The 57671-nt window shown below is 50.7% G+C and carries 54 protein-coding genes and 1 riboswitch (2 of these 55 only partly in view); of the genes, 23 read left to right on the forward strand and 31 right to left on the reverse strand.

What is annotated here, in order from left to right; genetic code table 11:
- The 6 genes from B156_RS0101465 to B156_RS0101490 form a co-directional block, all read right to left on the reverse strand.
- Nucleotides 1–738, reverse strand: partial view of a TonB family protein gene (locus B156_RS0101465; protein ID WP_018617830.1) — the 5' end (the start) only. It extends 1191 nt beyond the left edge of the window; only the first 738 of its 1929 coding nucleotides appear in the window; its start codon is at nucleotides 736–738; its stop codon lies off the left edge, out of view.
- The gene (locus tag B156_RS0101470) at nucleotides 735–1106 is read right to left on the reverse strand and encodes a BlaI/MecI/CopY family transcriptional regulator (RefSeq protein ID WP_018617831.1); all 372 of its coding nucleotides are present in this window, start codon (nucleotides 1104–1106) and stop codon (nucleotides 735–737) included. The genes B156_RS0101465 and B156_RS0101470 overlap by 4 nt, the downstream gene beginning before the upstream one ends.
- A gap of 234 nt (nucleotides 1107–1340) precedes the next feature.
- Nucleotides 1341–2369 carry a hypothetical protein gene (locus B156_RS0101475; RefSeq protein ID WP_026260525.1) on the reverse strand — a complete coding sequence of 343 codons (1029 nt, stop codon included), beginning with the start codon at nucleotides 2367–2369 and terminating at the stop codon, nucleotides 1341–1343.
- 52 nt (nucleotides 2370–2421) lie between these two features.
- Entirely contained in the window at nucleotides 2422–2793 is a 372-nt protein-coding gene (locus B156_RS0101480) for a nuclear transport factor 2 family protein (RefSeq protein WP_018617833.1), read from the reverse strand.
- Between the two features lie 49 nt (nucleotides 2794–2842).
- Nucleotides 2843–3349, reverse strand: coding sequence for a GNAT family N-acetyltransferase (locus B156_RS0101485; RefSeq protein WP_018617834.1), 507 nt, complete (start codon nucleotides 3347–3349; stop codon nucleotides 2843–2845).
- Between the two features lie 13 nt (nucleotides 3350–3362).
- Entirely contained in the window at nucleotides 3363–4145 is a 783-nt protein-coding gene (locus tag B156_RS0101490) for an SDR family NAD(P)-dependent oxidoreductase (RefSeq protein WP_018617835.1), read from the reverse strand.
- Between the two features lie 253 nt (nucleotides 4146–4398).
- Between B156_RS0101490 and B156_RS28725 the strand changes: the two genes are divergently transcribed.
- Nucleotides 4399–4710: a Uma2 family endonuclease gene (locus tag B156_RS28725; protein WP_245563686.1), complete on the forward strand. Its 312-nt coding sequence runs from the start codon at nucleotides 4399–4401 to the stop codon at nucleotides 4708–4710.
- Nucleotides 4711–4748: 38 nt separating this feature from the next.
- Here the strand turns inward: B156_RS28725 and B156_RS0101500 are convergent, their stop codons facing one another.
- On the reverse strand, nucleotides 4749–5942 hold the full coding sequence (locus B156_RS0101500) for a Gfo/Idh/MocA family protein (protein ID WP_018617837.1): 1194 nt from the start codon (nucleotides 5940–5942) through the stop codon (nucleotides 4749–4751).
- 78 nt (nucleotides 5943–6020) lie between these two features.
- On the opposite strand from B156_RS0101500, the gene pnuC reads away from it, so the two are divergent.
- The 3 genes from pnuC to B156_RS0101515 all read left to right on the forward strand — a co-directional run bounded on the left by pnuC (nucleotide 6021) and on the right by B156_RS0101515 (nucleotide 7713).
- Nucleotides 6021–6695: a nicotinamide riboside transporter PnuC gene (pnuC, locus tag B156_RS0101505; protein ID WP_018617838.1), complete on the forward strand. Its 675-nt coding sequence runs from the start codon at nucleotides 6021–6023 to the stop codon at nucleotides 6693–6695.
- A gap of 71 nt (nucleotides 6696–6766) precedes the next feature.
- Nucleotides 6767–7177, forward strand: coding sequence for a lipocalin-like domain-containing protein (locus B156_RS0101510; protein WP_018617839.1), 411 nt, complete (start codon nucleotides 6767–6769; stop codon nucleotides 7175–7177).
- 227 nt (nucleotides 7178–7404) lie between these two features.
- On the forward strand, nucleotides 7405–7713 hold the full coding sequence (locus B156_RS0101515; protein WP_018617840.1) for an isoamylase early set domain-containing protein: 309 nt from the start codon (nucleotides 7405–7407) through the stop codon (nucleotides 7711–7713).
- Nucleotides 7714–7829: 116 nt separating this feature from the next.
- Here B156_RS0101515 and B156_RS0101520 read toward each other — a convergent pair whose 3' ends face one another.
- Nucleotides 7830–8780 carry a hydroxypyruvate isomerase family protein gene (locus B156_RS0101520; protein ID WP_018617841.1) on the reverse strand — a complete coding sequence of 317 codons (951 nt, stop codon included), beginning with the start codon at nucleotides 8778–8780 and terminating at the stop codon, nucleotides 7830–7832.
- 50 nt (nucleotides 8781–8830) lie between these two features.
- Nucleotides 8831–11953, reverse strand: a complete 3123-nt coding sequence (locus tag B156_RS0101525; RefSeq protein ID WP_018617842.1) for a PVC-type heme-binding CxxCH protein — start codon at nucleotides 11951–11953, stop codon at nucleotides 8831–8833.
- A gap of 200 nt (nucleotides 11954–12153) precedes the next feature.
- Between B156_RS0101525 and B156_RS0101530 the strand changes: the two genes are divergently transcribed.
- On the forward strand, nucleotides 12154–12390 hold the full coding sequence (locus tag B156_RS0101530) for a GlsB/YeaQ/YmgE family stress response membrane protein (RefSeq protein ID WP_018617843.1): 237 nt from the start codon (nucleotides 12154–12156) through the stop codon (nucleotides 12388–12390).
- A gap of 60 nt (nucleotides 12391–12450) precedes the next feature.
- On the opposite strand, the gene B156_RS0101535 is transcribed toward B156_RS0101530, so the two are convergent.
- The 7 genes from B156_RS0101535 to B156_RS0101565 form a co-directional block, all read right to left on the reverse strand.
- Nucleotides 12451–14046 (reverse strand): GMC oxidoreductase, encoded by a 1596-nt coding sequence (locus B156_RS0101535; protein ID WP_425423299.1) that lies wholly within the window; start codon nucleotides 14044–14046, stop codon nucleotides 12451–12453.
- Between the two features lie 135 nt (nucleotides 14047–14181).
- Nucleotides 14182–15894 (reverse strand): GMC oxidoreductase, encoded by a 1713-nt coding sequence (locus B156_RS0101540; protein ID WP_018617845.1) that lies wholly within the window; start codon nucleotides 15892–15894, stop codon nucleotides 14182–14184.
- Between the two features lie 111 nt (nucleotides 15895–16005).
- Nucleotides 16006–16536, reverse strand: a complete 531-nt coding sequence (locus B156_RS0101545) for a gluconate 2-dehydrogenase subunit 3 family protein (protein ID WP_018617846.1) — start codon at nucleotides 16534–16536, stop codon at nucleotides 16006–16008.
- Nucleotides 16537–16741: 205 nt separating this feature from the next.
- On the reverse strand, nucleotides 16742–18400 hold the full coding sequence (locus tag B156_RS0101550; protein ID WP_026260528.1) for a carboxylesterase/lipase family protein: 1659 nt from the start codon (nucleotides 18398–18400) through the stop codon (nucleotides 16742–16744).
- Nucleotides 18401–18660: 260 nt separating this feature from the next.
- Nucleotides 18661–19392, reverse strand: coding sequence for a Dph6-related ATP pyrophosphatase (locus B156_RS0101555; RefSeq protein ID WP_018617848.1), 732 nt, complete (start codon nucleotides 19390–19392; stop codon nucleotides 18661–18663).
- Nucleotides 19389–20465 carry a DUF5074 domain-containing protein gene (locus tag B156_RS0101560; RefSeq protein ID WP_018617849.1) on the reverse strand — a complete coding sequence of 359 codons (1077 nt, stop codon included), beginning with the start codon at nucleotides 20463–20465 and terminating at the stop codon, nucleotides 19389–19391. Before B156_RS0101560 ends, B156_RS0101555 begins: the two co-directional genes overlap by 4 nt.
- A gap of 3 nt (nucleotides 20466–20468) precedes the next feature.
- Nucleotides 20469–22421 carry a TonB-dependent receptor plug domain-containing protein gene (locus tag B156_RS0101565; RefSeq protein WP_245563660.1) on the reverse strand — a complete coding sequence of 651 codons (1953 nt, stop codon included), beginning with the start codon at nucleotides 22419–22421 and terminating at the stop codon, nucleotides 20469–20471.
- Between the two features lie 97 nt (nucleotides 22422–22518).
- Nucleotides 22519–22728: riboswitch (cobalamin riboswitch) on the reverse strand.
- Between the two features lie 205 nt (nucleotides 22729–22933).
- Between B156_RS0101565 and B156_RS0101570 the strand changes: the two genes are divergently transcribed.
- Nucleotides 22934–23833 carry a hypothetical protein gene (locus tag B156_RS0101570; RefSeq protein WP_157626890.1) on the forward strand — a complete coding sequence of 300 codons (900 nt, stop codon included), beginning with the start codon at nucleotides 22934–22936 and terminating at the stop codon, nucleotides 23831–23833.
- Between the two features lie 235 nt (nucleotides 23834–24068).
- Complete coding sequence (locus B156_RS0101575) at nucleotides 24069–24455, forward strand: hypothetical protein (protein ID WP_018617852.1); 387 nt, start codon at nucleotides 24069–24071, stop codon at nucleotides 24453–24455.
- A 13-nt stretch (nucleotides 24456–24468) separates the two neighbouring features.
- On the opposite strand, the gene B156_RS0101580 is transcribed toward B156_RS0101575, so the two are convergent.
- From B156_RS0101580 to B156_RS0101590, 3 genes are all read right to left on the reverse strand, one after another.
- Nucleotides 24469–25440, reverse strand: a complete 972-nt coding sequence (locus B156_RS0101580) for a lipid A deacylase LpxR family protein (RefSeq protein ID WP_026260529.1) — start codon at nucleotides 25438–25440, stop codon at nucleotides 24469–24471.
- 69 nt (nucleotides 25441–25509) lie between these two features.
- A complete protein-coding gene (locus tag B156_RS0101585; protein WP_018617854.1) occupies nucleotides 25510–26886 on the reverse strand; it encodes a M16 family metallopeptidase in 1377 nt (458 codons plus the stop codon).
- 121 nt (nucleotides 26887–27007) lie between these two features.
- Nucleotides 27008–28351, reverse strand: a complete 1344-nt coding sequence (locus B156_RS0101590; protein WP_018617855.1) for a M16 family metallopeptidase — start codon at nucleotides 28349–28351, stop codon at nucleotides 27008–27010.
- Nucleotides 28352–28453: 102 nt separating this feature from the next.
- Between B156_RS0101590 and B156_RS0101595 the strand changes: the two genes are divergently transcribed.
- Nucleotides 28454–29224 (forward strand): SDR family oxidoreductase, encoded by a 771-nt coding sequence (locus B156_RS0101595; protein ID WP_018617856.1) that lies wholly within the window; start codon nucleotides 28454–28456, stop codon nucleotides 29222–29224.
- A gap of 92 nt (nucleotides 29225–29316) precedes the next feature.
- Here B156_RS0101595 and B156_RS0101600 read toward each other — a convergent pair whose 3' ends face one another.
- On the reverse strand, nucleotides 29317–30270 hold the full coding sequence (locus B156_RS0101600; RefSeq protein WP_018617857.1) for a sugar phosphate isomerase/epimerase family protein: 954 nt from the start codon (nucleotides 30268–30270) through the stop codon (nucleotides 29317–29319).
- A gap of 671 nt (nucleotides 30271–30941) precedes the next feature.
- On the opposite strand from B156_RS0101600, the gene B156_RS0101605 reads away from it, so the two are divergent.
- The 5 genes from B156_RS0101605 to B156_RS0101630 all read left to right on the forward strand — a co-directional run bounded on the left by B156_RS0101605 (nucleotide 30942) and on the right by B156_RS0101630 (nucleotide 35991).
- Nucleotides 30942–31421, forward strand: coding sequence for a hypothetical protein (locus B156_RS0101605; RefSeq protein ID WP_018617858.1), 480 nt, complete (start codon nucleotides 30942–30944; stop codon nucleotides 31419–31421).
- 351 nt (nucleotides 31422–31772) lie between these two features.
- A complete protein-coding gene (locus B156_RS0101615; RefSeq protein ID WP_018617860.1) occupies nucleotides 31773–33209 on the forward strand; it encodes a DUF1800 domain-containing protein in 1437 nt (478 codons plus the stop codon).
- A 90-nt stretch (nucleotides 33210–33299) separates the two neighbouring features.
- The gene (locus tag B156_RS0101620) at nucleotides 33300–34508 is read left to right on the forward strand and encodes a DUF1501 domain-containing protein (RefSeq protein ID WP_018617861.1); all 1209 of its coding nucleotides are present in this window, start codon (nucleotides 33300–33302) and stop codon (nucleotides 34506–34508) included.
- 163 nt (nucleotides 34509–34671) lie between these two features.
- A complete protein-coding gene (gene purE, locus B156_RS0101625) occupies nucleotides 34672–35154 on the forward strand; it encodes a 5-(carboxyamino)imidazole ribonucleotide mutase (protein ID WP_018617862.1) in 483 nt (160 codons plus the stop codon).
- 12 nt (nucleotides 35155–35166) lie between these two features.
- Nucleotides 35167–35991, forward strand: coding sequence for a LysM peptidoglycan-binding domain-containing protein (locus B156_RS0101630; protein WP_018617863.1), 825 nt, complete (start codon nucleotides 35167–35169; stop codon nucleotides 35989–35991).
- 24 nt (nucleotides 35992–36015) lie between these two features.
- Here B156_RS0101630 and B156_RS0101635 read toward each other — a convergent pair whose 3' ends face one another.
- Nucleotides 36016–36330, reverse strand: coding sequence for a hypothetical protein (locus tag B156_RS0101635; protein WP_018617864.1), 315 nt, complete (start codon nucleotides 36328–36330; stop codon nucleotides 36016–36018).
- 68 nt (nucleotides 36331–36398) lie between these two features.
- Nucleotides 36399–37250, reverse strand: coding sequence for a DUF481 domain-containing protein (locus B156_RS0101640; protein WP_018617865.1), 852 nt, complete (start codon nucleotides 37248–37250; stop codon nucleotides 36399–36401).
- A 103-nt stretch (nucleotides 37251–37353) separates the two neighbouring features.
- Between B156_RS0101640 and B156_RS0101645 the strand changes: the two genes are divergently transcribed.
- The 3 genes from B156_RS0101645 to B156_RS0101655 all read left to right on the forward strand — a co-directional run bounded on the left by B156_RS0101645 (nucleotide 37354) and on the right by B156_RS0101655 (nucleotide 40744).
- Nucleotides 37354–38319 (forward strand): Gfo/Idh/MocA family protein, encoded by a 966-nt coding sequence (locus B156_RS0101645; RefSeq protein WP_018617866.1) that lies wholly within the window; start codon nucleotides 37354–37356, stop codon nucleotides 38317–38319.
- An 87-nt stretch (nucleotides 38320–38406) separates the two neighbouring features.
- Complete coding sequence (locus B156_RS0101650; RefSeq protein WP_018617867.1) at nucleotides 38407–39585, forward strand: AIR synthase related protein; 1179 nt, start codon at nucleotides 38407–38409, stop codon at nucleotides 39583–39585.
- Between the two features lie 37 nt (nucleotides 39586–39622).
- Complete coding sequence (locus tag B156_RS0101655; protein WP_018617868.1) at nucleotides 39623–40744, forward strand: T9SS type A sorting domain-containing protein; 1122 nt, start codon at nucleotides 39623–39625, stop codon at nucleotides 40742–40744.
- Between the two features lie 21 nt (nucleotides 40745–40765).
- Here the strand turns inward: B156_RS0101655 and B156_RS0101660 are convergent, their stop codons facing one another.
- On the reverse strand, nucleotides 40766–41407 hold the full coding sequence (locus B156_RS0101660) for a response regulator (RefSeq protein ID WP_018617869.1): 642 nt from the start codon (nucleotides 41405–41407) through the stop codon (nucleotides 40766–40768).
- Nucleotides 41373–43397 carry a tetratricopeptide repeat-containing sensor histidine kinase gene (locus B156_RS0101665; RefSeq protein ID WP_040584928.1) on the reverse strand — a complete coding sequence of 675 codons (2025 nt, stop codon included), beginning with the start codon at nucleotides 43395–43397 and terminating at the stop codon, nucleotides 41373–41375. The genes B156_RS0101660 and B156_RS0101665 overlap by 35 nt, the downstream gene beginning before the upstream one ends.
- Before the next feature lie 527 nt (nucleotides 43398–43924).
- Between B156_RS0101665 and B156_RS0101670 the strand changes: the two genes are divergently transcribed.
- Nucleotides 43925–44365, forward strand: coding sequence for a YybH family protein (locus tag B156_RS0101670; RefSeq protein ID WP_245563661.1), 441 nt, complete (start codon nucleotides 43925–43927; stop codon nucleotides 44363–44365).
- Nucleotides 44366–44503: 138 nt separating this feature from the next.
- Here the strand turns inward: B156_RS0101670 and B156_RS0101675 are convergent, their stop codons facing one another.
- The 6 genes from B156_RS0101675 to B156_RS0101700 form a co-directional block, all read right to left on the reverse strand.
- Complete coding sequence (locus B156_RS0101675; RefSeq protein WP_245563662.1) at nucleotides 44504–45202, reverse strand: LuxR C-terminal-related transcriptional regulator; 699 nt, start codon at nucleotides 45200–45202, stop codon at nucleotides 44504–44506.
- 649 nt (nucleotides 45203–45851) lie between these two features.
- A complete protein-coding gene (locus B156_RS0101680; protein ID WP_018617873.1) occupies nucleotides 45852–46901 on the reverse strand; it encodes a Hint domain-containing protein in 1050 nt (349 codons plus the stop codon).
- Nucleotides 46902–46951: 50 nt separating this feature from the next.
- Nucleotides 46952–48541: a flavin monoamine oxidase family protein gene (locus B156_RS0101685; RefSeq protein WP_026260532.1), complete on the reverse strand. Its 1590-nt coding sequence runs from the start codon at nucleotides 48539–48541 to the stop codon at nucleotides 46952–46954.
- A gap of 47 nt (nucleotides 48542–48588) precedes the next feature.
- Nucleotides 48589–49776 carry a pyridoxal phosphate-dependent aminotransferase gene (locus B156_RS0101690; RefSeq protein WP_018617875.1) on the reverse strand — a complete coding sequence of 396 codons (1188 nt, stop codon included), beginning with the start codon at nucleotides 49774–49776 and terminating at the stop codon, nucleotides 48589–48591.
- 360 nt (nucleotides 49777–50136) lie between these two features.
- A complete protein-coding gene (locus B156_RS28730) occupies nucleotides 50137–50604 on the reverse strand; it encodes a lipocalin family protein (protein WP_018617876.1) in 468 nt (155 codons plus the stop codon).
- A gap of 195 nt (nucleotides 50605–50799) precedes the next feature.
- A complete protein-coding gene (locus tag B156_RS0101700; RefSeq protein WP_018617877.1) occupies nucleotides 50800–51870 on the reverse strand; it encodes a DUF4097 family beta strand repeat-containing protein in 1071 nt (356 codons plus the stop codon).
- 422 nt (nucleotides 51871–52292) lie between these two features.
- Here B156_RS0101700 and B156_RS0101705 point away from each other — a divergent pair, with 422 nt between their 5' ends.
- From B156_RS0101705 to B156_RS0101730, 6 genes are all read left to right on the forward strand, one after another.
- Nucleotides 52293–53312: a porin family protein gene (locus B156_RS0101705; protein ID WP_026260533.1), complete on the forward strand. Its 1020-nt coding sequence runs from the start codon at nucleotides 52293–52295 to the stop codon at nucleotides 53310–53312.
- 108 nt (nucleotides 53313–53420) lie between these two features.
- Nucleotides 53421–53987: a precorrin-2 dehydrogenase/sirohydrochlorin ferrochelatase family protein gene (locus tag B156_RS0101710; protein WP_018617879.1), complete on the forward strand. Its 567-nt coding sequence runs from the start codon at nucleotides 53421–53423 to the stop codon at nucleotides 53985–53987.
- Nucleotides 53988–54005: 18 nt separating this feature from the next.
- A complete protein-coding gene (locus B156_RS0101715; RefSeq protein ID WP_018617880.1) occupies nucleotides 54006–54539 on the forward strand; it encodes an NADPH-dependent FMN reductase in 534 nt (177 codons plus the stop codon).
- A gap of 48 nt (nucleotides 54540–54587) precedes the next feature.
- Nucleotides 54588–55589, forward strand: a complete 1002-nt coding sequence (locus tag B156_RS0101720) for an aldo/keto reductase (RefSeq protein WP_018617881.1) — start codon at nucleotides 54588–54590, stop codon at nucleotides 55587–55589.
- 55 nt (nucleotides 55590–55644) lie between these two features.
- Nucleotides 55645–56655 carry an aminodeoxychorismate synthase component I gene (locus tag B156_RS28735; RefSeq protein WP_018617882.1) on the forward strand — a complete coding sequence of 337 codons (1011 nt, stop codon included), beginning with the start codon at nucleotides 55645–55647 and terminating at the stop codon, nucleotides 56653–56655.
- Between the two features lie 5 nt (nucleotides 56656–56660).
- Complete coding sequence (locus B156_RS0101730) at nucleotides 56661–57260, forward strand: aminotransferase class IV (RefSeq protein WP_018617883.1); 600 nt, start codon at nucleotides 56661–56663, stop codon at nucleotides 57258–57260.
- Nucleotides 57261–57479: 219 nt separating this feature from the next.
- Here the strand turns inward: B156_RS0101730 and prfA are convergent, their stop codons facing one another.
- Nucleotides 57480–57671 carry the final stretch of a peptide chain release factor 1 gene (gene prfA / locus B156_RS0101735; RefSeq protein WP_018617884.1) on the reverse strand. 882 nt of this gene lie beyond the right edge of the window, so 192 of the gene's 1074 nt are visible here — the last part of the coding sequence; the start codon falls outside the window, past its right edge — the gene reads right to left on this strand; its stop codon occupies nucleotides 57480–57482.

The following is a 57671-nucleotide window of genomic DNA, read 5'->3' on the forward strand; positions in this document are numbered from 1 at the left end:
GGGGATGAAAAAGCCGTTGGTTAGCGAGTCGGTTTGTAGTCCAAACGTGTAGTTAACCAGGAAGCGGGCGTAGTCGGTCGGTTGATGGGGCTGCTTATCGGCCAGAAATTCATGGACCTGCCGTAGCAGCCGATCGGCAAGCCAGAGCGTGGGGAAAGCCCAGAATATGGATCGCAACGTAGCTATTCCTACCACATCGGCACTGTGCCACTGGCGAATATGGACCAACTCATGCCGGAGAATAAGGTTATTGTTTGCATCAACTGGGTTGAGTACCAGAAACCGAAAAAACGAAAAGGTAGCGATGGCCGGGTCATGGGGTTGAACCAACCAAAAATCACCTTCCAATTGCCGGGGCGACCGCCTAATTAGCCAAAGCAAACGGCCAATCCGAACGCCGAGCCGAACCAGCAGAAGCAGGACTATCAGCCCGTAAAGTATCAGGCCAATTTGTGCCCAATCGGTACCGGAGCTCGTGGGTAAGGAATCCATAGCAGGAGCCTCAATCATAGTTTGGGGTAATGCAGCGAGGGCTGATGGTAAAGTTAATTGGGGCAGTGTTTCGACCGTTTTCGCGGGTAAACCAGCGAACGGTAGTAGTAGTGATAGTACCGTTGAAAGCAGGAGATACACCCGGTTGAGGCTGAAAAAGGTATGCCGACGCAGAAATAGCCAGTAGCAACCAACAAACAGCAGGCCGTACAGATTGGCTTTCAGCAGATAGTCGAGTGCGTTCATGGGTCTTTCCGTTTATTTAGGAGGTTGATAATCTCGTCGGCTTCTTTCAGACTGATGTTTTTATCCTGCACGAAAAACGACACCAGCTTTTTGAGCGAATTGTCGAAGTAATTGGCCATCAGTTGCTCGGTCTGGAAACGGCGGTACTCTTCCTCCATAATGAGTGGGTAGTATTCGTGCGTTTTTCCGTAAGCCGTGTAGCCGACCAGTTCTTTCTTCTCCAGAATCCGGATAATGGTCGAAACGGTATTATAGGCGGGTTTCGGCTCGGGTAATTCGGCCAGCACGTCTTTGACGAACCCTTTTTTGAGTTGCCACAGCACCCGCATTATCTCTTCTTCTGCTTTGGTCAGTTCACGTATCGGCATAATAATCTTCGTTGTGCAGGATGGTAAATGAAAGGTATGACTAATGATTTAGTTTTACAACTAATGTGTTAGTTGTTTTGTTGAAATTTTTTTGAGGAGGATAAAACGGATTGAAACTGTCCTTTCGGGAAGAACTCTCAGGCTGGAATGACAGACAAAAGGGAAATCTGCCCTGTCCTTGAAAGGACAGTTTCAGCAAGAATAGAAGAAGAGACGTAACACTAATGCCTGAATCTATATTTCGCCCCGAATAATTTTAGCCCCGGCCACCATGTTAGCCAGTTTTTGTTTAGCGGCCCAGCGGGCCGTTTGGCTCAAACCACAGTCGGGAGCAACCGCCAATTTTTCCGCTGGAACGTAAGGCAGGCACTTGCGGATGCGATCGGCTACGTCATCCGGCGTTTCGATGTAGTAACTTTTTACGTCGATTACGCCTACCGCTACATCGAATTTCTCGGCAAAGCGTTCCAGTAAATGCACTTCGGAGAAATTCAGGATGGTCATTTCTGAATGCAGTTCATCGACGGTCATGTCCAAAAAGTCGGGGAGCATGGGCGCAATCGTCTTTTTTCCAACCGAGCGGCCTTTGTAGTTCCCAAAGCACAGATGCATCGATAGCCGGGTTTTCCCCACACCCGGTGCTACTGTCCGGTTGAAAATATCGACAAATCGCTTCGTGTCTTCCCGGTATGCATAACACGACATGGAGGGTTCATCGACGCAGATTTCGGGTACGCCCAGGGCCACTAAATCCGCAATCTCCTTATTAACTAAGGGCAACAGCGCTTCCGTTACCTCCCAGCGGTCTTTATACAAATTACCCGGCAACAGGCGGCCACTCAGCGTATACGGGCCTGGAATGGAGACTTTCAGGCCCTGTCCTTCGGGAGCCAGGCGTTTCAGGCGGAGGTATTCTTCCACCACGCCTAGCCCGCGCGGGGCAGTCAGAGGTTCAATAATGGTGTGCTTACCCCGCTGGTCGTGGGCGGGTGGGCCAAACCGGCGTAGTTCGGTTTCGTTGTTCTGAATGCCGTTGATGTAGCCGTAAAACGACAGGTTAAAGTCAAAACGGGTCTGCTCGCCATCGGTAATCACATCCAGACCGGCCGTCACCTGGTCGTGAACGGAAGCAATTACGGCATCGTCAATCATTTCATTCAGGTCGGCCGGGCCGAACTGCGAAAGGTTCTGGCTGGAAAATTCGAGCCAGCCCGGAAAGGGCATCGAGCCAACAACGGTAGTTTTGATGGGGACGGGTTGCAAATCAGTAGTCAGTTAAGGCAAGTATACGAATCAATTTTCTGGCACCGACTCATTAGCTATAATCGCTGATACGGGCAATTTTTCCATCGCTGAAGGCGAATACGGTTACACCCCGCAACGTCAGTGCATCACCGGCTTTGGCACCCGTGGGTAAATCAATAGCCAGAATCGCGTTGTAGTCGATTTCAACGGCGGCTGTTCGGTCGCCCATCGTTAGGGAGCGAATCGTTTGTTGCCGGATTCGAAACATACCAATCGACTGCCGCGCCAGAGCCTCAAAAGCGACCTTACCACTCGTTGTGGTCGTTCCGTTGGTATTCGATACATTCTCAAACACGATTACGTCGTGCAGCAGGGCCACCATGTCAGCAACATTCATGGCGTTGTATGCACCAATATACTGGCGAATCAAGGACTCCATCATCTGTGGGTAACTATCATTATACAAAGCAAAAAGAGATTTGATGGGGTAGCTACTCAATAATATACTCCCACCAAAGCATATCCTCTACCCGATCGAACAGCCGGAAATGATTTTTTTCAAGCACTTTTTGAGAGGCTATATTCTGGGTTTCCGTATCGGCTACAATTCGCTCAACATCCGGTTGCTGCTTTGCCCAATCAACCAGTCCACGTACCATTTCGGTCATATAACCCTGCCGACGAAGGGTAGGATAGGTACCGTAGCCAATCTCAATCGAACCCGTTTCGTCGGCTTCCCCTTTGAATTTTGCCTCCGCCACAAATTGCTGTTTCTCCCGGTCAATAGCCAGCCACATGGTATGAAAAAGTGGGTCCAGCGCAGCATCTTTCAAACGCGGTATGGTGAAATGAGTAACGATACTTCGCGTTGGTTCAACGGGCGTTCTATACCCTTTCTTGATGCCTATCGCCTGTTCGAGCCGGTAGTTGTCGGCTATGTACAGGTATAACTGGTCCAGCGTAAGTGGAATCAGAGTCAGGCGTGGAGTCTCAAGCATGGGGTAATCCTTTTCAGATTTGCCCCTCACTCACGCTCCAGCCACCATCCACGGTCAGCACCTGCCCGGTGGTAAAGACCGAGTAATCGGACATGAAATACACGGCGGCTCCATCCAGGTCGTCGGCCTGGCCAATGCGTCCGCCATCGAGTGGTTGCTTGGTTTTAGTAAAGGCCATAATGGTATCGTCCTGCGTAGCCCGCTGCGCCATGGGTGTTTCTACCAGGGCAGGCGCCAGTACATTAACGCGGATGTTTTCGTTGGCGTAATAAGCAGCTACTGATTTTGTGAAGCCGATTACGCCTGATTTCATGGCGGCATAGGCGTGCGTGGCGAAGTAGGTAGGAGAGGGGCTTGAACCTAATACCGAACCCATATTCAGAATGGTGCCGCCCCCGCCCTGTGCCCGGAATGCCCGCACAGCCGCCTGATTGGATAGCATGAGCGATGTCAGGTTCAGGTTAACCGTATAGTTCCAGCCATCGAGTGTAATATCGTGGAGAGGGCCATCGCCAAACCGTCGGCCACTACCGCCTGCTACGTGAAACAGTCCGTTGAACCCACCAAAAATCTGCTGGCAAAGCGCAATGGCTTTGGGAGCCGTTTGCGGGTCAGACGCATCACCGGACATAGCCAGCCCGTTGCCTTCCAACTGCTGTTCGGCTGCGGCACAACTTTCCGAATTTCGCCCAACCACAACAACCTGAGCCCCTTCCCGTACAAATGCCAGTGCCGCTGATAGACCCATACCGGTAGTACCGCCAATGACAACAATTTTTTTATTTTCTAACCACATGGAGGTATTAACACTTAGTTTAGTAGTGCAAGAAACGAAATTGACGGCTTAACGCCAACTTAGCGTTTTTGCTTAAATTTGAGAAACCCCCACTCGCAATGGAAACGAACCAATTCGACTTCATCGAAGGATATCAATCGGAAAATATCATGTCGTTAAACCACTCTCGCATTATTAACAGGGTTAGTGTTGCGCTAAGTCGTTATGATGATGAGTAGGATGTTTTTCCAGAATTAGAACTCGAATTGTCAACATTAAGTGTAGGCCGGATGTCGCTGTCTATAAAAACTTACCCGCCAATTGGTTCAATGATATCATGTACTTCAACCAGTCTCCCATTATTGCGGTAGAAGTATTATCACCGAAACAGGCGGTGACGGATTTGACCGACAAAGCATTGAATCTGTATTTCCCAGCGGGTGTACAGCTTGTCTGGATTATCATTCCAACGCTCCGTATTGCGCAGGCACTGCTGCCCGATTGCACTATTCAAACCTGGTCAAGTAGGCTAATGACTGACCCCGTCACGGGTATGGAACTGGATTTAGGATATTTGTTCAAATGATACGGCTGGAACTACCCGTAGTTCCAGCCGTATCGCTGTTACACGATATCCCGTTCAATAATCTTGCCGCTGGCTTTTTCTTTCAGAATCAGTTTGTTCCGGCCATCGTGGGTCATTTCCTGTTTGATGAGGTAGTGGTCGGCATCATATTCTACCAGAGTCGATTCGGGTTTTAATCCTTCCTGACCGCGCCAAACCGGTAGGTGTACGGGTTCCCACTGTTTCGTTTCTGCTGATTTGTAAGCGGCATCCAGTACGGCATTTACCACGTAGCCATCGTAGAATGTTTCGGCGGGGTCACGGCCTTCCTCCTGCGACTTGAACATGTCGGTAAACATGTGATTATAACCCAGGTCGTTGACTTCGTCGCCCACGGGAAAGAGCCAGCCCGTGTTCGATTCGGCTTTTTCGGCCACGTAATCGGCCCCTACCCCGGTGGTGAACATTTCAAAACCAGTACGCAGGAAATTATTAATCCAGATGGTGCCTTCGGTACCCATCACTTCATCGCGGAGGTCCATGCCACCCCGGAAGGTCCAGCTTACTTCAAACTGACCGATGGCCCCGTTTTCGTATTTCACCAGCGCAATGGCGTGGTCTTCTGCGTCGATAGGTTTTACCTGCGTACCCGCCCAGCACATCACCTCAACAGGTTTTACGTCTTTACCGATAAAACCGCGGGCAATCTCTACGCAATGGCAACCCAAATCGAGCATACAGCCACCCCCCGCCTGTTCCTTGTCCCAAAACCAATCGGAGTGGGGGCCGGGGTGCGTTTCGCGGGATTTGGCCCATAAAATGCGTCCTAAAGCACCGTTTTTAACGCTTTCCAGTGCTTTTAAAAACTTCGGAGTGTAACAGAGGTCTTCGAGGTAACCGGCAAAAATGCCCGCTTCTTCGGCAGTTTTCATCATGCGCAGGGCTTCTTCGCCCGTGCGGCCCAGTGGTTTCGTGCATACCACCGATTTTTTGTGCTTGGCGCACAGGTTTACCGCTGTTTCGTGGATGTTGTTAGGCAGGGCAATACAAACCATATCCACATCGGGATGGGCAATGACAGCTTCCATATCGGTGGAGGCAACGTCGCAGCCGTAATCGGTTTTGAATTTATCGGCCGTTTCCTGACGGCGGGCATAGATGGCGGTTACTTTGTCGCGGCTACGCTGACCCTGGATGGATTCGGCGTAAAAGCGGCCAATGAAGCCACCGCCGAGCATGGCAATACGTTGCATAAGATAAAGTTTGGTTTAGGGGTTAATCCGTACTTTCGCACCGCTAAATAGGAGAAATCTCCGTTGATTAACCCGGATATGCCCAATTTTTTTGACATCCATACCATTTTCTTTACGCTATGGGATTATCCCATGAGTTACCTCGAATTTTTTGGCGTGCTGAGCGGAGGTATCGCAACCTGGCTGGCGGCCCGTGCCAATGTGCTGACGTGGCCCATTGCGGTAGGGAGTGTCTTCCTGTTCTTCTTCCTCTTCTATCAAATACAGCTGTACCCGGACATGTTTTTGCAGGTATTTTTTTTCATAACCTACCTGCAGGGCTGGTGGCGCTGGACCCACCCGGTTGCGCAGGAAGCCGACCAACACCGTGAACTTCGCATTACCCGGTTGGTCGGCGTACCGCTCATTTCGACCTTACTGGCTGGCGTAGCGGCAACTGGTTTACTGGGTACGTTTGCCCAGAATCTGCATACGTTATTTCCCCTTCTGTTCAGCAAACCGAGTGCCTTTCCGTATCTGGATTCATTTACGAGTGTAATGAGCATTATTGGCACATTCATGATGATTCACAAAAAACTGGAATGTTGGTGGGTCTGGCTGGTCATCGATTTAATCAGCACGTACATGTATTTTGTGAAAGGCGTAAAACTGGTTGGTATCGAATATGGTTTCTTCTGCCTGATTGCTATTCAGGGGCTTTGGCATTGGACACGTGAATACCGGTCATATCCAATGCAACAAAGCCCGAATTGACCTATTCCGAAAACTGTTCCAACGGTTTTCCCGGTTGATTGGTCTGTTTAGAGAACATAAGACGATCAACTATGAAATACGGGCTATTTCTCTCGCTTTTACTGCTTTTTTCCTGTTCAAAGCCGAATGATGCCGTACCCACTGCCAATGGGCTGGTGGGTGTCTGGCGATTAACCACTTACTGTAAACCGGCAGGTGGTTCGACCTGTACGTTGACTACGGTTCCTGCTGGTAAAAACGTGTTTGTATTTTTTGGCAACGACGGTAAATTCAATGAGACTTACGAAAATACGAAACCGGTTGAGTACAGCTTTCTGGGTTGCGGCAGTGGGAATTACTCGATTGAAGGCAATAAGGTTAGAATCCGAGCACTCTGTATGTCGTCATTGAATGGGCAATTGTATGATATCGTGTCAATCAGTACCAATCAGTTCGTGATGAATCCATTCGGAGCAGGCGACTATCTATTTGTCAGGAAGTAAATGACTTCTTATCAGTCAGTAACGACACGTATCGACCACATTGATCGAGTGTACAATTTTTTCGGGTTCATGGTATATGAAATAGGATCTTTTTAAGATACGCAAGTATAAAACAAGATATATTAATTAGTATAATTTAAAGAAATATAGGCTATAAAGGGCTGATAATTATGTTATTAAGCGTTTTGTATTATAACTTTGCGTTGAAAATCAAACAATAAACCTCTATGGCAATTGCCAAACAATTCCTTAAAAGCAAGCCTCTTGCAAAAGTAACCTTCGAATTGACGGCTGAAGCTGTTAATGGTGCTAAAACGGTCGCTCTGGCCGGTGAATTTAATAACTGGGATCCTTCTGCCCAGGTTTTGAAGAAGCAGAAAGACGGTTCGTACAAGACAACCGTTGAACTGCCAGTGGGTGGCGAGTATCAGTATCGTTATGTGCTGGATGGCACGACATGGACCAACGACGGAGCTGCCGACAAATACGTGGCCAGCGGTGTTTCAGGTGAAGAGAATTCAGTTGTAGTTCTCTAGAAAAGAAATTTAATACCAAAACGGGGTAACTGGCTGTCATTTTCGACCAGCCAGTTACCCCGTTTTGTGTCTTTCTATCGCTCCGATCCCTAATGGGGTTACCCCGCTTGGAACAGTTAAACAGCGAAGCTGTCTGACTCCTGATAGGCTTTGATCAGGGCTATTTCGCCTTCTTTGCCCTTCTGCGACTTACCGTGTTCCATTCCCAGGATGTATTCCCGACCGGCTGCTTTCTGCTTTTCGTAGATATGTTTGAATATGTTTTTGTAATTAATCTCCCCCGTGGTGGGTTCGTTCCGGCCCGGATTGTCGCCAATCTGGAAGTAGCCAATTTCATCCCAGGCCCAGTTGATATGCGGAATAATGTGGCCTTCGTTTTTTTGCATGTGGTAAATATCGAACAGAACCTTGCACGATGGGCTATTCACCGCCCGGCAGATTTCGTAGGTCTGATCGGACGTGCGCAAAAATAAGTTGGGGGTATCGCTCAGTGGTTCCAGTACCATTGCCAGTCCGGCAGGTGCCAAAATATCGGCTCCCCGGCGCAGGGCATCGATGACGTTACCCGTTTGAATGCCAATGGGCAGGCTACGGTCAAAATCACCGGGTACAACAGTAGCGAATTTGGCATTACAACGTTTGGCCGTTTCAACCGCTTTCCGGCATCCAGCCAAAAATATATCGACGTATTCAGGCTTGCCAGCAGCCAGTGTGTTCTGTCCGTTTCCGCCTTTGTCGATCACAAAAACACCCATCGTCATACCAAGACGAGCCATTTCTTCGCCAATTTTCGATTGCTGAGCCGGGTCACGGCCCATCATCCCATTGTCTTCCAGGGCGGTAAATCCTGCATCGGCCATGAACTTAAGCTGGTCAATGGGGTCCTTACCGGCACTGTTTTCAAACATACCAAAATGGGGAGCGTATTTGAGTTTGAAGTTATTTTTGGCGAGGGGAACTGCCGTATGGTATTGGTTGCCCGCCAGGACCTCACCCGAAACCGCAGCACCGGCCAGACCTAATCCAGCCGCTCCAAAAGTTGATTTTACAAAATTGCGTCGTTGCATAATTGATTCTTTCAACTGGCTTCTACCAGCGTTAGGGAGGGTATGTTTGTTTATTTCTTTTTCAGACTGGATAAATAGTCGACCAGATCGACTATTTCCTGCGTACTCATGGATTCCTGCAAACCGGATGGCATCATGGAAGAATCGAGTTCCTTCATTGACACTACGTCGGCCATTTTGTAATTCTGCACTACGCCACCGGGAAACTTCATTTGCAAATCCGTTTCCGTTTTGCTGGAAACGATGCCTGTCATAGAACTGCCGTCTTTAAACTTCACCTCCCAGCCTTCGTAGCCAAAGCTAATACCCGCATCGGGGTGTAGAATAGCCAGATACTGACCTTCTTTTGGCAACTTGGAGCCTATTTCTGATAGTTTAGGGCCAAAATCCATACCCTCACCGTTTACCTGATGGCAGGTAGAGCAGTTATTTTTGAAAACACTCAGCCCTTTCGATGCATCGCCGGTCATAGCCAGCAACTCATTCATGCCGGGTAGTTTTTTGCCTTCTGCGCTTGGATTGCTATCCAGAAAAGCAGCCGCTTCCTTGCGGATATTTTTACGCCAGGCACCACTTACACCCTGAACAGCGGACACTTTGTAATCGCCCTTTATAGCACCAGATTTCAATAGCGCAATAACAAGGTCTTCGCCGTCACTACTCCCACCCAGTGAGCGGGTTGCCTCTTTCCGCAACAGAACAGGTCTATTTTCGTCCAAAGCGACCGTTTTTAGTATATTGATGGATTCCGTATTGCCCACCCGGCGCAGGGCCATCAGCATATTTTTTGCCGCATCCGCATCGCCCAAGTTTTCAGCTTTTCCATTGATAACGTCCCACACCATTGCCTCTCCTTTCTGCTTGAGTAACTGGCGGGCCGCGTCCCGGCCCATGCCATCCATGGCTTTGGAAACGGCCAGTTTCAGTAGGTTTGCATTTTCTGAAGTTGGCTCAAAGCGCGTTACCAGTTCAACATATTCGGGCGTTCCGTAAACCTCTTTCATTAATTTGGTGAGAGCGGTAGCTGCTACTGGTGAATTCTTGACGAAGTCCGGGTCAAGGTGGCGTAACGCCAGTTTAGTTACGTCGGTCGAATTGCTGTTAGCCTGTAAAATACCGAGCAAGGCATTCGACTTTTCGGTGGCACCGGGATTGAAGTCAAATGCCCGGAAGTACCGCAACCGCTGGTTCAAATCGACCGAAGGGTCACCGGCCAGTTTTGCCAGCAAGGGGACCGATTCCTTCGTGCGGGCCCGCCACACAATGTCACGGCCACCGGCATTTGCCAAGGGGTCGTTATTCATTTGTTTCACCCAGGCGGTATAGTAGCTGTCCCAGTTACCCTCGGCTCCAATACCCAGTGCTTCCAGATACCAGCGGTCTTTTCCATCGTACTGACTGGCCAACTGTGCCCACAAAGCCGGAGCCTGGGGGGAATTATTCAGGTGCAGCGCAATGGCACACTCCCGGCGTACCTGCGGGCTTTGGTCATTGACGAGTTGCTTCACGTACGGAATGATATCTGTTTTGAGTTGGCGGGCAGCCCGAAGCGCGGTGATTCTCAAGTCTGCATTGTCACTTTTTAGGGCTGTTTCAATGTGCTTTGACCCATTATCCAATTGACTTAGCAGCCATAAAGCGCGGGCCTGCATGCGCGCATTGTCGGATGATTTGTACAGTTTTGCCAGTGGTTTCTCCGCTTTTTTACCCAGGTCATGCAGCTTCTGCCAGCCCGCATACCGGATCGCCATATTGGGGCTTTGCAGTGCTTCAATAGCACCACTGGTGGTAGAAACATCTACTTTTGGCATGGTGTACGGCGAATTCGGTGGGGACACCCGATAAATACGCCCCCGATTCTGGTCACCGGCCTGGTGACCCCCTACGCCGGGGTCGTACCAGTCGGCAATAATCAGCGAACCATCGGGTGCCACGCAGACATCAGCCGGCCGGAACCATTGGTCACGGGCACCTTCCAGCACATTAACGATGCTGGCCGTATAGCCCGCACCATCTTTCTGTACCGGGTATGACCGTACCACGTTCGGACCCGCGTCGCAGTGGATAATCTGATTCTGAAATACGTCCGGTAATAACTTGCCTTCGTACACAATGATGCCCGTTGGCGAACCGGCTCCGGTCTGAAGCAGGTTAGGTACCGCACCGGGGTCGTTCAGGTGCCAGTGCCGACGGGGAATTTCGGGTTCTATGTTATCCCGGTTGGCCTGCCAGCCAGCGCCGGTCATCTCGTCCGTGTAGCCGTAGTTGCCATAGGGCATTACGTAGTTAATCCGAACCCCCTTGTTACCATCGTCATCATTATCTGATTGCCAGAGCGTTCCGTAGGAGTCAACGGCTATTTCGTAATTATTGCGGAAGTTCTGCGCCAGCAATTCCACATTTTTCCCGCCCGGGTCGCAGCGGAATACCATTCCCTGCTTAAAATTCTGCTTGTTGATGGCTTTCCCGGTGGTGATGTCAATGACGGGTTGCCCATCTTTATCGAGGAGCTGCTTACCTTCATTACCAAAGTTGAAGTACCATTTTCCATCCGGCCCGAAAACGAAGGTGTGCATGCCGTGGTCGTGCTGCTCACCACCAATACCCGTGAAAAGCAGTTCTTTCTTGTCGGCTTTATCGTCGCCGTCTTCGTCGGTCAGTATCCACACATTTGGGCTGTCGGATACGATGACTTTATTCCCCTGTACCCAGATACCCAGGGGTGATTCGATGCTGGGGTCTTGATAGAAAACTTTCGAAACGTCGGCTTTGCCATCTCCGTTTGTGTCTTCCAGAATCACAATCCGGTCGCCTTCCTTGTGCGTCGGGTTACCCGTAATGGCCGGGCGGTAGTTATAGGCTTCGCACACCCACACCCGCCCGCGGGCATCCACATCTATGTTGGTTGGGTTGGTCAGCATGGGCTCGGCCGCAAACAGCGTCGCTTCCAGGCCCGGGGCTACGTTCAGACTGCCAACTGCATATTTAGGGTCATGCTTGTCATCATCATTTAATTGAGCAAACAGACTGGTAAGATAAGCCGTTGATGCGCTATTCAGGTTACGGTTCTGATACGCGCTAATGAAAATACTGCCTATGCACAGACCGGCTGCGGAAAGAGCGAGTGCACTCTTAAAAAAGGGAGTACGTCTATTTTTTGGGAAAGGAATCATTTTTTTTTATTCGGTTACAAGCCGTATATATCAAAAATATTATCAAACAGTTGGCTCTTTTGTAAAGTTACCATATCATGTCTTTTTACCTGTCATAATTTGACTTTTTTTAATCAAATTATTCCTGTTATAATTCAAGTATAGTACCTTTTATGTACAATTGTATCGCCACATTGGCATTCACCTAATCACTTTAACTCATGGGTTTTTTGTATTCAATTCTAATTGGCGGCATCGCAGGCTATCTCGCCAGTGTAATCATGGATAGCCACAATTCGGCTATCGTCAACATTTTGTTAGGTATCGTGGGCGGATTTGTCGGTGGTTTTATTGCCCGTAAACTGGGGAATGACCCTGATAACGATGGCCTGGTAATGAACCTGCTCATCGCCGTGGTTGGCGCCATTGTACTTATCTTCATAGGAAGATTGTTCTAAATTGACTGCACAAAAAAGCCCGGTCGTGAAATTTCACAACCGGGCTTTTTTGTAACCTTTCTACAAATTTTTTCGCTTCAACTCCTTCACGGCGAAATCAGCAGCACGAGCCGTCATGGCCATGTAAGTAAGCGATGGATTGACGCAGGCCGCCGATGTCATGCAGGCTCCATCCGTCACAAACACGTTTTTGGCTTCATGTACCTGGTTATGCGCGTTCAGCACCGACGTTTTGGGGTCGTGACCCATGCGGGCGGTACCCATCTCATGGATGGCCATGCCCATCGCGTATTGGTCGTTGTGTCCTTTTACATTTTTTAGTCCTGCCGATTCCAGCATTTCGATGGCATCGTTCATCATGTCGAGACGCATCTTCTTTTCATTTTCGCGGATTTCGGCATCGAATACTACTACAGGCATGCCCCACTTATCTTTTTGATTTGGGTCCAGATACATCCGGTTTTCATGATACGGGAGCACTTCGCCGAATCCGCCCAAACCCATGGTCCAGGGGCCAGGTTTGGTGAGTTCTTCCTTGTACTCGGCCCCAAAGCTCATTTCGGCCACGTTACGCTGCCAGTTCTGCCGACTGCCACCCCCCTGGTAGCCAAAGCCACGCAGGTAGTCGCGCTTGTCGTTGCCAATGTTCCGGTAGCGGGGAACGTAAATACCGTTAGCCCGACGACCGATGTAGTACTTGTCCAGGTCGCCTTCCCACTCGCCGGCGGCACCCGCGCGCAGGTGGTGGTCCATCAGGTTATGGCCCAATTGCCCCGAATCATTACCAAACCCCGCCGGAAAGCGATTTGAGGTCGAGTTCAGCATAACGGCCGTTGTACCAACGGTGCTGGCGCACATGAAAATAACGCGGGCGTAATATTCCTTGCTTTCGAGCGTATTAGAATCGACAATTCGCACGCCCGTTGCCTGCTTCTTAGTCTCGTCGTACAAAATCTCCTTAACCACCGAGTCGGGCCGGAGGGTAAGCCGACCAGTTTTTGCCGCTGGGGGCAGCGTACACGACTGCGTACTGAAATAGGCACCGTACGGGCAGCCAAGGGCGCATTTATTTCGGTACTGGCAAGAGGCACGACCAACACCCATCTGCGCCTGGGCTGCTTTGGAGAGGTTTGCCGTGCGCCCAATGGTCATGTTTCTACCCGGAAAATTCGTCTCAATGCGCTTGCGAACCTCTTTTTCCACGCAAAACATCTCCATAGGGGGCAGAAACTCACTGTCGGGCAGTTGGGGCAGGTTCAGCTTTTCACCCGAAACACCGGCAAACTTCTCCACGTGCGAGTACCAGGGCGCCATGTCTTTGTAGCGAATCGGCCAGTCAATCGCAATGCCTTCCTTGGCATTGGCTTCAAAGTCGATGTCGCTGAACCGATACGACTGCCGCCCCCAGGTGATAGACTTTCCCCCAACTATGTTGGGTCGATACCAGGAAAATGGCTTGTCTTCCCGATAGAAAGCATCCTTATCCGCCATCCAGTACGATTCGTTGGTTTCGTTGACGGGTGTGTTCCGGTTTTTTTGCGGAAAAGCGTCCCGCTGCGCCATCGTTGACCGACCTGCGTACTTTAACTCCCAGGGGTCTTTGGTGGCCTGTTCGTAACCGGTTACGTGTTCGAGAGCGTGGCCGCGTTCCAGCATCAGTACGCGGAGCCCTTTCTCCGTCAGCTCTTTGGCGGCCCAACCACCCGATACGCCTGAACCAACCACGATAGCATCGAAGGTCTGGTCTTTTATGGAGTCGATAGTGAGGTTCATGGCTGTATCGTTGGTTGTTTACAAGTTTTTCCGCTTCATCTCTTTCACGGCAAAATCAGCGGCCCGGGCCGTCATGGCCATGTAGGTAAGTGACGGGTTAACGCAGGAAGCTGAAGTCATAAAAGCGCCATCCGTAACGAAAACATTCTTAACGGCGTGAAGCTGGTTATTTGAGTTGACAACCGACGTTTTAGGGTCACGACCCATACGGGCGGTTCCCATCTCGTGAATGGCCATGCCGAGGTAAGAACCCCGGTCGTAGGCGCGTACGTTCTTTACGCCTGCCGACTCCAGCATTTCTTTCGCATCGTTCATCATATCGACGCGCATTTTCTTTTCATTTTCCTTCAGTTCGGCGTTGAATACCACGAGCGGCATACCCCACTTATCCTTCTCTTTCTTGTCGAGATACATGTGGTTTTCGTGGTAGGGCAACGTTTCGCCGAAGCCGCCCAAGCCCATTGACCAGGGGCCGGGCTTGGTCAGTTCTTCCTTGTAGTCGGCCCCAAAACTCATTTCGGCCACGTTGCGCTGCCAGTTCTGCCGACTGCCCCCGCCCTGGTAGCCAAAGCCGCGCAGGTAGTCGCGCTTGTCAGTACCGATGTTGCGGTAGCGGGGCACGTAAATGCCGTTGGCCCGACGACCAATGTAATACTTGTCCAGGTCACCTTCCCATTCACCAGAGGCACCGATGCGGAAGTGGTGATCCATCAGGTTATGGCCCAACTCACCGGAATCGTTACCCAGTCCGTTAGGGAAGCGGTTAGAGGTTGAATTAAGCATAACCGCCGTTGAACCAAGGGTACTACCGCACACAAAGATGATATTGGCAAAATACTCTCTGCCCTGGAGCGTAACTGCATCGACGACGTGCACACCAGTAGCCTTTTGCTTGGTTTCGTCGTATTTGATTTCTGTTACTACCGAGTCGGGTCGGAGGGTGAGTCGACCGGTTTTTGCCGCTGGCGGCAGCGTACACGACTGCGTACTGAAATAGGCGCCGTACGGGCAGCCCAGTGAACATTTATTTCGGTACTGGCATGGAGCGCGGCCAACGCCCAACTGGGCCTCACCCGCTTTGGACAGGTTGGCTACCCGCCCAATGGTCATATTGCGGCCCGGAAAATTCTTCTCGATGCGTTTACGGACTTCTTTCTCCACACAGTACATCTCCATGGGGGGCAGAAACTCACTGTCGGGCAGTTGGGGCAGATTAAGCTTCTCGCCCGAAATACCGGCAAACTTCTCCACGTACGAATACCAGGGGGCTACGTCTTTGTAGCGAATCGGCCAGTCGACAGCGATGCCATCTTTTTCATTGGCCCCGAAATCAATGTCGCTCAGACGATAGGATTGCCGCCCCCACATAATGGATTTTCCACCAACGATATTTGGCCGGTACCAGTCGAACCGTTTCTCTTCTTTATAAAGTGAATCGGTATCTTTCATCCAGTAATTTTGGGTCATTTCATTGTACGGGTAGTCGCGGGCCAGTTTTGGGTGCGACTTTTTCTGCTCTTCCGTCAACCGCCCGTTGTATTTGGTTTCCCACGGGTCTTTGGTCGCGTATTCGTAGTCCGTCACGTGTTCGAGCTGATGTCCCTTTTCGAGCATCAGTACCCGTAACCCTTTTTCGGTTAATTCTTTGGCAGCCCAGCCACCCGTTATCCCCGACCCGATGATGATGGCATCGTACGTCTGTTCTTTTATAGCGTCTATATTGAGATTCATAAATTTTGAATGAAGTGAAGAGGTAGAAGCGGGTACGGGGCCGCCCGGCTAATTTTTTGCCGCCGGATGGCTCCCCACTCGCTCCTGACTCCTGCTATTAACACCTGCTAATTATAACGCCCACGCCTTCTGGCCGGGTTTGATGGGCATGCAACCGTCAAACTGGCCCGGTACGGGGAGGTATTCGAGGGCTTTGGTGGCACCAATTTCGGATGTGAAGTAACCCGTGGTGGTTAGTTCTTTCATGCGGAGGAAGAAGGGTTTATCCGCCGTCATGGTTTGTTTGACCATTTCGTTCTTCTGGGCTGTATCCAGCGCCATAAAGTCTTTACCGAACTTGGTTTTGCTGTCGGCATCCAGTTTGGCCAGGCCGGCATAGAATTTCTCCTGATCTTCTTTCGGATAACAGTCGCGCATGACCCGGACAATGAACTTCTCGGCACCGGCGGCTTTGGCGCCCGGTGTGCTGGTAGTTGGGATGATAACATCGGCAACTTCGGCCAGCAGGGCTTCCTGCCCGGCTGATACAGACACGCTTGGACCCGTGTTGGTAATGCGCCCCATGGCCCCGGCCAGGGTGGGTGCCGACAGAGCAACGCCCATCATGAGGGCTGCCTGCTGGATGGCTTCTCTGCGTTTCATAGGTATGTAAACTAGTGTTTAATAACAAAAAGGGTAATCGACTATAAATATCCTTATGAACGAAGAAATTATTGTTCCTGTATAGGCTGGAGAACACAGAAGCATCACCCGGGGATGGTCCATAGTAAAGCGACTGGATAGCCGGTTATTGAAGTAACCGGCTATCCAGTCGCAGTTGCTTTTTAGGCCGTTTGTGTGTAACCGGTTACGCCAATGACTTCCGGGCACTCCGGTCCGGGTCGTTGGTCAATATAGAGGTATCATCCAGAATCATGGTTTCCCCGTTCTGGGTTGTATACGGTTTCCAGGCAGGCAGGCCGCCCCCGTTCGGGTTGCCGTTCTTAACAAAATTGAGGAACGAACCGGCCATTTTTTCCGATAAAGCCCTTGGGCGTTTGCCTCCGCCCGTATGCGTGAGCATCAGGTCGGTATTATAGAACCAGAAACAAATATCATCGCAATGGAAAGCCCGCATCCGGCCGTCAAACAGCGGTGGCTGCCAGCCGAACCAAGCCACATAGACAGGAGCTTTTTGTTGTGATGCCTTTGCATCGGCGGTGGCAACAACATTCTTCCGGTTAGAAACAATCAGCGCCCACAGCTCAATAGGGCGGGCCTTTGGAAAGTTCCGGGCGTAGGCATCGACAATGTCGCTGGTCTTGTCGCCAAAGCGGGGCTTGATTTTTTCTTTCACGTCAGCCAGCGAAATACTTTCCAGACTGGCATCCGTCCGGTCGGGGTTTTGCTCGTGAAACGTAGAGCAGAGCATCAGCGGAACATCGGCCGAGAACTGATTGGGGTCCGCGAAGAAATTCCCTGCGTTCACATGGGTTCCGTCGGCTACGGGCGAAAAGCCACCCCGCTGAATACCCATCCGCTTGGCTTCGTCGCTCATTTTGTCGACGGCCCGATTGGCAATGTCGATGTACTCCCGCCACGGAATTTGCTGGAGCTTGTCAATTTCGCCGGACTTTAAACCAGCCTCTTCCATAATTTTTAGTCCCAACTTTTCGGCATACTCTTTATTGGTACCAGCCAGCGAACTGCCGCTGAGGGCAACCGCTTTGTGGAACAGCCCTTTAGCTGCGGGCATATTCATCAGGCTGGTCACTTTGGCCCCGCCCCCCGACTGACCAATGATGGTTACGTTACCCGGGTCGCCCCCAAAATTGGCGATGTTATTTTTGACCCATTCGAGGGCCGCTACCATATCCAGATTACCTACATTACCAGATGCCTCCGGGCCACCAGCCGCTTTAAGATGACTATAGCCGAGCGAACCAAGCCGGTGGTTGAGCGAACAGAAAACGATGTTGCCCAGTCGGGAAAGATTTTCGCCATGGTACCCGTCCTGTTCAATACCATTCCCGGTGGTGAATCCACCCCCATGAAGCCAGACAACGACCGGCCTTTTCTGCGTATCCAGTGCGGGTGTCCATACGTTCAGTTTTAGACAGTCTTCCGAGACATCGTCATAATTCCAATGGTCAACAAACGAAGCGTACGGATTGGCATACCGCTTTTCCATGATCTGGGGAGCGGAGTTTCCCCACCAGAGCGCAGGACGAACATCAGTCCAGGCTGTGGGTTTTTGCGGGGGCATGAACCGATTTTTCCCCGATGTATCGGCTCCGTATGGAATGCCTAGAAACTGGTGAATGCCCCGGAGAATAAACCCTCTGACCTTTCCGTATTCCGTTTTGGCCACCGCTATGGAATCACCCACAAACAGAACCTGCTCGTCTCCAGCTGATTTTGCGACTTTGGGCAGGTTCGGACCCGCGGCCGTGGATGGATGGGCGATACCTAAAGTGGCCACGCCAACGCCCATTGATTGTAAAAAATTTCGTCTTGACGGTTTCATCGTAGAATGTTTGTTAAAGGGTACTGAAAAGCAGGCACGCTGTAACCAGCATCGGGTCGGGGAATTTCCAGTAAATAACCTACTTTAAAAGAGACACGATGTGCGTTTTTACTATGCCCAACCAATAGATTTATCCATGATACTCAGTAAGTCAGCTCTGGGACGGAGTGATGAGGGGAAGTGTTGCAAAACAAGCAAGCCCTGCCACAAATAGAAATGTGGCAGGGCTTGCTTAACTGTGATGAAAGTTGGCTCAATAGCTAATTGGCCAATGACAAATCCTGATACCAGAAACCGGTGTCCCAATTTTGGTTCGGTTCATCACTATGGCAATCGGTGCCGCCTGATGGTGTGTAAGTCCGCCTGACAACCTCCCCTTTGGTGAACGTAATGGGTGACGAGAAAATGGGACCATCGTATACAAACGAATGATACTCCCCATTTTCGCCACAGGGGTCAACGCCGGGGGGAAGGTCTCTCAGTAAATCCAGGTCCAGTTCCCGCCCGGTAAAATCGGCAGGCAGATGCTTTTCATTGATGCAGACGAGCACCGCCCGAAATCCCAGGTCTACAAACTCGTGTATCAATTCGGTGGTGTCCCGCTGCCAGAGGGGAAACGTACCCGTCAAGCCCGCCCGTTGCAGTTGCTTCTCGCGATACTGCCGCAAATCGTCCAGAAAAATATCCCCGAAAAGGGAATGAGTAATTCCGGCCGCTTCAACGCCATGAAGCAATTGATTCATGCGTCGGTCATATTCTTCCATCGAGACATCGCCCGGTAATGCCAGTGTTTGCAGGGGCAAACCTAACCGCTGGGCCTGGGCTTCCAGCAGTTCCGTCCGAACGCCGTGCATACTCACACGCCCATGCTGTTCATTCACTGAAGTCAGCAGGTGTTGAATAGACCATTGCCCGGATTGCTGGGCGTGATACAGTGCCAGGGCGGAGTCTTTTCCTCCGCTCCAGTTCATGATGGCGCGTTGTATGCTCATCTAAAGAAGAACCCAGACGGGGCGATTTCCACCTTTACCGAGTCAATAAGTGAGCCATCCGGCTGGTAACGTATTACGTAGCCAGCCTGGTCGTAGGTTGGAATGACACTACCGTATAGCTGTTTCGTTTTAGGGTCGATACCCAGTGCGCCACTGAAGGAACGGTTCAAAACCTGCGTACCCGTTGCGGTTGTTGCCTCAATAGAAAACTGGGATGTTCTACCGCCCAGCGTGTAATAGAATGCTCTTTTGTCGGCACCAATGGCTATTGTACCAAGCGAGGATGCAAACGTGAGTCGCTGTTCAACGAGTCGGCTCTGCGGGTTAATTCGGACCATATCTTTACCCGCCCGAATCCAGAGTTTGCCGTTGGCATCAAGCGCAATGGGCTCGGGGGTAGCACCAAAATTTATCTTTTCTTTCATCGTATCTGTGTTGGCATCAATAACCAGCAGCGTTTTGTCGCCACTATAGGCGTTACTGCCCACGAATACCTCACTCCCAACCAGAACCATGCGTTCTACGCCTTTTACCGCTGGTATTTTTTTGCTGACGGTACCCGTATTTAAATCCACTACGGCAATGTAGCCGGGGTCTTTGTAAAACGTACCGGCACTATAATCGCCCGAAACATCCCAGCAACTAACGTACGCTTTGTTTGGCCCAGCCTGGATAACCAGCCGTGGATTCTCGATATCCGGTGCCTTCAGCGTAGCGCGGGACATGAACGTTCCTGCTTCTACAACCTCAACTTTATCCTGCCCAACCGTGCCGTTATCGACCAGAATCAATCCTTTTCCGTTTACTTCAGTATAGTCCTGTACATTTCCTCCCTGCCCCGAACCACCGCTAACCGCCAGCGTTGGATTAGCCTGTACGAATATATTGGTGGCCACCGTACTACCGGTACGGCTTATATAGGACAGGCTACCATTGTTTTTGAGGAAAGCACCCTGGTTGATAACGTAAACGCCATCACCGAAAGGTGTTGGTTCCGGGTCGGAGGTTTTACAGTTCCAAACGCTCAGTGCAACCAGCCCGATAGCCATTGATTTTTTCAATTGGTTGTTCATGAATTAATTGACAGAAGAAAAATTAACGATTAGATTGATGGACCCGTTGCGACCCGGTAAGGCATTTTGCTTGACGCCCACTACGAGTGCATTGAACAGGTTATTGAGGTTGCCCTGCACCCGAACGGGCACCGGCCCTAGTTTGGTACTATGTTCCAGCAGCAGATTGACCAGCGTATTCCCTTTTAGAAACTGACTGTTATCCGCCGTAGAGTACCGGCGTGAGTTAGCCTGCGCCTGTACCGATAGGCGGGTTTTGCCCCGTTGCAGCCAAGCGTTAGCCGTACCTGTATGAATGGGAACATAAGGCAGTTGCTTGCCCACAACGTCCTGCGCGTAATTGTCATACACGCGCTCCTGCGATGAACGGGTATAGGCGTACCCCAGTCGGATACCCGTCTGCCACCGGTTTTGGGTATAATTCAGACCCGTGTTGAATTCGAGTCCACGGGCTACCACCAGTTGCAGGTTCTCGACGTGGTATGCTTTCGCCGGGTTCCAGTACGTCCAGTTATCCACCCGGTTATGGTAAGCCGTAAGCTCCGTTGTCAGGGCAAGATTATCCGATACCGTTGCTTTGGCAGCCAGACCAATTTCCATATTGACTCCGCTTTCGGGCTTGAGGTTGGGGTCACCCAGCTCTATCCAGTACCGTTCATTCAGCGTCGGTACGCGGTAGTTTCGGCTAATCGACCCTTTGGCCGTGAGGGTAAAGTGATTGCGCTGGATAAACTGGTACTCGGCTCCAAACGAAGGGGTGATGGGTGGATTGAAACGGGTAACGAAAGCTTGCCGGATATTGGCCGATAACAACCAGCGGGCCGTTTGAAAACGCATCAGCGCGTATATATCTTCCCGGTCTTCCTGAATCAGCTGGCCCCCGTAGCCATCCGTTCGGGTGCGGTAGTGTGACCACTCACCCCCAACGCGTAGGTTTAGCTGGCGCGATGGGGTAGAGGCAAGGGTAAATTCACGTTCGGCCCGGCTGATCAGACGTTCTGTTTCGGTGTGGCTGGGCGTATCAAAATTGCCTTTGCCGTAATCCAATAGGTCCCGAATCCAGCCAAGTCGGACGGTCAGGCGGTTAACCTCATAGGTCGCCAGTAACCTTGCCGACTGCGTTCGGGTACGCTCGCGGGCAATGGTATCGAGCGGAGTGATGATAAGGTCATTGTCCGAGAGCCACGCATTGACGGAAAACTGTTTACCGCTCTTATGCAGAAAATATAAATCCTGGACGAAGCCCCGTTGAGCCGTGGTGGATGGCTCCAGAAAATAACGTTGGCGTTCGGTGTAGGGGTAGCGGTTATTAAACTTGTTTCGGTACGCAAAGGTCTTGCCCGACAGCTTCCAGTTTTGGCCCAGTGCCGTCGCGTAGCGAACACCGGCCTGCGTCTGATTATTGTGAAACGAGGCAAACTGCTGCCCCAGGATTACGCTGAATTTTCGTTGCCAGTCGGCATTGCTGCCCAGCAATATACTCCCGCCCACGGCTCCCGAACCAACGACGCTGGCCGAGGAGCCGTATTGTAACGCTAACTGGTCGAAACCCGCCACGGGTAAGGTTGAGAAATCCGTCAGGCCGAGGTTGGGTTGGTTGATATTAATGCCGTTCCAGAGTACCGCCGTATGGTTGGCAGACGTACCCCGGAAAGCGACCGTAGCCAGTTGGCCGGGGCCGTAATTCTTGATAGCAATGGGCGTATTCAGCGACAGTAAATCAATGAGCGACCCAAACTGAAACTGGCGTAGCGTTACGGAGTCGATGTGTTGTATTTTCTGCCCAACCAAAAATCGTTCAGGGGCGATGGCCCGCACCGTTACCGCTGACAGCGATACAATGGAGCTTTTTTTCGCCTGCCCGGACGAATCGGCCTGCGCGACACAATTATCCTGACTACTAATGAAGCCAGAAAAAAGCCCTAAAACCCACCAGCGAAGGGTTTGCTTCTTCACAATGAACGGATAAAAAAGTTTGTGCACTACCGACCGTTCGAGTTACTGAACCATCGGACTATCAGCACGCGGTTGGGGTGTTTCCTCCGAACACCGGAACAACGAATGGTCGTCGGCAGGTCTCCTGGCTCGTCTCATCGGTTCGGGCCTTCCCGTGCTGCTTGTAAGCACAGTGACCATGTGGATTGAACCGATTGGGTAAGAGACTTACAGTTGCGGGGACAGCGCTGGCGTTACACCAACTTCCCTTTTAAGCCGTGAAAGTCGCTATGATACGACATCAGGCACCGAAAACTCAGGGCAAAAGTAACGGAAATTTCGGAAATAGTTAAACGTACCGGAATCTGGGGGTGTAGTCTGACCTCGCAGACTTGAGATGAAACTGTCTCCGGGCCATCGACCAGGAGGATAACCACGCAGTAAGAAATTACTTTTTTTCTGGGAAATTGCTATAAATTTCGGCCCGAATCCAAAAAGGTTCATTTACTCATCATTGTTCATCTTTCCTGTTTATGAGAAACGTTCGTTTACGTGTCTATTTGTTCGGCCTATTGGCTGTTTTTGCTCTCAATGCCTGTCAGGACCACCGGTTAGGTCCATCTGTACCCGGCTCATCGCCTACCCGTATGCGGGTCAGTACCTTGACCCAGCAGGGAGCCAGTGGTAATCCCCGGATTGTCAACTTTACGTACGACGCGCAGGGGCGGCTTAGTTCGCTGCGCTCGTTTGAGTCGCCGGACAGTACGAAAAACTGGGTAGAGCGAACCCGCTTCCAGTACGATGCCCAAAATCGGTTGATTCTGTCGCAGTATCAGCGGATTTCGCCCCCCGGCTTCATTCTTGGTTCTTTTGCCGATCAGCATCAGTTCGTTTACAACACAATCGGGCAGGTGTCCGAGGTCCGCTATTCGTCTGCCTTTAATCCTCAGGCACCCTATCTGGCCGTTCCACTATCCAGTCTGAATGACCCCAATACCCTACAGATCATTGCTTATCCCCGGTACAATTCTGCTAATTTATTAATTGGCTTAAGGAGAGTATATTACAGTATGCAGAGACCCACTACACTGGAAAGCAACAACACGTACAGCTACACGGGCACTAACATAACCTTCGTGAATGACGTTGTCACCAGCAATCAGGGCGGGGTAGCGTACAGTCGTTCGGAGCAGAATGGGTTGACGTACGATACCAAGACGAACCCGTTTTACGGCGTGTACCTGATTCCCAAAATGTTCGGGGAGATTTTATATGTGTTCCAAAGCCTAAATACGCTGAGTCCGAACAATATTCTGACCATAGGGGGCATCAGCTACCGCTACGAGTACAACGCGGTCAACCTGCCAACCGTACGCTATACGTACTCTGATAAACTAGTCGAGACATTACGGTTTACCTACGAGGCCTATTAGGCAGGCTTTCAGTTTACACGAATAGGTGTCTGAACAACTCCTGGTTGAGAGAGCGGTGTCAGTTTATACTGGCACCGCTTTAGTAATTGGTAGCATCATTCATTAACCCACGACGAACTGGTCAGTGGACTTGATCATCAGCAGTACTTGAAAAGCAGGTCTGCTAATGGCTGCCAGCGTTCAGTACGAACGCTTCCTCTGAAACGGGCTTGTATCAAATTCGTATATTTGACCCGTGAACCAACGCATCCGCCCCGACGATCTTGACAATTCACCGTACAAAGAAACCATTCAGGCACTAGCCTACGAGTGGGTTCGGGTAGAGTTGCCAGCCAGGAGTTTAACTTATACTGATTACATGACAGCCATCAGGACGCTGCTCCTGACGACACAGGACCCGGGCCGAACAGCCACTATTATTCAGGCCGTTCTTGCTCAGGCCATCGATCTCCGGAAAACGGCCGAATGGGTAGAGGAGGAACTCAAGTTTGAGGGGATGATTGACGGGGCCGACCGGGTCGATTTTCTTCGATTTGAACTCCAGCAGGCCGAATCAGTTGACGATGGAATGCTGGATACGTACAACGACCGAATCAATCGGTTTGCTAAAGACAACGAGTAAGCCATGGCCAGGGCTACCGGAACGACACGCCGAATTTTAGCCCGCCCCAGCGGTGTGACCGGCCCGTCTCAAATTCGCGGCTGAGCGCTGACTGATAATACTCCAGATACAATTTTTTATAGGTAAATGCCGCACCAATAGTCGTTTGCAGCGTTGCACGCGTCAGTTGGTCGGGCTGAATGACGTACGGACTACTTCGACTGAATAAGCCGCCCTGCAGGGTAGCATCGTAGCCCACCAAACTAACTATGGGTTGGGCATATACATACAATTGCATGGGTAAACCACGCTGGTTTAGAGTAAGGCCGAACGGAGAATTTAACCACCCGGCCATCACCACCATACCCGTTTGTAACCTGTTTGAGAACGTACCCGCCTGGGCCCGACCCATGGCACTGACCAACAGCGCATGACGCCAGGCATAAAGCTGCTTTTCGTAACTGAACGTATAATTCAGGATTACGTCGTTCCGAATCTGATGCTGCCAGCCGAGGGGTTCAACCCCGTTTGTGAGCCGGTGCAGGGATGTCTGAATTTCATTCCCCAGGGCAATCGGCCCTATCATTCCCATACTCAGCTCCGACGACACGCTGACCCGGTGCAGTGTATCGGTAGCGATACTGAATGTTTTGAGCAGCATTGCCGCTGCAAAAGGGCGGTCGCCGACCCGAATCGCGTTACTCCGGATTGAAGTCGGTGTGAATCCTGTATGCTCAAAAGCCAGGCCATACCGCGTTTGACTGCCACCAGATTTGATGAGTAGCCTGGTGAACGGGTTTTTCCGGAGAGCCGGATTAACGACTTCAAGGGCATAGCCCTGGGTGTAGTAATAGTCACTACCGGTGAAGAGGTCATTGTCATAATGAAACCGGATAAACTTATCCGAACCTGTGTGCAGAAACGATGCTGTGTTGTCGATGCGTTGCGCCAGGCACGCTACCGCAATTGACCAACCCAAAAAGGACAAAAAAATGCGTTTCTGCATGATAGCCATTTACGTCTGGCCTGTGGTAGCGGATTGATGTAACCGTAACTCACTGGCAGAATAAGGATGTTAGAAGCCATCGGCCTTTATCTCCTTTTCGGTAATGGTGCCGTACTTTTTGACTTTATCCCGAATGGTATCCGCTTTGCCAATTAGCACAAACTGAAGGTTGTTCTTCGGGAAATATTGGTCGATGATTTGCCGGGTTTTGGCAACCGTAATACCGTCGACATTCTTCTGGAAATTATTGATAAACGATTCATCGAATCCTAAACTGAACATATCCGTCAGCAGGCTGGCCAACTCACTGGCCGATTCGTAGCGCGGGGGGAAATCGGCTTTCACGTAGTTTTTGGCCGATGTGAGGGTTTTTTCGTCGATACCCGTTCGATGCAGGCTATCCAGTACCTGGACCGCCATGTCGATGGCTTCGGTGGTTGTACTCACTTTGGTGAAGGTCGAAATGGCAAACGTGCCACTTTTACGAAGCGTACCAAATCGGCTTCCCGCGCCATACGTCAGACCCGAATTGACCCGGAGGGCATCATTCAGCCAGGAGGTAAAGCGGCCACCCAGAATCGTGTTGACTACCGTGACGGGGATGAAATCGGGGTTGTTTTGTGTGATGCCTTTGCCCCCAATGAGAAAGGTAGTTTCGCGGGCATCGTCTTTATTCACTAATAGTACCCGGCTTTTGTCGAAAGCTACCGTTGGCTCTGTCAACAGGGGCGAGGTAGCGGCCGCCGTTTTCCAGCTTCCAAACAGGTCCGTCATGCGCTTCTTCATAGCGGCCGTATCGAAATCGCCCACTACGGCAATAGCGGCCCGGTCGGTGGTGTAATTTTTTTGGTAAAACTGCCGGGCGTCAGCCGCCGTAATGGCCGACACTGCCGTTGGGGTACCGGTAACGGGGTTGGCGTAGGGGTGCCCCTCGAATAGAAACTTGTTGAAATAGGAATTAATAACGTTTCTGGGACTTTCCTTCTGCTGGGTTAACTGGAGAAGTTGCCGCTGTTTGTACTTGTTAAATTCAGTCTGATCGAAGGTGGGTTTTGTCAGTACATCCTGAATAATGCCGAATAATAAATCCGCATCTTTCACGGCAAACGATGCCGTAAGTTTTGCCGTCTCCTTGTCGGCGTACGTATCCAGGCTGGCTCCCACGTACTCCACTTTTTCTTCCAGTTGCGCTTTGGTGTATTTCGCACTCCCGAACAACAGGGCATCGGCCGTCATATTGCCTAACCCGTACCGATTCCCATCCTGCACCGCGCCCGCATCGAACACCGCCGATACGTTGATGAGTGGCACTTCGTGCTGTTCCATCAGGTAGATGGTCAGGCCATTTTTGAGCTTGAACTTCTGGAAAGGGGGCAGTTTAAACGTCTGCGCCTGCGCTGAGCCTGTCAGCAGTAGCACTACTATGAACAGTGTTATTTTTTTCATGAAGCTTTTGTCATCCCGACGCAGGAGGGATCTTGAATTGCACTAATACTTGAGATCCCTCCTGCGTCGGGATGACAAAAATAAATTCCAGACAAGCCCGATACCCTTAAAGTACAAGCGATTAATTGTTTCTGGTGGGATTGGTTTTCGGTTCGGGCAGCAGGTAGCCTATGGTACGATTCCGGCTGGTCAGGTACGTTTTCGCCACCCGCTGAATATCCTCTTTCGTTACCTTGTTGTAAAGGGCCGGAGCTTCGTACAGCTTTTTATAATCGCCGAAATACAGTTCATACGTGCCCAGCGAGTTTGCTTTACCGTTAATGCTTTCCATCGTTCGGTAAAACTCCATCAGTTTCTGGTTTTTCAGCTTTTGGAGTTCGGTATCCGTGATGCCTTCACGCACAATTTTGTCAATCTGATACGCTATCGAACCTTCCAGTTTTTCGGCCGAAATACCATTGGCGGCAATGCCATAAATCGTAAACAGGCCTGGGTCGAACGATAGCTCTACATTGGTAAACACCCGTGATGCCAGGGTAGAATCCAGCACCAGCGACTTCACCAAACGCGAGGAATTCCCCGAACTCAACACCCCACTCAGCAAATCCAATGCGTAGTAATCCGGGTGACGGGTAGCGGGTATGTGGTAAGCCAGTAAAATATTCGGGGTAGCAATATCCTTGTAGGTAGTTGCCCGGCGTTCGCCGTTTTGCGGGGGTTCTACGGTGCGCAGGCTGTCGGGTAGTTTCTGGGCGGGAATGGGTGCCAGGTATTGCTCGGCCAGTTTATTCACTTGGGACGCCGTCACATCACCCACCACAACGGCCACCGCGTTGTTGGGCGAATAGTACGTTTTGAAGTATTTTTCGAGGTCGGCCTGGGTCCAGCGTTTAATGTCGGATTCGAAGCCAATAACCGGGAACATATACGGGTGTTCAACGAAGGCCGTTGCGCCAACCAGCTCGCTCAGTACCCGGAAGTTACTGTTTTCCAGTCCCGTACTCCGCTCCGACAGCACCACACCACGTTCGCTTTCTACCATGCTGGAATCAATGGCGAGGTCGCGGATGCGGTCGGCTTCCAGGTCGAAAATTGTTTCGAGGGCACCGCTCTGAAACCAGTCAGTATACACGGTGGTATTTTCAGTCGTATAGGCGTTGTTCGAGCCGCCGTTAGCCTCCATCGTGCGGTCGAATTGTTTGGGGCCGTATTTCTTCGCCCCGTTGAACATCATGTGCTCAAAAAAGTGGGATAGTCCCGTAATGCCGTGTACTTCGTTGCGGGAACCCACTTTCCAGAACGTGTAGAAATTGGCGTTGGGAATGGAATGATCTTCGAGAACCATGAATTTCATGCCATTTTTGAGCGTGAAGGTCTGCACATCCTCCGCTTTGGGCTTATTCTGCGCCAGTGCTATACTCAGCGTAGCACTCAGGCCGACTAGCAACCCGATTCGTATCTTCATGATAGTAGTTTGTCTGAAAACGTTAAAAATAGTAGCGAGCGGGCACATTACCATAAGTGCGCTGCGTAGGTTTGCAGAAAGACACGATTACCAGACCTTACTATGAATCAGTCTCTATGGTCGCTAAGCGGCCAACGCGCCCTGGTAACGGGCGGTACAAAAGGAATTGGTGAAGCGGTGGTTCGTCAGTTTCTTGACCTCGGCGCATCGGTATTTATTGTGGCGCGGGATAACGAACGGCTTCAGAAGCAGCTGGCAGCCTATCGGCAACAGGGCCATGACGTTGCCGGTGTAGCGGTAGATATAAGTCAGCCGGGTGCGGCCGATACCGTTATAGCGGCCGTCAGCGACCGGTGGGACGCGTTGGATATTTTGGTCAACAACGCCGGAACGAACATTCGAAAACCCACTGTGGACTATAGCCCGGCCGATTACGAGCACGTGTTGAACACCAATATGCGTTCGGCCTATGAACTAACCCAGGCGGCTTACCCACTAGTCAAGACCTCAGGAATGGGTAAGATTGTCATGGTATCCTCGGTATCGGGATTAGCCCATACCAGCAGTGGGTCATTATACGGCATGACCAAAGCGGCTATGCTGCAACTCACGCGTAATCTGGCGGTAGAATGGGCTTCGGATGGGATTCGGGTCAACGCCGTTGCTCCCTGGTATATCAACACGCCCCTGGCAACGCCCGTACTGACCAACCCCGATAAGCTGGCGGGTATCCTGAAACGCACCCCCATGAACCGCGTTGGTGAACCGGAAGAAGTGGCTTCGGTTATTTCGTTCCTGTGCATGCCCGCATCGGGCTACGTGACCGGGCAGACGATTTCGGTGGATGGGGGACTAATGGCCTGGGCGTATTAAAAGAAGGTATCGCGGACTTCAGTCTGCCAGTCATCGGCTAAATTTTCCAACTACAATTCGGTCTGTTGTTAGCAGACTGAAGTCTGCGATACCTACACTCCCGTCACCATCGCTTTCATTTTGGCCATGGCTGTATTCGCTACTACCTGCGCATCCTGGGCGTAGTATAATTTATTGAATACTTCCAGCGAGAGCACAATTGGCTTGTCGGACCGTTTGATGAGTTTCAGGGTCTCCTTTATAGGCGCAACGCCATCGCCGGGATATACCCGGTCGGCATCGGTGATTTTTTCGCGGGTGAGATCGGCGGTGTAGTCGTTGACGTGAAACACCTCGATGGCCGGTTTGCCAACCAGCGGCAACATCGTATTGCCGGAGCCACCTTTGTAGAGGTGGTAAATATCCAGCAGTACCCGTGCGGAAGGATGACCGCTTTCAATGGCGATAAACATCACTTCGCTCAGGCGGTTCAGGTTGGGCGAAAAACCCCACAGTTCCAGTTGCGGTACCACGCCGGTTTTGTCACCAATGTCCAGAATGGCCCGGTACCGTTCGGCGGCTTTGTACAAATCTATTTTGGGACTTCCCGGCGACTGTGCACCAATGGGGGGTGTAGCTACGCGTTTGCAGCCAATCTGGGCCAGTTGGTCCATTTCCCGCTTAAGCTGGTCAGTTCCTTTAGCCCGGGCGGCTTCATCATCCACAATCCAGGGGGCGAACCCAATGGCATTCTCGACGGTAATGCCCAGGTCACTCAATCGCTTACGCGCTTCGGGTAGGGTGCCCCCGCTGGCCAGATAGGTCTGCAAGGTTTCAATCCAGATCTCAACAGCCCGGAAGCCTGCTTTGGATGCTGTTTCCAGTTCTTTCACAAAGCCCAACTTGTGCCCCCGAATGGTACTCATGTTCAGGGAGAGGGTAAAAGGCGACTGAGCCGTGGGGGCAGCCGATACCGTTTCGGCGGTTGCCAACGTAGTAGACAGGGTTGCGCCGGCAGAAGCAGTTAACAAAGCCAGCGTTTGACGACGGGTTACGGATTGTGACATGAATGAGGTAGAATTCAGGCGTTTTTTGACTACTACAGTAAACGGGAAATGGGCCTAAACCTACTTGTCTGCATCCATATCTAGACTCACAAAAGACTCGTTGGTGGTGTAACTGAAAGTGGTTAACTTCGGCTCACTGATAGGCTGTTCAATGTCCGACAGAAATGTGGATTGGGTGTCTGTTGCATTGAATGAGCTACCAGTGTGATTGTCTATTGCAGTAAACGGAAGCTGTTAATGATTAATGGTGTAGATATTGATTTGATTAACATAACGTTAGATTGTACAACAAGAATCACCGTAGCCTAAAGAGTCTGCAAGGAGTATTGGTAAATAGCCTTTATTAGCACTTATTAATGCGGCCTTGATACACCAAAACTATGAAAAATCGACGCAGGTCTCTTCTCCTGTTCTTCGTGTTTACAGTTCTTGCAGGCTTCAACCTTTCCAGCCTACTAGGTCGTCCCATTTTTGAGAACATTCGATGGGTAGATGTTGTACACCTGATCGGCACAGTTGTGACGTTTGGGTTTGCAATCTTGTTTCTTAAGGAATACTTTTTCGGCCGTCACTCATCATGAAGACTGGGCATCCCCCGAAATAGTATATTAGTATGTGCCTGCGACGCAGACTCCGCTTTACATAATGTTCACTTATACAACACACGATTAATGCAAAAAGCGGATAGGTTAAGATACATAGGGCTTTATCAAATTATCGGTGGTATCGTTGGTTGGTTAATGGTAGGATGGGCCTTACTGTCCGAAGAAGGTCAATCTAAGAGTTTAACCATCGTTGTAGTACTAGGAATTTTATTATTTAGTTTTTCGATTGTATGCGGCTGGCGGCTTCTCCGAAACTATAAACAGGCAATACTCTTTTCAGCAATTAATCAAGGGTTGCAAGTGCTTATGTTTGGCTTAAGCTCTGTTCTTTTCAAGTACTGCTCCGGTATTTACTTGTCCTTCGGAGTGAATGTATTGGATGACATTAAGATGAAAGCTAATATAGGTTTATCTATGTTCCATCTCTCTATCAATACAGGAGAACAATGGGAAATATCGGTTAATGTAATAGCCGTTTGGTTATTTGTGTATTTAATCAGAGCACAGGAAAGTAGGGAGGAATATAATATTTTCACTACACGATAAGGCTACTGCTTTCTATAAATCTGTCTTTAATCAAATAACATAAAGATAGTTATGCGGTCCTCCTTAAAATAATACAAAAAAGGGCGAGGGGTAATAAATTTGTTCACCCCTCGCCTTTTTGTATTTCGCCGTTGCGTCTTCATTAAATCGTTTGATGTTCTTCGCGGTGTATAGTTGCACGTTGAGTTTGTAGGGACTTTGCTTTTCCACCCTTCGCCCATTGCCCGGCTTAGCCAACCTGCCAGGAGTGGTCTTGCCAGGGATCGACAACCTAAAATAAGAATTTAATATGGCCCGGTTAAACATTCACGTTAGTAGACTGTCTCACCGCATAGTTAATGGCCACTAGGTATGAATCATCAAACGAAGCAACAGCAACTGCGGTATTTGTTTGCCCGGGCCGGGTTTGGTGCCACACCCGCCGAATTGAACGAGGCTTCCCGGAGTACGCTCAGGAAAGTGGTTCGCCAACTGGTGAGCAACGGCAAATCGGTAGCGAGTTTGCAGGTTGTTGAGCCCGATGAGAACCGAACGAAACGCCAGTTGAAGGGTATGTTTCGCCAGGGACAACTCGACAAGGAGATGCTCCGGGAGCAAATCCGAGCCAACGCCCAGAAAGTGCGCGACCTGAATTTACAGTGGCTGGACCGGATGGTTTCCGGTACCGATGTCCTGCGCGAAAAAATGGCTCTGTTCTGGCACGGTCATTTCGCCTGCCGGACCATGGGGCGAAACCCGCTGTTTATGCAGCAGTACGCCAATACGCTCCGGGAGCACGCGCTGGGAAACTTCCGCGATTTGCTGATGGCGGCATCGAAAGAACCGGCCATGCTGCAATTTCTGAATAACCAGCAGAACCGGAAAAACGCCCCCAACGAAAACTTCGCCCGTGAAGTAATGGAGCTGTTTACGCTCGGTCGGGGCAACTACTCCGAATTCGACATTAAAGAAGCCGCCCGGGCTTTTACGGGCTGGCAGTTTACGCCCGAAGGTGAGTTTGTTTTTCGGGCGCAGGTACACGACGATGGAGAGAAAAAAATATTCGGCAAAACGGGGACGTTCAACGGCGAGGACGTTATTGCTATGCTGCTCGAAAATCCGCAGACGGCCCGGTTCATTACGGCAAAAATCTACCGCTTCTTTGTGAATGAAACGGAGGATAAAAAACGAGTCGACCAACTGGCCGAGCAGTTCTACAAAAACGGATACGACATTGCCGCCCTGATGGAGACCATCTTCATGGCCGACTGGTTTTACGACGCTAAAAACATAGGTGCTCACATCAAGTCGCCGGTTGAGTTACTGGTGGGGTTACGGCACACGCTGGGTGTGCAGTTCGACCAGCCACAACCGCAGATTTTTGTGCAGCGAACGCTGGGGCAACTGCTGTTCTACCCGCCCAACGTGGCGGGTTGGCCGGGCGGTAAAAACTGGATCGACTCATCGAGTCTGTTGTTCCGGATGCAGTTGCCCAATTATGTGCTCAAGACGGCCGAAGTGACGGTGCAGCCCAAAGAAGATGGTGATGTGAACACGCAGTTGCTGGCCCGCAAAGGCGGAACCACCTTTCGTACAACGGTGAACTGGGACGATTTTGAGAAGGAATTCACCAAAACGACCGATGCCGGGTTACCCGATGCCCTGGCGGCTTTCCTGCTGCCTTTCCCCCTGCGACCCGACCAGCGTATTTTGATTGAGAAACAGACTAAAACGGGGCAATCCCGTTCTGAACAGATTCGTATGGTAACCGCAGCCCTCATGAGCCTGCCGGAGTATCAACTAACGTAAAGAGTGAAAGTGCGAATGAATGAAAGAGTGTACGATAAACACAACCCCTTTCGCTAATTCATGCTTTCACTCATTCACTCTTTACCAATTATGAATCGCAGAAAATTCCTGAAACAATCGGCTTTTACTACGGCGGGAACAATGCTAATTCCGCATTTCCTAAAAGCCTACGAAGCGCAGATGATGGGTCAGGGACTGGCCGCATCGAACGGTAAAATTCTGGTTGTCGTGCAATTGTCAGGTGGTAATGACGGGTTGAATACCGTTGTACCGTACCGGAATGATATCTACTACCGCGAACGCCCAACCATTGCCATCAAACCTGAAAAGGTGCTTACCCTGAATGACGAGATTGGACTGCATCCGGCCATGACTCCGCTGAAAGCCCTGTACGACGAAGGGCTGGTGACGGTCATCAATAACGTGGGCTACCCGAACCCCGACCGCTCGCACTTCCGGTCGATGGATATCTGGCAAACGGCCAGTGATTCCGATGCGTACCTGCAAACGGGCTGGGTTGGCCGGTATCTGGATGCTGCCTGCGCAGGTAAGGCACAGCAGCCGTTCCGTACTATCGAGGTCGATGATACGCTTAGTCTGGCCATGAAGGGCAACAGCCTGAACGGACTGGCCATGCTGGACCCCAAAAAACTCTACAGCCAGACCCGGAGTAATCTGGTCACCAACCTGAGTAAAGAGCACTCAACCAACGAGCCGGAAACGGTCTCGTACCTGTACAAAACCCTGGCCGAGACGGTATCTTCGGCGGAGTATGTGTTCAACAAGGCGAAGGTGCCCGGTACGAATACCACCTACCCGAATGGCGAATTGGGGAACCGGCTCAAAACGGTATCACAATTGATTCAGGCAGGGGTAGATACCAGCGTGTATTACGTGTCGATAAGCGGATTCGATACGCACATCAATCAGCCGGGGCAGCAGGAACGACTGCTGGGTCAATACGCTGAAGCGGTTGGGGCGTTCATGACGGATTTGAAAGCGGCAGGGCGTCAGAATGACATAATGCTCATGACCTTTTCCGAGTTTGGTCGGCGGGTGAAGCAGAATGCCAGCAACGGTACCGACCACGGTACGGCGAATAACGTCTTTCTGATTGGTGGTGGATTACCCGCCAAACGCGTGCTCAACGAAGCCCCCAATCTGAGCAAACTAACCGACGGCGATTTGACCTATTCGGTGGATTTTCGCCAAATCTACGCCACGCTCCTGCATGACTACCTTGGAGTCGACGATGTAGCTATTCTGGGCCGTAAATTCAACGGGGTCAAAATTGTGTAGGCGTTGACATTGGCCCTTGTAAAAGTGCCAATCCGGGATATCAGCTTCATCAATAGCCGGATTGGCGTATCCTTTTCAGTGTCAGGATTAAATTTTAGCAGCTATACGCTCAAATTATGCCTGAATGTGTGTTATTTCGCAAAGAGTCAGGTTAATTTTGTGAATGGTAGGTATTATAATGGGTAGCCTCTCTGACCGAAACGTCATGCAGGAGGCCGCCGACAGTTTGACCGAATTAGGCGTTGCGTGGGAGATGGATATCGTTTCTGCTCACCGGACACCCGAAAAAATGGTCGATTACGCTAAAACGGCCCGCGACCGTGGGCTACGGGTTATCATTGCCGGGGCAGGGGGGGCCGCTCACCTGCCGGGCATGGTTGCCTCACTGACTACCCTTCCCGTTATTGGGGTACCCGTCAAATCCAGCAATTCGATTGATGGCTGGGATTCCGTTCTGTCCATCCTGCAAATGCCCTCCGGTGTACCCGTGGCCACGATGGCCCTTAACGGTGCTCGTAACGCCGGTATTCTGGCCGCGCAGATTGTGGGTACCTACGATGCCGCCGTTGAACAAAATCTCACCCTGTTTAAAGAAAATCTCAAAGAAAAAGTGGCTCAGATGAGCCAACAGTTAACGACTCCCTAACCAGTGAACGATATGGATACTGACAACAAAACAACCAACGCCCGGCCCACCGGAAACTCCAGTCTGCCTGCCATTACGCTGGTGGTGTTGGTGGGGCTTATTGCCGCGCTGCTTTACGTGGGATACGGATACATCACCGACGATACGAATGGCTCCGACGAACTGACTAACGTAGCCATCGATTCAACAACGCAACAGCCACTGGCGCAGAATGACCCGGAGATGCTAATGGCGCCCGAAGGGGATGACAACGCCACGCAACCCGCCCCCGTAGACCTGTCGCAGGCAGCTCCGCCCGCCGATGCACCCGAAGTGAATGCGGCTGCCGAAGAAGTAGCCGAAGCCAACCGCGAAACTACCAATGGGAAACCTGCTACTGCGGAGAAACCCAAATCGGAGAAGCCAAAAGTAGAGAAGCCGGTGGAAAAAGCGGTTGCAGCAAAGCCGGTAGAGAAGCCTAAAGCCGAAAAACCCAAGACGGAAGCGGTTGCCGAAAAACCGGTGGAAAAGGTAACCGTCAAACCCGGTGGCGTATCGAGTACGTACACGGTGGGGTCTGGTGAAACATTCTACGGGGTAGCAAATCGGTATAATATGAAACTCAGTACCCTGAAGGCCCTCAACCCCGGCGTATCCGAAAGCGATGTGAAAGCGGGTATCACGAAGTTAAACGTGAAAGCTATGGCCGTTCACACCGTAGGGCCGGGTGATGTGCTGCGGGTGGTAGCCCAGAAATATGGTGTGAGCAAAGAAGCCATTATGCGGGCCAACAAAAAAACGAAGGACATTGCCTCTCGGGGTGAGCGACTGGTAATTCCCTTTCCTGATAAGCAGTAAGGCCCGGAAAGGGTTATCTTCTATCTAAAGCTTTTTTTTGCGCGGATTAATCCGAGTTAACGAGTCTATTTTTAACTCTTTAAATTGCTTCCCCAGTAATTCTACTCCTTTCCCGGAGAGAACTTCGGGTGTTTCATGCGTTTCCATTCGCCGGGTGGGCATGTCTACGGCCATTCCAGCGCCTTTTCTGATAGGAATAGGCACCGGGTTGCCCCCATCCCTGATAACCGGCATATTATCCAGGTTTTTGAGCGAGTCGACCCCGACTGCCCGGGAGCTTTGCTGTGCGAAACAGGTTGAAGCCGCAAGCAGGCATCCAACGGCGATAAATGATTTCATGAGTTACTAATCGTCTGTTTGTCAATGTAACAGACCCTATCCGACAGGAAAAGGTTGGAATGAACACCTCACTTGCGCTCGTAGGTCAGGCCAACGGTGAACCGTAAATCGTTGTTTTTCCGGCCGGGCACTACCAGACTCTCGTAGGCATTGGCCAGAGTAGAACGCAAACTAACAACCTCTGTAATCTTTAGCTGAACGCTCAAACTGGCATTCCACCGAACGTTGTACCGGCCTAACGCTGGTTGGTAGAAAGCGGTGTGGGTTACCCTAATCCGGTCGTTATCGAACGAGTATTCCCCAAATAAACGCGCTGAATTACGAATAATAGAAATGTCATTAAGTTCGGTGAAGTCCGTGCTTTCGCTGAGTATCACATCGGTAAGAGAAATGTATGCCCGTTTACGGTTCAGAAGTTTATAGCCAGCACCCGCTGCTGCCGTCAACCGCCGATTAATTTGTCGCAGGTTACTGCGCTCGTACGACCCGAAGGCCAGGTAATACAGTCGTCGCTCGCCCCGGTAGGTTGTCCGCAAATCGCCAAAATACTCCCGTTCAGCCAGGATGCCGTTCTGCTTGCCATACACAAAAGATGGATTGCTGGATAACCTGAAATAATTACTTAACCGGTAGTCAACGGAACTGGTCAGTTGCAGCAGTGCCCGATCCACATTCCCGGCTGTAATGGTCCCATCGGCCGTGAACCGATACCGGAATACATGCACGACGGGATTCTTAACCACAATCGTATCAATTTTTATCTGGCCCGTAGCGGTTCTGCTGGTATCGGTTTTACTGGTTTTTACCGAGTCGGAAAGCGAAGGACGCAATGGGTCAGGCTGTTCCACAATCTGGGCGTTTGCTAATCCACCCAGGAAAAGAAAAACAGTAAGTAAGACAAACGACTGGTAGTTTTTCACTGAAAAAAGCCTTGTTGAATCCGCAACTTAAAAAAAAGGTACATTTGGCGACTGACCCGAGGGTCATTTTCTTGATTTATTGCTAACGAATAAACCCTTTATTATGACTCGCTGGGGAATTTTAGGTCCAGGACGCATTGCTCATAAATTTGCGCAGGACCTGCTCACCGTACCCGATGCCCAACTGTATGCCGTTGCCTCAACCGACCAGCAACGCGCTAATGAGTTTGCCGAAACTTATTCTATTCCGCATGCTTTTGGCTCGTACGAACAGCTCCTTACTCTGCCCGATTTAGACATTGTGTACGTGGCTACGCCCCACGTCAAACACCACGAAAACGTGCTGATGCTGCTGAATGGTGGCGTAGCGGTGCTGGGTGAGAAACCCTTTGCCATGAACAGCGAACAGGTGCGGGAAATGGTCGAAACGGCGCGGGAAAAGAAGGTTTTCCTGATGGAAGCTCTGTGGAGCCGGTTTATGCCCGGTATCAGACAGGCGCTGGAATTGAGCCAATCGGGTGCTATCGGTAAGGTCGTTTCAGTGAAGGCAGATTTCGGGTTTAAAGCACCTTTTGTACCTGACAATCGACTGTTCAACAAAGAGTTAGGTGGTGGGTCGCTGCTGGATATCGGTATCTATCCCCTGTTCCTGTCGTACCTGATACTGGGAAAGCCAACCACCATTAAAGCATCGGCTATTTTCGGGACGACGGGTGTGGATGAGCAGTGCGGCATGGTGCTGACCTACGCCGATGGTCAGTTAGCGCTGCTGGATAGCACCTTGCTGGCCGATACGGACTGCATTGGCCTGATTCAGGGCGAAACCGGTCAGATTCGGATTCATAGCCGGTTTCACGAAAATAAAGGCGTGACGCTCATACAAGCGGAGCAGCCAGAAAAATCATTCGATTTTGACCGGGAAACCCACGGGTATGACTATGAAGCCCAGCATGTGATGCAGTGCCTGACCGAGGGTAAAACTGAAAGCCCCTTCTGGTCACTGGACGATAGCCTGAACCTGATGGAACTGCTGGACAAAATCCGGGCTGAAGCGGGGATTGTTTATTAAGAGAGAAAATGAAAAGGGGCGGAAAGAGGGATTGGCAGGGGAAATCTGCCCGTTCCTCCTTTCCGCCCCTTTTCTTACCTTTGCCGCATGACTGACCGTTATGCCCAGCGCGGAGTTTCCGCTAGTAAAGAAGACGTTCACAACGCTATTGCCCAACTCGACAAAGGACTTTTCCCCAAAGCGTTCTGCAAAATTGTGCCCGATACGCTGGCGGGTGACCCGGATTTCTGCACCATCATGCACGCCGACGGAGCCGGAACCAAGTCGTCTCTGGCCTACATGTACTGGCGTGAAACGGGCGACCTGAGCGTTTGGCGGGGTATTGCGCAGGATGCAGTCGTGATGAATACCGACGACCTGATTTGCGTGGGGGCTACCGGTCCCATGCTGTTGTCCTCTACCATCGGCCGGAACAAAAACCTGATTCCGGGCGAAGTGATTGCCGAGATTATCAGTGGTACTGAAGAAGTTTTGCAGCTACTGCGCACTCATGGCATTGAGGTGTACAGCACCGGGGGCGAAACCGCCGATGTGGGCGATCTGGTCCGTACTATCATTGTGGACAGCACCGTTATTGCCCGAATGCGACGTGATGACGTTATCAGCAACGACCAAATTAAACCCGGCGATGTCATTGTTGGGCTGGCATCCTTTGGGCAGGCTACGTACGAAACCCAGTATAACGGCGGTATGGGCAGCAATGGCCTGACCTCCGCCCGGCACGATGTACTGGCGCACACGCTGGCGAATAAATACCCCGAAAGTTTCGATCCTGCTATTGACCGGAGCCTGATTTACAGTGGTTCCAAATCACTCACGGATACGGTTGACGGCACCGGACTCACAGTAGGCCAGCTGATTTTGTCGCCCACGCGGACGTATGCCCCGGTAGCGAAGGTGTTGCTGGACGAACTTCGCCCGCAGCTACATGGTATGGTGCATTGCTCCGGCGGGGCACAAACGAAAGTGTTGCATTTTGTGGACAACCTGCACATCATTAAAGACAATCTATTTCCCATACCGCCCCTGTTCCGCCTTATTCAGGCCGAAAGCGGCACAAGCTGGCAGGAAATGTACAAAGTCTTCAATATGGGACACCGGCTGGAAGTGTACCTGGCTGAAGAACACGCCCCGCGCGTTATTGAGATTGCCCGGTCGTTTGGCGTCGATGCCCAGGTGATTGGTCGGGTAGAAGCCTATTCCGGGAAGCAGCCGGGTCGGCGTTCGGTAACGATTACGAGTGAGGTGGGTACGTTTATCTACTGATTTTGTGTAGCTTACGGCAATAATTGATTGCCTGACTATGCGGTTTGTCTACCTGTTTTGTTGGTTATTACTGCCGCTTACGACCTGGGCACAGGCTACTTTCTCAGCAGTATGGCCGTTTGATGGTAACCCGGGTGGGAGTGCCAGTCACCCAAACGTTGGTACAGGTGGAGCTGATTTTGTGGGCGTAGCACCAAGTGGGGTAACGGCCGGGTCTGGTTACGTAGCTGGTCAGAATGGACAGGCAGTCAACTTAATCAACTGGTCACAAACCGGTGGTTGCAATTTTGGCGAGTACGTGCAGGTAACGGTTCAACCCCTGAATGGTCAACGAATAACGTTGACGGGCCTAACATTTTATGTGAATCACTCGGTTAGTGCAATGGGTAACACCGGTCCCCAGGCTGTACGGGTTCGTTCCAGTCTGGATGGCTTTAGTAATGACCTTTCTCAACAAGGTGTTTCCAGTAGTTTTCAGCAGGTAAGTGTCGGTTTGGGCGGCTCCTTCGCCAACCAAACGGGGCCGGTTACGTTCAGAATTTACGGGTGTCCTCCAAATGGTGGTGGTGCGTTACGGCTCGATGACCTTATAGTCAATGGTAGCGTTACGACCGCTCCTCTGCCCGTAACGCTACTCTATTTTACGGCTAAACCCGATGGGGACCGCGTTCAACTGGCGTGGGCTACCACGCAGGAAATTAATGCCGGCCAGTTCAGGGTTGAACACAGTCTGGATTTGGCCGAATACAAAACGGTTGGAGATATTGCCGCCAAAGGCACTACTGATGAACGGCAATACTACGGCCTGACTGACCTGAACCCCCAACCCGGCATCAACTACTACCGCCTGAAACAGGTTGACCGGGATGGATCTACGCAGGTTTTTAAGCCCGTTGCGGCCACTATCCGGGCCAGCGAACCCGTGATGACCGTATACCCAAATCCCACCGATGCAGACCGCATTCACCTCCGGCTCTGGAACGCCGACGATGCCCGCGTCCGCTTGCTGACTATTACCGGGCAATCTGTTGGCGGACAACTACAGCGCACACCCGGCGAAGCTGACTTCCGCCCTGTTTACCCGCTACCGGCAGGTTTTTACTGGCTGGAGATTACTACAAACAACCAGCGACGCACGCTGACGGTACTAGTTCGCTAGCTGGAATTTTGGCAGCCTGTTTTAAATACCGTGTTCAATAGCGAACCGAACCAGGTCGGATACTTTGTTAATGCCCAGTTTGAAGTAAATATTTTTGCGGTGCGTTTTGACAGTTTCGATACTCAGGTGAATTCGGTCGGCAATCTGCTCATTATTAAGGCCTTCCCGAATCAGTGCGATAATTTCAACTTCCCGGAAGGTGAGGTTTAGCCGCCGGGCAAAATCATCGCCAAAGGGGTCGTTGGCTGGTGGATGGGAGTGGGTTACGTTCGGGTCGAAATACGTATTTCCGGCTAGCACGGTTCGGATTCCGTTTAGCAGATCGGTAGTGGAGGCATCTTTGAGCAGGTAACCGTGCAACCCCAATCGCCGGGCTTCGTCCAGCAGTTTGGGGTGGTTGTACATCGTTAGCATCAGCACCCGAATTCCGGAAAAATTATCGAGAATGGTTTTGCCAAGGTCAATGCCGTTAGTGCCCTGTATATTCACGTCCAGCAGTACCAGATTCGGGCTTGTTTGCTGGATAGCCGTGAGCGCTTTACCAGCCTGAAACACCTGTCCGCAAACCGTTAGGTCGGGTTGCTCGTTGAGCAAACTCTGCAGACCGTCATTGAATAATTGATGATCGTCAATCAGCAGAATCCGGGTCGGTTGTTGAAGCATCGGGCGTTTCGAAAGGAACATCAAGAACAACCAATGTCCCCCCTTCACTTGCATCACGCCACAGGGTCGCTCCAATGTATTCCGCCCGTAAATTACTGTTTTTCAAACCAATTCCCATAGGTTTATTTGTTGAATTAATCACTCGATTACCCAGTCCATCATCCTCTACCGTAATGGTCAACCGGTCGGGGTGGTAGAGGAGTTGTACAGCCGCCCGCTTAGCCTGAGCGTGTTTGTTAATATTCTGAATCAGCTCGGATACGATCCGGTACACGTTCAGCCCGGTATCGGCAGGGAGTGTATGTTCGGTACCCGATGTGATGAAAGAAAAGCGCGTAGGCTGTACAGGCTGACTATTGACCAATTGCTCAAGAGCACTATGCAGGCCAAGGCGGGTAAATTCGGGCGGCATGAGGTTGTGAGCAATACGACGGAGATCGGTGCTGCTTTTCTGTATCAGCGGTTCCAGTTCATCGAACTGGCGGGCCAACCCGGGGTCCTGCAACTGCGATCGAATATCGGCCAGCCGACGGCGCAGGGTGGACAGCGTACCCCCGAGGTCGTCGTGCAGATCGGCAGCCATGCGCTGGCGTTCAGCTTCCTGTGTTTGGATAATGCGGGCATCCGTTTCGCGAATGGCCTGATTAGCCCGGCGCAGTTCGTCATTAGCCGTAACTAACTCGGCTGTTCGGACCTGTACGGTTTGTTCCAGCCCCCTGTTGAGTTGCTGAATTTGCCGTCGTTGCCGCTGAATTTTTCGGTAAGAGAGACCCAGGGCTACGGTAAATAGCAGGAGCATGGTTAGGCCAATCAACAGCCATAGCCGGATACGCTGTTGCTGCCGGGTTTCGCTGTCAAAGGTTTGCTGTTCCAGTTGTCTTTGTAGGGTGAGTTGGTCGAGTTCATTTTTCTGATTCATGGAAGCCAGTTTCCTGCTTTGAACAGCGTTGCGGGCGGTATCGGCTAAAGCCACGTACCGTTTGTAATAAAATAGGCTCTGCTGCCAATCCTGCCGGTTTTCATAAATTTTATGGGTGGCCAAATAAGCCTGCTGACGGGCTGAGAGCGTTGGGTATTTGTGGGTCAGCACTTTCCGGGCGTATTGCAACCCAAGATCATTCTGCCCCGTACCCGCATAGCCCATAGCCAGGATGGACCAATTGGTTGTGATAGAAATGGGTTCGTGCAGACTTTTCCAGAGTGGCTCTGCTTTTTTGGCGTAGGTAAGCGCCAGTTCATAGTCCTGCATTTTCAGGTAAAGAGCCGATAATACTTCGTAAATAAAGCCCAGATTTGTTTTTGCCCCCATACCGGTTTCCCGCAAAATCCGTTCGGCAGCTAAATAATGGTGCTCACTTTCCCGGAAGTTCATCTGGTCTTCGTAAATAATTCCCAGTTTTTCTTCGATATCAGCTTGATAAGCCACGGTAGTTTGTGGGCTGACACCACTACCTTTAGCGAGCAGCGTTCGGGCATCTTCCAGAAAGCGTAGGGCCTTATCATAGTCGCCGGATAAGGTATATAATTCCCCTAAGTTCAGCTCAATTCGCCACAGGAGCTTAGGGTCCTGTCGGGCTTTCAAGAGCACTTCTCTGGCCTGATAATTGAGCCGAAGGGCTTCGGGATAATCAGTACGGAAATCGCGGTAATAAAACTCCCTGATCAATAACGCTTTTACAGTAAACTCAACATTTTGCCGGGCGCGAGCCTGCTGTAGTAACGCATCGGCAAAATACAGGCTGCTGTCTTTCCTGTTTTCCCACCAGCTATAAAGCCTGCCCAAATAATAGAGGGCTTCAAAGCGAGTGGTATCAGTACGCGTATTGGTGGGGCTGGCCAGTGCCCGCTGGTATTGTTGCCTGACCAGTAAAGAAATACTGTCCATATACAGTTTATCCATCCGGCGATCAACGACAAAAGGAGGAAGTTTCTGGGCATGTACGCACTGCCACTGGTAACCCAGCATGATAAGCAGCAGTAAAGACCTCATTATGTGCATAACGGAACAACTTGCCGGCGTAAGAACCAAGCAAAGCACGTAGATTTATTGACTTAAAAAAATACCCCTTTCGGGGTATTGCGAGGTTGGGTGTTATGGGGCGACCTTTGTTCGGTTATCATTCTATCCACACCCTTTTTATATATGACCCCTCTCCTGATTTTTGCCCGTTTCCGGGCCAGAAAATACGGGTGATTTCCCATTTATTAGGGTAATTTTCCCCTTGTTCAACCCCATCTAGCCCGCGAGTTTTGGCATGGGTAAAGGTTTACCTGACAACGGGGTTTTACCTTCTCTCATTTCTGTTCATATCAACCAGTCAAACTCAGGAACACACATTTTTTTCCTGGTTCAGCTTAGTACCAGTTTGTTTACTTTTTATTCATGCGGGTAGTTTCCTATAAAGGTTCTGAACCATCGGCCCAACGGATGCAATGGCAGCCACCAGCCTACAGTAAAATCCTTTCTGTCCTATAAACGGGTTTATTTATTCACCATTTCATATATTCCTTACAGCAATGAAAACGTATAGTCTATCTCTTCTCCTAATGGTTACCCTCTGCCAACTTAGCCATGCCCAGTCATCAAAGATTGACCCCGCTATCCTGAGTGCCAACAAAACGTTCATGCAGGCGTTCAGCCAGGGTGCTACCGACATGGGTAAGTTTTACGCGAGTGATGCCCAGCTCTTTCCTCCTAATGGGGAGATGATTAGTGGGAGCACGGCCATTGGCCCATTCTGGAAAGGCGCTTTTAATATGGGAATAAAGAATGCAACGCTGGAAACGACCCAGACCGAAAAGGCGGGTGACTGTATCATCGAAACAGGTGCTTACACGCTGACCGGTACCGACGGTAAGCCGATGGATAACGGTAAATACCTGGTGGTATGGAAAAATGAAGGGGGTAACTGGAAACTCTACCGCGACATCTGGAACAGCAGCGTAGCTGCGAAATAGCCTTTACGAGAATGTGGTGACTCAGTCTAAAAACTGAGCCATCACCTGGTTGGTTGTGAATGCCAGCAGAAAATGCTGCTGGATACTGGTGTTTCTAATGATGGCATTCTGGCGTAAACTCCCGGCAAAAAAGGCGCGTTAGGGGAGGATGTGGTTTTCGTAGGCAAATGTTATCAGGTGGGCAAGGCTCTTCACGTCGAAGCGTTTGTACATAGGCAGAATTCTCTTTTCAATAGCCGACTGTGATACGTTGAGGGAATGCGCAATTTCTTTGAATGCGTACCCTTTTGCCACCAGGGTCAGCGCTTCCTTTTCTTTGTTCGAAATAGCGTAATGCCGGAATAACTCTTTATTCAACTCGTCTTCAAATGCCGACTTGTCGGGGCCGTACGCGGCATAGCGCATTACGTTTCCTAGGCTGATACTATGATTGATTTGATTGCGGCCAATAATTTCGGTGACTCGTCCATTCTCCGACTTGAATACGCCTACTTTGACAATGATGGGTATCGGATTCCCATTTTTGTGCATCTTTTTCACCTCAATCATAAACCCGTATTGGTCGAGGTGTTCAGTTTTGGTCAGGATAAATTTCAGGGCTTTGTCGTTTAATTCCCCCGAAAATGGCGCGTACTCCGGAGAGGTAATCGTAACGATAGTCAGCATATTTATCTCGTCGTCCCTGTACCCCAGAATCTCTTCCCAGCCGTCGGCGTACACCATTCTGCTTTCCCTGAATGAGTAGACGTAAATGGCTTCGTCGGGAAAACGCTGAATGGCTTTTTTGTATTCCAAATACTGCTTACTGGTCAAATCAGCCGGTGTGGCTGTAATCATTGATTTTGAATAATCGCCCGGGGCATTCATACTAAATGATGTGAATAATTAGCGTACATTTTTGGGAAACCTGCGTTTTTCCTCAGTTGACACAGGTCTGGGCATGGCGTAGATTTGCAGGAATAAGTCAGGGTAATTGATACTTTATTCTCCCGCCCCTATTAAGTAATCACGCAGAATTAGATTGCATTAATAAAAGAGTTAAAATACTGATAATCAAAATTTTAAACCTTGATACTCTTATCATAAAATTGCCCAATTACTTATCGATAGTTACTTCGCAAAAAACCGAAGATAAATAAACATTTTTCAATCTATCCATACTATGATCTGTTTTCTCCGCAATGGTCCGCGTTTGTACGAATCGGCTGTTTGATTTTGTGACTAAGCTGGTTACAGCCGTCAATCGACTTACAGTGTTGGAAGAAAACACAACCATCTCTACGTAAAAAATACCCCATTGGGGTATTTTTTTTGCGTAAGAGGAAGGCTGATTGCAATGTGGTTAAGCAACGCGCTAGTTTGGCAGGAGATATTCCTGTTCGTGTTAGTGAGTACAGTGCATAAAAAGCAGTACGACGGCTATTAATCCATCCTGATAGCTACCGCACTGCTTTTATACGAGGTAGTCTGGTAGTCTGCCGGAAAGTTACTTATCCAACACGATAGTTTCCCCTATCAGATAAGCACCGGATTCGGTGGTTAGGTTATAGACTGCTTGTACCGAGCGCGTTTTTTGCTCAAGTTGGACTACGCTGTAAGCAACTACCTGATTGGTTCCCCGTTCGTACCGATACAAAACATCACCGGCCTTCACATCGCCGAGTGCTTTACGGCCCGTGGCGGTCAGTACAGGGTGGTTGGCGGTGGCTTCTAATAGCGTAGGGGCTGTGGGTGCCGTGCGTGTGTCGGCGGTGAGTTCATGGACGGCACTCAGCCATACACCTACCAGCTTGAAATCACGGTTGGTATGCTGCTCTATCTTTGTGATGGCAGTAGGCGTAAACGTCTTGGTTTGAGTGCTATAACCCAGTACCATATCACCCACGGCAAGACGGCTGATTTCTTTTGAAGAACCATCGGCCAGGGTCACGGGCGCATCCGGGGCGAAACAGAAGTTGTATTCTTCTTTTTTCTTTGCCCCGCCTTCATCCGATTTGCCCGCACCACCCGACAAAAGTCCGGCCATTTCGCGCGAGAGTACGAAGGTAAGAGTCGACATCAGGCCCGGCTCTTTTTCGCCCACGTATTTGAGGTCATCGATGTAGGCATCCCAGGCTTTACGGTCGGCGGAGGCACCGGGAATAACGAAGGGTTTTATCTCTCCCGACTTCTCGTTTTTGTAAATGGCGAGTAGGCCGAGCTCCTTCGTATTTTCGGCCGAAAAGATTTTGTACAGGTAAATTTTTCGGGTAATGCCATCGGTGTAGTTGAACACATAGGCCGGGCGTTCTTCGTAGCGGTCCAGAATAAACCCATCCGCTTTGAAATAGGTGTCTTTGTCGAGGTTGGCAATCTTGATGGCTTTGATTGCTTTTAGTTGTTCGAGCGTCATGCCAGCCGGGTCAGCATCGCTTTTGTATCCAACTGGTGAAGACTTCCCGAATGGCGTTGTTTCGGCCCAGACGCGCTGGCTGAGTAGTTGTGTGGTAATGGCACAGCAAAGGAAAACCAGGAACGATAGCAGGTTATTTCTCATGAGGTTGTTTGTTATGGAATCCGGCGTGCCGGGCAGTCGTAAAATAAAATTTATTTCTTCGTATATTCACCCACGCGGGCGTGAATGGCTTCTATCGCACGGTGGGCGGAGGTGAAGGCACCCGCCATCCAGGCGGTCAGGTACGTGGTGTGTTCACCGGCAAAGTATATGTTGTCATCTGCTTCCAGCAGGGCCGGGTAGTATTTTTTACGGGTACTGTCATCATACGTAGCCCAGCCGCCACCCGTGTAGGGAACACGGTGCCAGGCCAGCGAAAATGAATTCTCGAACTCGGCCGGGTATTGCGCGTGAATTTTTGCCCCCTGCGTCAGTGCCAGTTTCTCGCGGTCGGCTATGGGCAGGCTACCCACGGCTTCGGCCCGGCTGTAAAAATTGTAGTACCCAATCAACACGCCTTTCTTCCCCTGGAAACCGAACGACGGATACCATATCTGGTTAATATCCATGTTGGTCCGAGAAATGCCCCCGTAAATCCAGTCGTCTTCTTCCCAGAACCGTCGTTTGAATTGCAGACCAATTTTTCCCGTTTTAATGTACGGCACAAAGTCGGCGGCCCGCTTCACCGTTCCGGAAAGATCGGATTCGATATTTTTAAGCATGGGCAGCGGTAACGTACATACGCAGAATTCACCCGTTAGCTCAACGGGCTTACCCGCCTGCTGATACACCACCCGAACGCCGTTTTCGGTCTTGCGGAGCTCCGTTACGGGAGCGTTGAAAATTATCTTGTTGGTTAGTTTTTTCTCCAGTGCTTTGGGAATGGCATCCATCCCGCCGACGGGCTGCATGAGCGTGGTTTGCTGCTCATAGATGTAATCGCCAACATTGTAAAAAACGGGCTGCATGAATCCCGACCGGAGTAAATCCGTGAGGCCGAATGGGTCGGTTACCTCACCGGGCAGGGTGCCCGCCCCCGGCTCAGCTTTGCCTTTGTAGCCGCGCCTGTTGGTGCCCTTGTAGAGGTGAGCCGTATTGAGGTCGCCCTCATTCTTCAGGAAATCGACCAGCTTCTCAATGTCCTCTTTAGTCAGTTGCTGATCCAGGGCCGATTGGTCGAGGGATTTGGCGAGCAGTTCGGCGGTGTAGCCGCGCATGTCGTTATGGTATTCTTTGATACGAACCCGTCGATTCGCCAACGTATCCGTGCCCGTAGCATCGTCTGGGCGGTTATTGTACAGGTAGGCGGCTTCGTTGTTGCCATTGAACATTTCCAGCGGCACGCCCAACTCACGGCAGTATTGCAGAGTTAGCTGATGATGGTGCGGAATGCGGGCTGCTCCGCCGTTAAAATACAGGCCATCACCAAAGGAGCATGTTTGTGAGGCTCCCCCGTTCATTTCCGTTTCTTTGGTACCCCCCCGGATGGTCCAGACCCGGCCACCAGAGCGGGAGCGGGCTTCCAGAACGGTGCAATCGTAGCCTAGCTTACCCAGTTCGTAAGCCGTTGTCATACCGGCCAGACCGGCTCCCAAAATAATTACCTTCCGGCCTTTGCCATCAATTCCCTTCCCATTAGCGGGTAAGTTCAGGGCCGATGTGGGCGCGGGCTGCAACATTCCCCAGGCTAACAAACTAGCATAACTGGCACTGGTAGCGTTGATAAAGTCTCTTCGAGTCATTTTCTTTCAGGGGTGAGGAGTGCAGAACGAGGACCGCACTCCTAATACTAACCGACTACCTTTTTGAAGCCATCCACAAAAATGGCCATCTCGTCCATCGTGCCGATGCTGACCCGGCAGTAGGGTTGCCCGTTGAAGTCGCGGGTCTGGATACCAATTCCCTGAGCAAACATCTGCCCCTCGAAGGTTTTGGTTTTCATACGAATGGGAAACAGCATAAAATTCGCGTGCGTTGGAATCACCTCGTAGCCCATGTCGGTAAGGGTCTTAGTGGTGTAATCGCGGGCTTTGGCGTTTTCGGCCCGGCAGTGATTCTGCCAGTCGGTATCTTTATAGCTGGCAATACCGGCCATCAGGGTTGTGATGCTCACTGCAAATTCGGCGTTGGTGTACGCATGCAGCGTTTTGAGCATGTCGGGCTGGGCAATGGCATAGCCCAGACGAAGCCCGGCAAATCCGTGAATTTTGGAGAACGTGCGGGCCAGAATAACGTTCAGTCCCTCGGCTACAAGCTTGCCAAGTTTAGGCCGGTCGGCGGGTTCATAGAAGTCAATGTAAGCTTCGTCGATGAAGACCGGTACTTTGGGCGCAACTTCGCGGCAAAAAGCCTCCAGTTCAGCTGTTGGTAGAATCGTGCCGGTTGGGTTATTGGGGTTAACGATGTAGACCAGTTTTACGTCGGGGCGGCCCGCCGATGCGGTTAGGCGGGCTTTTATGGCAGCGAGGTCATATTTATAGTCTTTGGTCATGGGCAATGCCTCCACCTTGGCGCCAAACTTAGTGGCCCGCTGCAGCAGGTCATCGTAGGTCATAGCACTGGTCAGGATAGTCCCCTCACCTTTGGCAAAGTAATCGGCAGCAGCCATCAGTACATCCGACGATCCGGGCGACAGCATAATGTTTTCCGGCTTCACCATATCGTCGGCAGCAATCATCGTTTTTAATTGTCCGAACTCAGTCCAGGCATACCGGTTACTTACTTCCGTTGCTTTTATCAGGGCTGCTTTGGCGTTGGCCGAGATACCGAGTGGATTCTCGTTGGCAAACAACCGCGCCCGGAGTTTCGGCATTTTGTCGAACGGATCATCGGCAAAAGCGAACTCATTGGTAAAGCCCGAAACGAGTGGAGCAGTAGGAGTAGCCGCTTCTGCGGATGTAAACCGACTCAAACCGAAACCTGCCGTAAGAAGACCGCTAGCCCGTAGCCAGTCCCGGCGATTTAGTTGTGATGACATGATGATTTTTGGATTTATTAAGGATTTAATGATAGAAAACCAAAGATAACTCCTTAACACCTAAGGTTTTGTGAAAGTACGGATTAATTAGGATAAAAAAACGCCTTTTCCGCTAAAACACTTATAAATTATTCTGCCAATAACATTCAAAGCAAAACTTACTATGACTATGTAATTGTATTTGCCGAATAAATGATGGTTATTTTTTGATAAGAGGTGTTTTGATGGTGACTTATTGAACGGTAAATTAAGGATGACTTTCGTGGCAGATTGGCGCGTTGCTAATTAATTAAAAGGCATAAAAAATGGCCGATGTTAATACACCGGCCATTATCGTACTATGTTGGAAGTAACGATTTACTATTGCTTTAAATAAACAAGCTGAACACTATACTTAACCAGTTCCACTTTTTTTGTTGTTGGATTAGTGAGCGAATCACCTGTCGCGATAACTGTACCAAGAAGCTGAGCAGGTATTTTTGTCGCGTCCAGTGTATAAACGTCCGTGCTGCCCTTGGAATCTTTTAACGTTAGCGTAGAAGCAGTGGATTCCCAGTTCCCACTGTAGTCAAGTACAACTCCATTTGCGCGCTGAGTGCCTGTAAAAGTCTTATCCGTTTTAGTGGTAAACATATCCTGGTAGTTAAAAATAGCAGGATCGTTATCCGCATTATTCGCGGCATAAGGAGCCACAAAACCACTCGTACGGATTCTGTCTAACTTCCATGTTCCTACCAGTGGGTCAGGTGCCGGGTCACTACTTTTTGAGCAGGAGTTAAGGCCGGCGAATCCAATTACCAGACAGATTACATATAGGTACTTTTTCATAGTCGATTGTTTTTAACCAATTCAGAGATATAAGGAATGTAAGGGGCGTAAACTACAAAAAAAATAGACAGACAACCATCCTTTATACGTTGAAACCTCACTTTTTGATGCAAGGGCCAGAGAAAAAATAAGAAGGTGCCTGATAGAGTATACCACTGAGGTTCTTTATCAGGCACCTTCTTTCCAAACCCGTTTCTATTGGTTCACGTACACACTGCCGCTATTAGCCGAGAGCGTTACCGCCACGCCACCGCCATTCAGCGTGCCTTTAATGTGATCTTTTTCAGTATCCCCACTGAAGTTGTTGAGTGGGATTTTGATGCGGTTACCACTCAAGTTCAGGCTGATTCCTTTATTGAGGGGCATTTTTACGTTGATATTGCCCGCGCTGGTAACCAGCCGAACGGGCCCATCCAGTTTGGTTATGCTTACATCGACACTACCCGCGCTGGTACTGGCGTCGATACTCCCCGATACGTTAGCCAGCCGCACCGACCCGCCCGATGTGCCCGCTTTGAGGTCACCGTCAATATCGCTGCCGTTCACACTGCCTCCGCTGGTTTGAGCATCGATGTTTCCCTTCAGGTCGGTGAGCCTGATACTGCCCCCGGACGTGTGCAAACGCAGAGTTCCCGACGAAGATTTGGCTTCAATACTGCCACCAGAGGTTTGCAGGTCGATGCGGTCCGATGTTTCGGCCTGCTTGCAACGGTCGAGGTGGATGCTGCCGCCGGATGTTTGGCCGTTGATATCACCGTTAATATCAGTCATGTTCAGGCTACCGCCACTGGTGCGGAACTTCTGCGGACCAGTCAGAGCGGCCAGACTTATACTGCCACCCGATGTACGCAGGTCGGTAGAAACATTACGGGGTGTGTAAAATTTGAACCCAATGCTCAGTGATTTCTTCCAGCGGTCCGTCGTACGGTCATTGTTATTACTCCGGCGTTTGGCGGTGGCAATGATGGTACTCCCTTCCTGCGTAATGCTGATGTCATAATCTTTTAGCCTTTCCTGAATCTCGGCTTTGTCCAGATTAGTGTTTCCGTTGTTGCCGTGTACATACATTTCCACCTTGGCGTTCATGTCGGTACCACCTTCAATGGTCAGACTACCGCCCGATGTTTCGGCCCGCACTGCTTTGATGTTGCCCGAAAAGGTTTTGGTTTGGTAAGGTGTCCTGTCGTCGGTACGGCCAGGGACGAAGGAGGTAAGCGCGATTGTGCCCGCGCTCAACAGGGTTAGTAGAAACTGGTTGCGTTTCATAATGGTCGTTTGTTTATACCGTAAAGATGCTGTTTAACGAATGAAGGTTGCACACACCCGGATTTCTTTACCGTTCTGCCATTAAAACGGCACCCAGCCTCCCTGGCGATTCATCTACCCGCAAAGTGAACTGAACTCTAATTCCAATGCGCCAAAGCCGGTACCGACCACGTTTGAACCACTGGCTATTTACAAATAAGCCATGTTGGTTATTGAAGGCAAAAGTACTGGCTAAACAAATGTGCGTTTGATTCCAGCGTTAGGCTAAATGGCTGATTACCTATCCCTCCCGGGGGACTACGCTGTAATGTAACTTCCCGGGAGGGATAGATAATCAGGGGGTAGAATCCTTTCTTTTCTCAAACATTCCAAACCGGATGGCAGTTTTAAAATTGAATGATTCTTTACTCAACTTTACCGTTATGAAAAATTTAATGAAAACAACTTTATTACTGGCATTCCTCTGTGGGACGGGTCTGGTGTACGGCCAGCAGAATTCAAACGACGACCGCAATCAGAATGGTAACCGCAGTTCCGAAGACCAGCGCGAACGGTACAACAATCAGCGGGATTTCCGGCAGGACCGGATGCAGGATGAACGTGATGACCGGCAAATGCAGGAAAGACGCGAAAATCAGCGTAGGGACGATATTTTCGAGCAACGCCGGAACTACAACATGCGCGACAACAACAGTCGGGCCTACGACAATCGCTATGAAAGCCGGATGGACGCGGGCGACCGGTACAAGAACACCTATGACGAGCGTGACCTGAGTAAAGCGTATGACCAGGGATACGATGATGGACTGAACTCTGCTGAGAAAGAACAGCGACAGGAGCGCCGGGATAATTATCAGAACTTCGCGTTCGGTATTTATGGCGGTGCAAACGTAACCCGTTTTGCTGGAGAAGATACCCAAGGTAACGCCCTCAGCGGCCGGTTGGGATATCAGTTAGGACTCTTCTTCCGGGGTGGTGGCCGGGTTTATGGTCAGATAGGGGCTGAATACCTCACCTCCAGCTCCGACATTTCGACCGTTAGTAGCACTACGGCATTGCCATCCAGCTCAACCGCTATTTCGTATAACAGCATTACCTCCAATGTAAACCAGCAATACATCCATGTACCCGTGTACATTGGTTTCAAGCTGGTCGAATCAGATCGGGGTGTATCGGCTGTTCGGTTCCAGATAGGGGCAGAACTAGCCGCTCCGCTGAAAATTGTCAATGACCTTAACACATCGGCTCCCAATGCTATCAAGCAAAGCAACCTGGCTTCTACTACATTTAATGGATTAGCCAGTCTGGGATTCGATGCCGGTCCTCTTTTCCTGTCAGCCGTATATCATTATGGTTTCCAGGATATTCTGAAAGAACCGGTTGATGGAATTGTGAATTCCCAACGCAGGATACTCAGTGTCAATGTGGGGTTGAAATTTTAATAACGTCAGTTCGTTGACCTGAACGAGTCGGTCAGTTAGTGAGTTTAGTTGGTGGTAGATTACTTTTGTAGTTACCGCTGCAAACTCACCAACCGACCGGCTTTTTTTATGAATACACTCTTCCCCATTTTCGTTAAGGCAGAGAACCTGCATACGCTCATTGTGGGTGGTGGGTACGTAGGTCTGGAAAAGTTAACGGCCCTGCTTGGTAACGCGCCCGCTGCCCGTATCACCCTGATAGCTCCCGACATCCGGGATGAAATTCGGGAGTTGGCCCGGCAGAACCCCAGGATTCAGCTTGTTCAGGAGCCTTATCACGCTGTCTATCTGTCGGATAAAGACCTGGTTATTGCGGGTACTAACGACAAGGCGGTCAACAAACAGGTGCAGCTTGATTGTAAAGCGCATCGTATCCTGGTCAACGTAGCTGACACCCCCGATTTGTGCGATTTTTACCTGAGTTCGGTCGTGAAGAAGGGTGACCTTAAAATTGCCATCTCGACCAATGGTAAATCCCCCACGTTTGCCAAGCGGTTCCGGGAGGTGCTGGAAGAAATCCTGCCCGACAGCCTACAGGAAACCCTCGATAACCTGACCGCCATCCGTAATCAGCTAAAAGGCGATTTTGTCCAGAAAATGGAGAAACTAAACGAGATAACGAAGGTGTTGCGGTAAGTAACAACCCGGTATCCGATGCGTATTCTCACCATATCCGGCAGTTTGCGGGCGGCATCAACCAACACCCTGTTGCTGGAGGCTATCGCAGAGTTGGCCCCTCCATGGGTAACCGTTAGCCGCTATAGCAGCCTCGATAACCTGCCTCATTTCAGCCCCGAACGGGATACCGATCCGGCACCCGAAGCCGTAACCGCCCTTCGTACGCAACTTAGGGAAGCCGACGCAGTCATCATCTGTACACCCGAATACATTCATAGTATGCCGGGCGTTCTGAAAAATATGCTCGACTGGATAGCGTCGTCGGGCGAGTTCATCAATAAACCAGTAGGCGTTCTTAGCGCGAGTCCTTCCGATATGGGTGGCACACGGGCGCACACAGCCTTGTGGCACACCATGGAGGTTTTGATGGCGCAAGTACCCGAAAAGGCATCGCTGATTATTCCCTTCGTTCGGCAGCGGATGGATGCCGATGGACTGATTACCGACCCGGCTCTAAAACAGGAACTGCAAACGGTGTTAACAACACTGATAGATACAGTCGGGACGTAAACGGCACAAGTCTGGAAATCTTTCTTTGTCTCAAAATAACGAACCAATATGAAAAACAGAACACTGGGAAACACAGGCGAACAACTATCCGCTATTGGGCTGGGCTGTATGGGTATGAGCCACGGCTATGGCACGCCCGATGATATGGAAAGCATTGCCACCCTGCATAGAGCACTGGATCTGGCTATCAATTTCTGGGACACGGCCGATATGTACGCGAATGGTGTCAATGAAGAACTGGTTTCGCGGGTACTGATGCCTAATCGGGATAAGGTATTTATCGCCACCAAGTTCGGGTTCCGGCATAAGGAGGGTGTTTCAGGTATTGGTGGTCTACCGGGGACTTATTTCGACGGTTCGCCCGCCTGGATGAAACAGGCCGTTGAGCATAGCCTGAAACGGCTTAGAATCGACACCATTGACCTCTATTATGCCCACCGAATCGACCCGAATGTGCCGGTTGAAGAGATGGTGGGCGCAATGGCTGATTTAGTAAAAGAAGGTAAAGTGCGTTACCTCGGCCTGAGCGAAGCCTCGGCGGCTTCCATCCGCAAGGCTCACGCTGTTCACCCGATTGCTGCCCTGCAAAGCGAATATTCCCTACTGACCCGCGATGTAGAAAAAGAAGTACTGGGCACCGTTCGTGAACTGGGTATCTCGCTGGTGCCCTACTCACCGTTAGCAAGGGGGCTCATTACCAACACGCTCGATGTAACACAACTGGATGCCAAAGATTTTCGGCGTACCCTGCCCCGCTACAATGATGAGAACCGGGATAATAACCAGTCGCTGGCGAGTGCATTTGCCGATTTGGCGGCCGACAAACAACTAACGGCGGCTCAACTGGCATTGGCCTGGGTACTGGCGCAGGGCGATGATATTATCCCGATTCCCGGTACGAAGAAGCGGAAATACCTCGAAGAAAACGCGGGAGCAGTTGAGGTAGTCCTTTCGAAATCAGACTTGGAAGCTATCGAGGCATTACTGGCCCGTTACCCAAACACGGGTCCGAGGTACAGTGAAGGAGCCCTCAAGCTGGTGAATCGCTAGAGAGCAGAACTGAATGTGCCCGCGTCCTAGCGGCAGCTACCAACGAAATTTTCCCATGACTTTTGACCAGGCAATTGACCAGATGAATGCGTATGGGCGGCAACGTCAGCCGTTTTTGTTTGTCCTGGATTTTGATCTCAAACGGCCCCTTGTCCTGCGCCCGAACGAGTGGAAGACGCATGATATTGCCTTTGATTTTTCGGGAACACCAGCCCCGGCTTCTCCTGAGCCATTCTGGTTTCGCCGGTATCCCATGCCGTTTGAACAATACCGGATTGGGTTCGATTATGTGGTGAAGAACATTCACCTGGGTAATTCGTTTCTGGTAAACCTGTCGGGGCAAACGCCCATAGAAACCAACCTCGCCCTGGCCGATATATACGCCCGTACTACAGCCCGCTATAAACTTCGGCTGGCTAACCAATTCGTGTGTTTCTCGCCGGAACCGTTCGTACAGATTCGGGGCAACCGGCTGTTGAGTTTCCCGATGAAAGGCACTATTATGGCCAATCTGCCAAATGCCGAAGCGACTATTCTGGCCGATGCCAAAGAAGCCGCCGAACACGCCACCATCGTTGACCTGATTCGGAGCGACCTGAGTCGAATTGCTCAAAAAGTGTGGGTAGAACGGTACCGCTACATTGACCGGATTGACACGCATGAGGGTGGTCTGCTCCAGGTGAGTTCGGAAATAGCAGCCCTGTTACCCGACAACTGGCGCGACCAGCCCGGTACGTTGCTGGCCAGTCTGCTACCTGCCGGGTCGATTAGCGGGGCACCCAAACCCAAAACAATCAAACTTATTCACCGTGCCGAACAATACGACCGGGGCTATTACACGGGGGTTTGCGGGTATTTCGACGGCGAGCATCTGGATAGTGGTGTTATGATCCGGTTTATCGAAAATCAGCAGGGGCAGCTCGTTTTCAAAAGTGGTGGCGGCATTACAGCCCGTTCCAATGCCTGGTCGGAGTATCAGGAACTGATTGACAAGGTGTATTTACCGGTAGCCGTCGAAGTCGACTCATCGATAAAATCACCGGTAAAATCGTCGTTTATCCAGTGATTCCTATGCTCTTCTGTCTGGAAACAATTTGCATCCGAAACCGGCAACTTCAGAATCTTTCGGCGCACAACGACCGGTTCAACCGCACCCGGCTGGCCTGTTGGCAACTGCACAAACCTGCCCGGCTTGAAGACGTCATTCAGCTGCCCGATTGGCTGCTGCCAACAGAGACCTACAAGTGCCGCGTAACGTACGGGCCAGCTATAGAGACGATTGAATTTGAGCCATACCACATCCGGCCCGTACAGCGTCTGGCCCTGGTGGATGCGGATGGATTACATTACGGACATAAATACGCTGACCGGCAGGCCATCAACAATCTGTTTGCCCGGCGTGACTCTGCCGACGATATTCTTATGGTGCGCGATGGTTTACTGACGGATACCTCGTATGCCAACGTAGCCTTGTTTGATGGAAAACGCTGGCATACTCCGGCAAAACCTCTACTCGAAGGCACGCAACGCGCCCGGTTGCTGGCTGATGGAATCCTGCACCCCGCCGACATACGCCCCGCCGATCTGCCTCAGTTCGAGAGCATCAAATTAATGAACGCCATGCTCGACTGGGAGCAAACTACGCCCATACCTACACAGGCCGTTCGCTAACGATGGCACCTGAAGTAACCTGCCACGTTACCCAGGTATACGGGTAGCGGGAAGGAGTGTTTGAATTGGTAAATCACCGGGAGGGGAGGAATGAGAAGACGTGGGCGTAGTTTTGCAGGTAGTCAACTAAACAAAAAATGGGCTACTAAACATCGTCTGGTGTCTGGTAGCCCATGTGTTATCACCGGCGTCGCTGATGCTTATCGGTAAAAGAATAGATTAAACCGTTGCCCCTTCCTTCAGTCGTTCGGCGTTCTCGGCTATGCGGAGCTGCTCGATGAAGTCGCCAATGTCGCCGTCCATCACGGCGGGCAGATTATGCGTAGTAAGACCAATACGGTGGTCAGTTACACGGCTTTGCGGGTAGTTATAAGTTCTGATTTTGTCGGATCGGTCGCCACTGCCAACCAT

The sequence above is a fragment of the Spirosoma luteum DSM 19990 genome (genome assembly GCF_000374065.1).
Taxonomy (GTDB): domain Bacteria; phylum Bacteroidota; class Bacteroidia; order Cytophagales; family Spirosomataceae; genus Spirosoma; species Spirosoma luteum.

What these genes read in the sequence shown, in the direction of transcription:
- B156_RS0101470 (WP_018617831.1), bottom strand. Translation starts at nt 1,106, where the DNA reads ATGCCGATACGTGAACTGACCAAAGCAGAAGAAGAGATAATGCGGGTG.
- B156_RS0101480 (WP_018617833.1), bottom strand. Translation starts at nt 2,793, where the DNA reads ATGATGGAGTCCTTGATTCGCCAGTATATTGGTGCATACAACGCCATG.
- B156_RS0101485 (WP_018617834.1), bottom strand. Translation starts at nt 3,349, where the DNA reads ATGCTTGAGACTCCACGCCTGACTCTGATTCCACTTACGCTGGACCAG.
- B156_RS0101490 (WP_018617835.1), bottom strand. Translation starts at nt 4,145, where the DNA reads ATGTGGTTAGAAAATAAAAAAATTGTTGTCATTGGCGGTACTACCGGT.
- B156_RS0101500 (WP_018617837.1), bottom strand. Translation starts at nt 5,942, where the DNA reads ATGCAACGTATTGCCATGCTCGGCGGTGGCTTCATTGGCCGCTTTTAC.
- pnuC (WP_018617838.1), top strand. Translation starts at nt 6,021, where the DNA reads ATGCCCAATTTTTTTGACATCCATACCATTTTCTTTACGCTATGGGAT.
- B156_RS0101510 (WP_018617839.1), top strand. Translation starts at nt 6,767, where the DNA reads ATGAAATACGGGCTATTTCTCTCGCTTTTACTGCTTTTTTCCTGTTCA.
- B156_RS0101515 (WP_018617840.1), top strand. Translation starts at nt 7,405, where the DNA reads ATGGCAATTGCCAAACAATTCCTTAAAAGCAAGCCTCTTGCAAAAGTA.
- B156_RS0101520 (WP_018617841.1), bottom strand. Translation starts at nt 8,780, where the DNA reads ATGCAACGACGCAATTTTGTAAAATCAACTTTTGGAGCGGCTGGATTA.
- B156_RS0101525 (WP_018617842.1), bottom strand. Translation starts at nt 11,953, where the DNA reads ATGATTCCTTTCCCAAAAAATAGACGTACTCCCTTTTTTAAGAGTGCA.
- B156_RS0101530 (WP_018617843.1), top strand. Translation starts at nt 12,154, where the DNA reads ATGGGTTTTTTGTATTCAATTCTAATTGGCGGCATCGCAGGCTATCTC.
- B156_RS0101535 (WP_425423299.1), bottom strand. Translation starts at nt 14,046, where the DNA reads ATGCTGGAACGCGGCCACGCTCTCGAACACGTAACCGGTTACGAACAG.
- B156_RS0101540 (WP_018617845.1), bottom strand. Translation starts at nt 15,894, where the DNA reads ATGAATCTCAATATAGACGCTATAAAAGAACAGACGTACGATGCCATC.
- B156_RS0101545 (WP_018617846.1), bottom strand. Translation starts at nt 16,536, where the DNA reads ATGAAACGCAGAGAAGCCATCCAGCAGGCAGCCCTCATGATGGGCGTT.
- B156_RS0101550 (WP_026260528.1), bottom strand. Translation starts at nt 18,400, where the DNA reads ATGAAACCGTCAAGACGAAATTTTTTACAATCAATGGGCGTTGGCGTG.
- B156_RS0101555 (WP_018617848.1), bottom strand. Translation starts at nt 19,392, where the DNA reads ATGAGCATACAACGCGCCATCATGAACTGGAGCGGAGGAAAAGACTCC.
- B156_RS0101560 (WP_018617849.1), bottom strand. Translation starts at nt 20,465, where the DNA reads ATGAACAACCAATTGAAAAAATCAATGGCTATCGGGCTGGTTGCACTG.
- B156_RS0101570 (WP_157626890.1), top strand. Translation starts at nt 22,934, where the DNA reads ATGAGAAACGTTCGTTTACGTGTCTATTTGTTCGGCCTATTGGCTGTT.
- B156_RS0101580 (WP_026260529.1), bottom strand. Translation starts at nt 25,440, where the DNA reads ATGCAGAAACGCATTTTTTTGTCCTTTTTGGGTTGGTCAATTGCGGTA.
- B156_RS0101585 (WP_018617854.1), bottom strand. Translation starts at nt 26,886, where the DNA reads ATGAAAAAAATAACACTGTTCATAGTAGTGCTACTGCTGACAGGCTCA.
- B156_RS0101590 (WP_018617855.1), bottom strand. Translation starts at nt 28,351, where the DNA reads ATGAAGATACGAATCGGGTTGCTAGTCGGCCTGAGTGCTACGCTGAGT.
- B156_RS0101595 (WP_018617856.1), top strand. Translation starts at nt 28,454, where the DNA reads ATGAATCAGTCTCTATGGTCGCTAAGCGGCCAACGCGCCCTGGTAACG.
- B156_RS0101600 (WP_018617857.1), bottom strand. Translation starts at nt 30,270, where the DNA reads ATGTCACAATCCGTAACCCGTCGTCAAACGCTGGCTTTGTTAACTGCT.
- B156_RS0101605 (WP_018617858.1), top strand. Translation starts at nt 30,942, where the DNA reads ATGCAAAAAGCGGATAGGTTAAGATACATAGGGCTTTATCAAATTATC.
- B156_RS0101615 (WP_018617860.1), top strand. Translation starts at nt 31,773, where the DNA reads ATGAATCATCAAACGAAGCAACAGCAACTGCGGTATTTGTTTGCCCGG.
- B156_RS0101620 (WP_018617861.1), top strand. Translation starts at nt 33,300, where the DNA reads ATGAATCGCAGAAAATTCCTGAAACAATCGGCTTTTACTACGGCGGGA.
- purE (WP_018617862.1), top strand. Translation starts at nt 34,672, where the DNA reads ATGGTAGGTATTATAATGGGTAGCCTCTCTGACCGAAACGTCATGCAG.
- B156_RS0101630 (WP_018617863.1), top strand. Translation starts at nt 35,167, where the DNA reads ATGGATACTGACAACAAAACAACCAACGCCCGGCCCACCGGAAACTCC.
- B156_RS0101635 (WP_018617864.1), bottom strand. Translation starts at nt 36,330, where the DNA reads ATGAAATCATTTATCGCCGTTGGATGCCTGCTTGCGGCTTCAACCTGT.
- B156_RS0101645 (WP_018617866.1), top strand. Translation starts at nt 37,354, where the DNA reads ATGACTCGCTGGGGAATTTTAGGTCCAGGACGCATTGCTCATAAATTT.
- B156_RS0101650 (WP_018617867.1), top strand. Translation starts at nt 38,407, where the DNA reads ATGACTGACCGTTATGCCCAGCGCGGAGTTTCCGCTAGTAAAGAAGAC.
- B156_RS0101655 (WP_018617868.1), top strand. Translation starts at nt 39,623, where the DNA reads ATGCGGTTTGTCTACCTGTTTTGTTGGTTATTACTGCCGCTTACGACC.
- B156_RS0101660 (WP_018617869.1), bottom strand. Translation starts at nt 41,407, where the DNA reads ATGCTTCAACAACCGACCCGGATTCTGCTGATTGACGATCATCAATTA.
- B156_RS0101665 (WP_040584928.1), bottom strand. Translation starts at nt 43,397, where the DNA reads ATGAGGTCTTTACTGCTGCTTATCATGCTGGGTTACCAGTGGCAGTGC.
- B156_RS0101670 (WP_245563661.1), top strand. Translation starts at nt 43,925, where the DNA reads ATGAAAACGTATAGTCTATCTCTTCTCCTAATGGTTACCCTCTGCCAA.
- B156_RS0101675 (WP_245563662.1), bottom strand. Translation starts at nt 45,202, where the DNA reads ATGATTACAGCCACACCGGCTGATTTGACCAGTAAGCAGTATTTGGAA.
- B156_RS0101680 (WP_018617873.1), bottom strand. Translation starts at nt 46,901, where the DNA reads ATGAGAAATAACCTGCTATCGTTCCTGGTTTTCCTTTGCTGTGCCATT.
- B156_RS0101685 (WP_026260532.1), bottom strand. Translation starts at nt 48,541, where the DNA reads ATGACTCGAAGAGACTTTATCAACGCTACCAGTGCCAGTTATGCTAGT.
- B156_RS0101690 (WP_018617875.1), bottom strand. Translation starts at nt 49,776, where the DNA reads ATGTCATCACAACTAAATCGCCGGGACTGGCTACGGGCTAGCGGTCTT.
- B156_RS28730 (WP_018617876.1), bottom strand. Translation starts at nt 50,604, where the DNA reads ATGAAAAAGTACCTATATGTAATCTGTCTGGTAATTGGATTCGCCGGC.
- B156_RS0101700 (WP_018617877.1), bottom strand. Translation starts at nt 51,870, where the DNA reads ATGAAACGCAACCAGTTTCTACTAACCCTGTTGAGCGCGGGCACAATC.
- B156_RS0101705 (WP_026260533.1), top strand. Translation starts at nt 52,293, where the DNA reads ATGAAAAATTTAATGAAAACAACTTTATTACTGGCATTCCTCTGTGGG.
- B156_RS0101710 (WP_018617879.1), top strand. Translation starts at nt 53,421, where the DNA reads ATGAATACACTCTTCCCCATTTTCGTTAAGGCAGAGAACCTGCATACG.
- B156_RS0101715 (WP_018617880.1), top strand. Translation starts at nt 54,006, where the DNA reads ATGCGTATTCTCACCATATCCGGCAGTTTGCGGGCGGCATCAACCAAC.
- B156_RS0101720 (WP_018617881.1), top strand. Translation starts at nt 54,588, where the DNA reads ATGAAAAACAGAACACTGGGAAACACAGGCGAACAACTATCCGCTATT.
- B156_RS28735 (WP_018617882.1), top strand. Translation starts at nt 55,645, where the DNA reads ATGACTTTTGACCAGGCAATTGACCAGATGAATGCGTATGGGCGGCAA.
- B156_RS0101730 (WP_018617883.1), top strand. Translation starts at nt 56,661, where the DNA reads ATGCTCTTCTGTCTGGAAACAATTTGCATCCGAAACCGGCAACTTCAG.